Source organism: Belliella aquatica (genome assembly GCF_014637795.1).
In the GTDB taxonomy this organism is placed as follows: Bacteria; Bacteroidota; Bacteroidia; order Cytophagales; family Cyclobacteriaceae; genus Belliella; species Belliella aquatica.
This window is the reverse complement of the sequence record NZ_BMFD01000022.1, coordinates 1-46,798: the sequence shown is the minus strand read 5'-3', so window position 1 is coordinate 46,798 and position 46,798 is coordinate 1. Positions and strand designations below refer to the sequence as shown.

The following is a 46,798-nucleotide window of genomic DNA, read 5'->3' as shown; positions in this document are numbered from 1 at the left end:
GATGACACCAGGTATTCGTAGTAATCGTCTCTGTCTGCTTCTTCAAAGTTTACTACTTTAGCCCACCAATCGTTGGCTTTTTGGTAGTCTCTGATCTTATCGTAAGATTGTGCTATCTGTCTAGCTGTTTGGTATTTTTCCTTCTTGGCATAGGCCTGCTCGTACACTTCGGCGGCATGCTGGAAGTTATCCAAACTATACTGCTTGTCTGCGTAGCGTAATAGTGCGTTCTGCGCCTGTAGCTCCATTGTCCCTGTTCCAAAAAACAGCAATGATCCTATCAGTAGTGTTGTAAAAAGATTTTTCATAGTTAAAACCATCTAGGATTTTTCATGGTGACACTTCTCGGTGCAATGTAATACCCTACAGATATCTCGTGGGAGTTGTTCCTGTAATCACTCAGCACGTTCATGCTGTGGTCATAGGCGTATCCCAGTCGCAGGTTGTTGGTCGCAAACACTTCCAACAGGAAGGCTACTGCGTTCCGCTGATTCAGGTTGTCCTGTAGGTTTTCCATACCAATCTGCATATTCGATCTGTACGAAGCTCCCAGCCACAATCTTTCTTTGAACAGCACCATCCCGTTGATGTCGTAACTCGTCGGGGCGCCTTTTACTTCTTTGATCAAAAAGCTTGGCTTGAACTGTACACTGCTTGAGATCGGAATCATTACTCCTGCTGTAATATAGTAATGGAAGTCGTGGTAGGCAAGTGCAATGTCTTCTCTTTCCAAGGCTCCTCTGCCAATCATGTTGTAGGCACTCACTCCAGCATAGAACCTGCTGTTGTGGAAAAACATCCCTAGGTTCATGTTCGGTGTGAACATGTTCACTCTGCCTTCTGGCAGGTTCGGATCATTCGGATCGTTGGCTCTAAGCATGTCGCCGTTGATTGCGTATTCACTCGCTCCCACACTTGCTCCCAAGCCCAAAAATGATTCTCTGCCTATCTGTATCCTGTATGCATATGACAACATCGCTCCGTTCGTATTGGTCGGTCCCATCTTGTCTGAAAGTACCGACAAACCGAAGCCCATCAGCCCTTCGTTTGCACTCAGATCCGCTGTCACTGTAAAGGTGGTCGGAGCGCCCTCAAAGCCAACCCACTGACTTCGGTAGGTGCTCTGTATATACGGCTCTCCCTTGTATCCCGCATACGCCGGGTTGATGTGAAGGCCGTTGAATATGTACTGGCTGAACTGCGGCAGCTGCTGACCTTCGACCATGCCGATGGCTATCACTGCCATCAGCATTGTCATTCCTAGTGTTTTAAAAATCCTTTTCATGACGCTTGGATTATATTTTGGTTGCTTGCAAGCATACTGACATAAGCAGATGATTGCATAGAACGCACTTGATTAAAAATATGAGTTTTCACGAGTGAACGATTCGGCAAAAAATTCTTTAACTCAATTTTGTAAGCACTTTCTGAAATTTGCGAAAAAAATAATTTCTTGTTGAGCATGGAGCACACGTCGGCGTCCTTTTGCTTTCTGTAATAGCTTTGTTTGATAAAATAACTTCCCATACCTGTATTGTTAAGACCCCTATAATGCATCACGTAATGAATAAATTCAAATACATAATCACATCAAATAATTTAATATGCTGTAAAAATACATTTTTTTGTATTTCACACCCTAATTTTTTTGCAATTATTTTTAATGAAATACATTTTTTTTATTTCAAAATAATTTTTAAATACTACAAAAGATAATAAAAATACGTTTTTACAGAGGGGAAAAGGGCTTTAAAACAAAAAGAGGAGCATTTTAGCTCCTCTTTTTGTTGGTTATATTCTCTTTTTTCAACCGCTTAGTATATTCTTTGATAATTCTTTTGATTTGACTATCTCCCAAAAAATTATGGGGAATAATCCTTTCCAAACTCCATTGCATCTTGTTGATTTTTAAATTTAGTTACTACAATCTAAACGCTAAAAATGATATGATGTTCATTTGAAAATAGATAACCCACATCAATAAAGTTTATAATCTTTCTGTTTGAAGTAGTTAAAACCTTTGATAAGTCACCCTTTCGAATGGCCCAAAATGAAATTGTATTGAATTTTTTATGCACTTTGTTTGTAAAAAACTTTTTTTCTCAAATTGAGCCTGCGACTGTTTTTATACCAACGCATTGCAAAGCTGCAAAAAATCAAAAATCCAAAAAGAAAAATAAACAGTAGTGAATCCGATACTCCTTTGGAAAATATGACAGCAAAAAAAGACAACACATTGAAACTAAGTAAAACAATAACAATTTTTCTAACACCAAAATTTAAACTGAATAGATAATGATGGACATGCCTTTTATCAGCTTTGAATGGTGATTGTTTATTTAAAATCCTCAGAATAAATACTCTGAAAGTGTCAAAAATTGGGAAAATCAATAATGATATCGCTAAAGATATAGGTGCATTTATTTTGTAAACACTGTCTATTGGCAAGTTTCCATTGGTGTTTAAGAAAGCTATTGATAAAAAAGCTATGATAAATCCAATAGTTAAAGAACCCGTATCACCCATAAAAATCTTAGCTGGAAACCAATTGTAAACCAAAAAACCAGCAATACTACCGAGCAAGGCAAGTGATATCAATGCATAAGAAAATTCTCCGATCAATAAAAACCATACACCGAAGACCATAAGTGTAAATGATGCAATAACACTCAATAGACCATCGACGCCATCAATCAAATTAAATGCATTTGTCAAGAAAACTATAACAAGAATTGTCAAAAGATAACTTAGAAAACCACCTAGCTCTCCGATTCCAAACAACCCATAAAGACTGCTTATCTTAACATCAGTAAGAGTCATGACCGCAATTGAGGCAAAAATCATCGCTAAAAATTTAATAACAACAGTCAGATTAAATAAATCATCCAAAAGCCCTGCGAGGAAAACAATAGAAATTAAAATGGCAATTGGGAGCAGATCTTTCTCTCCGAAAAAAAACGAAAACAAAAAGAGTGTAATCAGAAATGCAACATAAACCCCCAAACCTCCAGCTGTAGGAATAAAAGCAGTATGCATCCTTCTTTCATCTATACGATCACCAATTTTTTTGTTTATTAGAAATGAAATTAAAGTGGGTAAAATGGTTATTGTCACTCCGAACGCAAATAAAGTTGATAAAATAATGTTCATCATTACCATGCGAATTCAATATTAAAAGATACTTGTTTATTAATTTTAACACCTTAGTCAGAGGAATCAGCCCGTAATGCTTTACTTAAACCCACAAGACTAAATATCCTCAACTTTTTAGAAAAACAGATTAATATGGAATTCTATTTGACTTAGAAATGACATCTGTATTTTCTTCATTCACTCCCATCAGATTTCTCATATATTCCACAAAAACGTAGTGCAGAAATAACGGGCTGGTAGTCAAACTTCTTTTGAGTAATCTGGTGCTAGTCATCGATCGATGAAGCCACTCCAAACCATTATTCACCAGGTAACTTGGTGCTCTTTTGGCCGTCCCTGCATAAAAATCGAATACAGCGCCGATATTGCAAATTACATTTACATTCAAATCTTTGAGATTTTCACTTGTCCACTTTTCTTGTTTAGGTGCCGTCATTCCGACAAAAAGAAAATCCGGATCAAATGAATTGATATAGCTCACCATCTCTTCATTATCATTTTTGGAAAACTCATCTTTGAATGGAGGAGAAAAACATGCAAATTGAACATTTGGGTATTCTTTATTCAACCTTTTTCCAATAGCTCTTAAAGTGGTGGAAGTAGATCCCAAAAAGAAACATTTGATCGGTTTACTTTTATTCCTCTCCAAAATATGCATGAATAAATCAAAGCCAGCGATTTTCTGGATTTTGGATTTATTCAGAATTCGATTTGCCAATACAATCCCAATTCCATCTGGCAACAAAATGTCAGAGTCCGCTAAAGCATCATAAAAAGTATCATCATTTAATGCAACATGATATGAATGTGGATTGATCGTATTGATCACTGTTCTGGTTTTGAAATCAATTTTATCTAGAGAATCACAAAAGACAGAAAATCCAAATAAATTAACCGTCTCATATTTTTGAATTATTTTAGTTTCCATAGCTCGGAAGTTTAATAAAAGCATTTATTTTTTTCGCTTATATATAAATGTACCATTTTTATTTGAAAAACAATTTTAATTATTCAAAAAACATTTTTATGTATTTTTTCAACATCACTAAAAATTTAAAACTTAATTCACACTAGGTAAAATTGACCAAAAAAACACAGAAATATTGCAAATGATCTAATTGACAAATGCCTTCATATTTGATAAAAAAAGGGTGCCTCAGGCATTAATTATTTTAAAAATCTCAAAATAAAAGAAGAAAAATTGTAGTCACATAAAGAAGAGTTTTTTAAGCAATTTTTTTAATAAAAATTCTCCTGATAATTATGTAAATACTGGTAAATTTTACTTTAAAATAAAATTCATAATATTTTGATAATTAATTGTTTATCGCTTTAATTATGGAGATGATTCACAAAGGGTGAGAACATGAAAAGATTATGCTAAATGCAATTAAAAACGTTCGAAAAGTCAATTGCCATTTATTACGATCTAAAACACAAATTTAGTGGCATCAAAGACCGGTTACAGTAAAGGCAAATGATCCGATTAATCAGTATTAAATTAAAACGCAGATCTTTCAGATTGGGGGGGAAAATGAAAATTATGAAAAGTACGTGCCTATTAGTTTTGATTGCTTTTTTTATAAGCATAATAGATAGCAAGGCTGCTACCTATTACTTCTCTAGTACAGCAGGAAATGACTCAAGGACAGCAGCGCAAGCACAATCCGAAAATACACCATGGCAATCTATTGAAAAATTGAACAACATCATGGGAAGCCTTTCTCCAGGAGATCGGATTTTGTTTAAAAGAGGAGAGGTTTTCTATGGCTCAATCCGAATAAGTAAATCTGGTAATTCAGGAGCACCAATTGTGTTCTCCACTTATGGAAATGGAGCTAAACCAATATTGACCTCCATGTCTACCGTCAGCAATTGGACCTCATTAGGAAACGGGATTTTTGTTTCAGATCTGCAGATTCAGCCAGAAGGCAGATTGAATATCCTCACTGTTGATGATGAAATCCAAGAGCTCGGGAGATTCCCCAACTTCAATGATGGAAATAAGGGATTTAAAACGATTACTTCAACAAATGGAGGCAACCAAATTACATCCAATGATTTTTCTAATTCTGAAAATTGGCTCGGAGGAGAAATTGTGATCAGAAAAAACCCTTGGGTTCATGATAGACATATCATCACTGCAAACAGCTCCAACAGTGTTTCTTTCAATGAAAATCCAAGTAAATATTCTGTCGCCGCAGGCTATGGCTTTTTTATCCAAAACCACATTAAAACCTTGGATCAGTTTGGTGAATGGTTCCATGACAAATCTGCTAAGAAACTTTATGTCTATTTAGGAAACCCTACCAATCTTCCTAAAATCGAGATCAGCACAAAAAACAACCTAATACAACTTAACTGGGGAATTAGTCATATTCAGATAACAGACTTAGAGCTTAAGGGAGCAAATAGTACCGGAATAATTGTGAATGAAGGCAATCATGTCTACATCAATAATTCGGATATCAAGTTCATGGGTGAAAATGCCATCAAAGGAACAATTTCCAATTACCTGAGAGTTGAAAACTGCACTATTGATCAATCCCTAAATAATGCCCTTTATGTAGAAAACACAAGTCAAAATGTGACTATCAAAAATAACCTCATTACCAATACCTATTTATTCGTCGGGATGGGGCTCAATGGGGATCTCAACGGAAAAGCTATCTACACAAGTAATCGCACGCATAATGGAACCATCGAAAATAATAGAATATTCAATACCGGATATATCGGGATAAACTTTGGCGGTGATAATTCTGTAGTCAGAAATAATTACGTGAAGGACTTTTGCATTCATAAAACTGATGGAGGCGGCATCTATTTGTGGGAAGGGGGAGAGAATAAAAATTCCACTGGACGTGTAATAGAAAATAATGTCATCATAAATGGAATAGGATATAGCAACGGAACAAATAAACATGGATTAATTGATCCTATTCCTGTAGAAGGAATATATGTAGATGACAACGCATCAGGCGTGCTAATTCAAAAAAATACAATCGCAAATATTTCTAAACATGGAATTTATCTTCATAATGCAAGAAATATAAACGTTTTCGAAAACATCATTTACAATGCTTTTGAAGGAATCTATCTCAATCATGACCAATATGGCGACCCTGTAAGAAATATCTCAATTGTTAAAAACGAAATTTTCGCAATACAAAATGAGGCGAATTTCATAAATACCTCTTCAATAAAGGAAGATGAAGCGCAAATGGGTTCATTTAACAATAACTATTTCATCCGGCCATTTGGTAACGATTTTGGATTTTTGACTAAATATCTCAATCAACAAACATGGGAGATGAAATCGCATCTTTCCAATATTAAATGGTGGAATAAAGATCAAAATGCAAAAAATAGTCCTCTCAGTCATCCTGAATTTAAATCTTATGAAAGCCTAGGAGCTAATTTGTTTGGAAATGGAAAGTTTGATTCGAATAGCAATCATACTTTTTGCAATAATTGTTCAGTACAATGGAAAAACTCTGGTGCTTTCAACAATGGTCATCTCTTTGTAGCTGCTAATAAGGGGGGCGAATTGAATTTTACACTTGAAAAATCAAAAATTGAAACGAGCTATCTTCTCAAATTCAAGATAAAGGGGAACAAATCTGGGTTTCTTGAAATCTTCTTGAGAGAAGGACAATCTCCTTGGCGTACAATATCCAATTCAAAAGGTATTGAAATTGGTGAGGAAGTTCAAGAATTTCAGATTCCAATTAATAGCAAAATTGAAACAAGTAAATTCAATCTAATTTTCAAATCAGGACTTGATAATCTTGAGTATTCTGTAGATGATATTGAAATAACAGAGGCTAATATTGAATTCATCAATCCTGATGAGTACTTATTTTTCGAATACAATGCTACATCCTCTTCACAAAAATTTCCCTTGTCGGGAGAATATGTTGATGCAAACAACACTTCTTTTTCCGGTTCAGTAGATATTCCAGCATTTTCTGCTAAGGTGCTGATAAAAGTAAGCCTTGACGAGATCCAAGAACCAATACCTCCAACTATTTCAATCTTGAATCCCAGTGCTGATACGACAATCAATAAGGGGGGAAAAATTAAAATAGCATCAGAAGCTAAAAGTGAACAATCAGAAATTCAAAAAGTCGAATATTATCTAAATGACATATTAATCAAAACAGTAAATAGTAAACCCTATGAGTATGAACACCTTTTTGAGGAGCTAGGAGAATATAGCCTTTATGCAAAAGCAGTTGATCAAAATGGTTTAATCACCAATTCTCAAACCATACCGATCAAAGTGGTAGCAGGCATGAACCCACCGATTATCAGCTGGTTAACCCCTTCTCACGAGGACTTTTTTTTTGCTTCAGACCCTATTAAGATGGTTGTTTTAAGCGAAAACGAGCAACAAAATATCGTTAAAATTGATTTTTCAATAGATAATAATGTTGTTGGCACTGTAAATAATGCACCTTATGAAATTACACTCCCAAATCTGCCTCTAGGCACCCATCATCTTGTTGCAAAAGCCACGAATTCTGATGGCTTGACTGGGGATACGGAGGTAATAACAATCACAATAATCGAGGATGCAAAGACTCCACTTTTCAAAATCATCTCCCCAGATGAACATACCCAATATATCAAGGATGAAAATTTGATTATGAACATTGAAGTTTTGGAAGGTTCGTCTGAAATAAATAAAGTCGAATACTATAGAAATGATATTTTCATAGGTAGCCGTACTGGTACAGATTTCGAGCTAAGTTGGATTATTTCTGAAACTGGAAACGTCACCATCGAAGCTTTGGCTACTGATGTAAATGGTAAGTCCACGGCAGAAACCCAAGTCATCTCTGTCAGTGAAAAGCCAACTGAAGTCCCAATTTTTAAAATCGTATCACCTGTTGCTCTTTCAGAGCATCAACCAGGAACAGATTTGAAAGTTCAAGTTGAAATCCCGAATTCAAACAAGGCTATTGAGAGTGTGGAGTTCTACGACGGGAATTCTCTTCTTGGGAAATCCAACACCCTGCCTTATGATTTTATATTAAAAGAACTCTTGATTGGTGAAATCTCCCTTATAGCTCGACTTGTATATCAAGATGGCACTTCCTTGCTTTCACTTCCTGTGAAAATTTTCATAAAAACAGGCCCAAGTGTTGAATTGATCACAGAACAGAGTAGAGTAAACTTTTCCCTTTCTGAGAAAATTTCATTCAATCCAAAGCTTCTAAATTTCAGCAAAGAAATAATAAGCGTTAATTATTTTGCCAATGGAACATTGATAGGGACATCCACAATAAGTCCATTTAGTTTTGAGTGGGAAACATCAACGCTTGGTACACAAGAAATATGGGTAGAGGTCATTGATATAGATGGAAAAGTCTTCCTTTCGCCAAAAGTAGTAATTCAAATTATAGAAAATGAAAATCAAGACCCTTTGAATCTTACTGAATTCAAATTCGGGCCAAATCCAACAACAAGATATCTTAATTTATATTTCGCTGATATAAAAGAAATCCATTATATGAAAGCTACAGTTTCTTCAATGGATGGGAAAAATAGCAAGACTTTTGATTTTGTGTTGGACCAAAATGAAGTAACATTAGACCTTCAGGGATTAAAAAGAGGGAATTATTTACTTCGTGTCATATTTGAAGGTCAAATAATCATAACTAAAAAATTTATGAAAAGAGATTAATAGATATCCCCCAAGATGAAGTTTCAAATTGGGGGATACTTCTACTCTTCCTGCAAAAGAACTGAGAAACCAGAATTCAATAGCTCAATATCTCTTTTGAAAAGTGTTATGTCTGAATGAACCATTTCTTTGATCAGACTTTCTAGGTTATATTTTGGATACCAGCCCAATTCATTATTGGATTTGCTAGGATCTCCAATCAATAAATCGACTTCCGTAGGTCTAAAATATGCTTCATCAATTTTCACCAAAACATCTCCTACTTCAACTTTAAATTGGAGTGCACCCAAAACTGCTTCAGCAATTTCGTAATCTATAGAATCCAAAACACCAACTTCTTCAACTCCTTCTCCTTCAAATCTCAAATGGAATCCTGTTTCAGCAAAAGCCAAGGTAATAAAATCTCTTACTTTAGTAGTGATACCCGTGGCAATTACAAAATCTGAGGGTTTGTCTTGTTGCAAAATCAAATACATGGCCTCCACATAGTCTTTGGCATGTCCCCAATCTCTTCTTGCGTTAAGATTTCCCATATAAAGAACGGATTGCAAACCCAATACAATTTTAGATACTGCTCTAGTAATTTTTCTGGTCACAAAAGTCTCTCCTCTTAGTGGGGATTCATGATTGAATAGAATTCCATTGCAGGCAAACATTCCATAAGCTTCTCGATAGTTTACCGTAATCCAATATGCATACATTTTGGCAACAGCATAAGGAGATCTTGGATAAAACGCGGTAGTTTCTGACTGTGGAACTGCTTGAACTAAGCCATAAAGTTCTGAGGTAGATGCTTGATAGATTTTTGTTTTTTTCTCCATCCCAAGCAATCTTACGGCTTCTAGCAATCTCAATGTGCCAATTCCATCCGCATTTGCCGTGTATTCTGGAATATCAAAACTCACTTTCACATGACTCATGGCTGCCAGATTATATATTTCATCAGGTTGTGTTTCCATGATGATTTTTGTCAAATTCATTGAATCAGTCATGTCTCCGAAATGCAATTTGAAATTACAATTTTCAGAATGTGGATCTTGATATAAGTGATCAATCCTACTTGTATTGAACAATGATGTTCTCCTCTTGATACCGTGAACCATATACCCTTTCGAAAGCAGAAGTTCTGATAAGTAAGCTCCATCTTGTCCAGTAATCCCAGTGATCAAAGCTATTTTTTGTTTGTTGGTTGTTTTCATGTCTTTTTAGTTTGCACTGATGACTATATGATTTTCACTTTTTTGAGAGAATATGCGTTTTCCAAATACCAGTCGTAAGTTGATTTTATTCCATCTTTTAATTTGATTTGAGCTTGCCAGCCCACTTCAGCCATCTTGGATACATCCAATAATTTCCTTGGAGTTCCATCAGGTTTAGAGGAATCCCACTCGATTTCTCCCACGTGACCTACTACTTCCTGAATCATATTTGCTAATTCTACTATAGAGATATCTTCGCCTGTTCCTATGTTATATAGATTTTCAGGTAGTTTATTTTCCAAAGCAAACATCACGGCTTTAGCGAGATCTTCTACATGAAGAAATTCTCTTTTGGGTCTGCCACTTCCCCAGAGCACGACTTTTGAATGATTATCCATCTTGGCTTCATGAAATTTTGTAATCATGGCTGGTAAAACATGAGAAGTATCTAAATCAAAATTATCTCTTGGACCGTACAGGTTTGTGGGCATAAGACTACTAAAATCTCTTCCAAACTGATTTCTGATATACTCACAAGCTTTGACGCCTGAGATTTTTGCCAATGCATAGCCTTCATTTGTGGGCTCTAATTCTGAACTTAGCAAATAGGATTCTTTGATGGGCTGAGGGGATAGTTTTGGGTAAATACAAGAGCTTCCCAAGAAAATGAACTTCTCGCAAGCATAATCCAAAGAATACTCAATCAGGTTATTTTGAATTCTCATATTGTCCATCAGAAATTGATAGGCAAATGTTTTGTTAGCCATTATTCCTCCTACTTTTGCAGCCGCATTGATGACCACATTGGGTCTTTCGCTGGCAAAAAAATACTCTACCTCCAACTGATTTCTTAAATCAATGTCCTGACTCTTTCTTCCTATAAGATTTGAGTAACCATTTTCAGAAAGTAAATTCCATATAGCTGAACCAACCATACCTCTATGTCCGGCAATAAAGATTTTCGAATCTTTGGAAATCATAGTTTTATCTTAAGTATGTGGGGTTTTCGATTTCAAGTCTTTCATAAACTTTCTTTACATCTTGAGCATTATTTTTATTAAGTACTAAAATCGCATCTTTGGTTTCTACCAAAATGAGATTTTCTACCCCCACAAATTCTACTAATTTGTCGGTATTCAGCGAAAGATTGGTAGAGGATTTTCTAGCATCAGTAGAAGGAATAAAATCATAAATAGCTAAGAAACTTCCCATATCAGACCATTCAAAAAATGAAGGGACGACTTTAATTCTTTCAGTTTTTTCCATAACAGCATAGTCGACACTGATCGACGGGATTTCCATTGAGAGGATCTCGTTTAGAAATATGCCGTTACTCTTGAAAAAGGCTCTTTTGCTTGACGTATAAACCTCTGGTTCATTCTTCTTAAGTTCATCTAAGTAGACGCCAGCTTTGAAACAAAAACAGCCGCTATTCCAAAGAAAATTACCTGATTCTAAAAAGGACTCTGCTAATTCTTGCGTGGGTTTTTCGCGAAATGAAATCACATCGTTATCCAAGTATTCTATGTAACCAAATCCAGTTTCAGCGCTCATAGGCTTAAAGCCAAAAGTGACAATATGGTCTTGATTTGCTAAGTCAATCGCTGATTCTAATGATTTGTAATAACGTTTGTCATTTTTGATCAAGTGATCTGAAGGAGTTACGAGCAGAATATCCTCAGGATTCGCTTCAAGAGCCGCAAAAGCTATCGCAGCCGCTGTATTTCTAGGACAAGCCTCAACTATTTCAGAATATGGCTTGACTTTCAGCTTTTTCAAAATATTCCTCGAAAGCAAATAATTATCAATGCCTCCGACCACACAGATCTTATCACATACAGACATATTTCTTTCTACAGCAAGCTCAAAAAGAGATTTTCCATCAAAGAGAGGTAGATATTGTTTTGGCTTTGACTTTCTTGACAATGGCCACAACCTACTTCCAACCCCTCCTGAAAGGATTACATTAATTATTTTCATGGCTGATTATTAAATTCTCCGACTGATAGATTAATCTTCATATTTTCCCTCTGTTCTTTTAGCGTATCAAACCATGCTGAAAGCGCTATTGATGGCGGGATATCAATGTCTGAAAAGCAGATAATTTGCCCTTCTTCTACATTCTCTTTCAGAATCACATTTTTTAAAAGCCCTATCGGTACATGATCCAGTTCGTCAGCTATTCTTACAGCCTCACCCCTTGTGTCAAAACTCCCAATTCCATTCAAAATGAAATCTCCTTTTTCCAAACTTCTTTTGGCTACAGCGGCAACACTGATCGTTGGATTTTTACCATTGTCAATGAGTACTTCTTGCCGTTGCATTAGTTTCTTAACCGTACCTGCAATTTCAAAAAAACAGAGGTGCGTGGGTTTGTAATGGTGATAATACGGACCATCTCCCATTTTGTAAGTCCTCAATTCATTTCTCATTTCTTCTCGGTGTGTCGAAACAATAAAAATACCTGGAGGAGCTGTTTTTGATAAAATATAATCACTGATAGGTATTCCAGTTTCTTCGGCTATTTCTGCCAATTGAAACCCTGAATGTTCAAAATCCTCTGTCTGAATTCCTACTAATCCTTGTTGGGCTATTCCTGCACCAAATGCATTCGCTACCAAAGCCTGCTCGATCTGAACTTTTGTACCATCCGTAAAGGAAGTCACAGAACTTAGAGAAAAACCTTGTTTCAATGCCCAATAACTCATGTCATCAAACATTGGCTTTTTATTTAAAAATCCTTTAATGTTTCCATAGACTAAAGGTGTAAAGCCCATCTCTAGGATTTCGTTTCGCAGCGTAGCTAAGCAACCTGGTTGATCACCATTGGCCTCCGTAATTAATCCATGTTTGGCTAGAAAAGTACCTGTCGTTACCATTGTATCCGCGTCCATGGTGACCACAGGTAAATTGTATTTGAATGCTTCCATAATAACAGCTGTACTATAGATAGGATCACCCGTACTCACTACAATAACATCAGAGCGCAAAAAGAGCTTTTCGGGAGTTTGAAACACGAAATCCTTGGCAATCTCTAACCCTTCAATAACTCCCTCTCTTCGGGTTAAAATACCTGAAACAGTCATGTCGGTATTCTTCTGAAGAAGTTTAACTAAACCTCTTATGATCCAGCCAGTTCCGACTAAACCAACTTTAATTTTGGCATTATGTGACATATCTTTTAAGTTTAAATAATCTTTAATGAAGATAGGGATAAAAATTTATTAAAAAGCAATTTTTTGTATTTAAAATGCATTTTATTTGTTTTGAAATGATTTTTATGCGTCAAAATAGAATTTTAAAAAGCCTGAAATACGTAAAAAAAAATTATTCAATAAATTTAGGAAAAAGCCATCTGCCCATACGCCTTTTCAGGGTGAATTAACTAATTCGCAGAAGTAAATTATGCCAATAACATGTAAGAGAATAAAATATGAAAAAAGGCAAAATTCAATCAAAAAAATAATGACTAAGATCTGTTGAAAACATAATTTTCCATACATTCTCTATTCAATTTTAGAAATAATTCACTCTGTGAATTTACCCGTAAGAGAGAAAGATCCTAAAAAATTAAAATCTGATTAAAAATCTAATAGGTTAATATCACTAACCAAAATTTAAACTTCCCTTCAAAAAAAATTACATCAACCATTAAAGTGAATTAAATAATATGGCTAGCTCATCGCCAAACAATTTTGAGTTATATTTTTCAACAAATAAAACTTTTGCCTTCCTACTCATTTCATTTAGTTGGTTGTGATCATGGATTAGACCCAATATTTCTGACCTCCAAACTTCTACCTGATGACTTTGAATTGTAATTCCGAACCCTTCCTCAGTTGGATTTATATCTACGTACATATTCTCTGTCATAACAACAGGCTTCCCAATTGCCATGGCATCAAGGAGAACAGTTAAACCCAATGTTCTTCCGGAATTTGCTGTTTCTTTTTTGATGGGAATTAAAATCAATCTAGCTTGTCTGTATCTTTCTAAAAGATCCACGTACGGAATAAAATCGGAGTTAATCGTAATATGAGCTGGTAGACTCTTCACTTTGGGCCTAGTTTGAGGTGTACAATATATTTCTAATGGAAAATCAATTTCTCTAAAAGCCTCGATTACCAAATCAAAATCTCTATCTGTAGCTCCCGCACATATGGCAAAGTTGGAATCTTCAGATCGAACAAATTCATCTCGTCCTGTATAAAAATTACTTTCTGCGCCCCAATTTAAGTGTGTGAATTGACTATTTACAATGTCATCTTCCACACCCAAGTCAATGCTGGTCTTTTTGAGTAATTCATTACTCAGAAAACCAATTTTGTCGTATTGAAGAAGAAGACTTTTTTTAAACCCATGCTTGTGCCCATTTACTGGCGGCGTGTATAGGTTTTGATGCCCTAAGGCAACAATTGGCTTTTTCAACAAACCCAAAAATTTGAGCACACTCAAAAGTCTTGTATTACTCAAAGGAAAAGGTGCGTAAATGATATCGTACTTTTTCCTTAGAAAAAACACTCTCAATTGTTGATCTAGAAAGTTAATCCCTATAAATTTTCCAATTCTATTTAAAATTGGATATTTCTCAAATGGAAGAATGTCCACTTGAAAGCCCTCCAACTTCTCAAGATCTATTTTTCCAAATAAAAAATGTCCTGGACTTTTTCCATCTACCCAATCTTGATAAATTTTATCAAAAGAGTAAGAGTTAATTAATAATATCTTTTTCATGTTACTGGGGTTTTAAGATCAAGCTTCGAGACAATTAATTATCCCATTTCCAAAATTGCTCACCATCGTTTCAGTATTGAGCGTTTTCAAGTCTTCAAGACCAAGAGCTATGAATGAATCACACAATATTTGATCATTCATCAATTCAATCACTTTAGCATTGAAGTCATTCATGTCATTTTTTGCAATGATTCCATTTTCATTATTCCTTACATATTCTATTTCGGGACCATGAAATGGATATTCTATGGTAACTATGGGTGTTTCGTAGGCAAATGCATCCAAAACAGCTAATCCCATCGCCCCAGGCAAAACAAAAATGTCTGCTAACCTAAAATACTTTGCTTTCTCAAGACCATATTTTGGTCCGATATAAATGATATGATTGGAGTTTTGAGCAAAATTCTCCACTGCTTTTCGCTCGGGTCCATTGCCCAAAATGATCAACTTAAATCCAATGCATGTTAACTTTTTCAGTCTTGTCGCTGATTCTAGTAAAAATGTAAGATTCTTCTCCTTGGACAAGGCTCCACAATAAATCAGAACTTTTTCATCTGCTTTGATTCCAAGTTCAATTTTACACTGCTCTATTTCCTCATTAGAAAATGAGAGATATTGAGTTCTCAATGTTTTTGTATCTATCGCATTTTGCACAACCGTGATTTTATCTGAACTCACTCCTTTTTCAATCAAAAAATGCTTTACCCCTTCTGTATATGGAAACCACCAAGAAGATTGGTTGATATAAGTCATTTTGAATTGGTTGAATAAATTGTCCTTAGGCGCTTGTAGATTCAATCCATGTCCCCAAAAGGCAAATTTCTTCTTAAAGAACTTTCTTCTTAAAATCAAAAGGTAGTTGATCAGCAACATATTAGCTTGCTCTACAATCACCAAGTCAGAATCTTTAATCAGATTGAGACAGGGTTGCCAAATCAGCACAAAACTCCCAAGATTAAAAGTTCTGTTTTTTACAAAAATTGCCCAGTCGAGTTCAACAGAATCATTTCTACCACTAAACCCATTATTTCCATAAATCAATTGAAGTTGAATTCCATGATCGAGTAGAAACACCCGAAGTTGATTATAGAACTCAACTCTATATTGCGGAATTGTTCTGTATATAATTGTTACCTTTTTCATGTTTACCTGATTTATAGATTTTGAATTCCATAGGCGCTTGCCCAGATTTCTAGATTAATAATCCTCCAGTAGGGGAATTCCTTGTTTTTCCCTACATCCTCGAAGCGCTGTCTTATTTCAGCGGCATGCCATATTTTCCTCCTCGTAAAACTCTCTCTATCCAAAATCTCAAAAATCATTTTTCTAAACCCTTCATCACTTTTTAAGTAATCTAAAAAAGGAGTTTTAAATCCAATCTTTTTGCGATTCTCAGTGATCGATTTTGGCAAATCCTTGCCGATCGTATTTCTCTGGATTACCTTGGTGACACCTTCCGAAAACTTATATGCTGAGGGAATTGAGAAAGCGAATTCCATCAACCGATAATCCATAAATGGGGACCTAATTTCAATGGATTTATTCATTGAAGAAATATCTTCATAATGCAGAATGGTGTTGATTCCTTGATGATTGATCTGATGAAGTAAGTATTTATTGAAGCTGTCTTCTTTCAAAGAGAAGCTATATGAATTCTTAAAATGCTTTTTATTGATTTTTACAAAACCTCTATCTAATACTTCTATGGATTTCTCCTGATATTTTGCTCTTAAAAATGAAGCCCTGGACTGATTGATAAGCGCTTTAAACATCTGCGAAAAGAGAAATCCTCTCGAATAGCCATTGACATCTCTCAAGGCGCGATATTCTTTCAGAAAAGCTTTGGGACTGTTCATCAAAACGGATATTAAGAATATACCAGAGATATATTGAATGTACCCTGCATAAGCTTCATCGCTCCCTTGACCGTTTAAGACAACTTTGACCCCCTCCTTTTTACACATATTCATGATATTATTATGTGCCAAAGAGGCAAATGAACCCAGCGGATGATCAAGTTCAGCCAGCTTTTTTTCAAAATCTACTACCAATTCTTTTTTCTCAATCATCATCTCTTTCAATTGAATATGGTCACAGGTTTTGATAAATTCTTTGGCAATCGTCGTTTCGTCATCTTCAAAATTTGGAAATGAGGCGATATAGGCTTGAGTTACTTTTTGATCTAAAGCGCCTGAACCAATCAAGCGATCTGTCACCTTTGTGATCGCTGTTGAATCAAGTCCTCCACTAAGAAGAATACCCACCGGAACATCACTCCTAAAACGGATTTTTACAGCATCTTCAAACAGTGCTGAATATTCTTGCTCTAAGGTGATATTTGGGTTATGCTGATATTGATTCTCTCTTAGTTCCCAGTATCTCTGAATGTCTATTTTTCCATTAAGCACAATCAGGTTATTCCCGGGAAGCAATTCAAAACAATTTTCAAAAAAGGTTTCTCCATCATTTACTCGATATCCATAAGCCAAGTATTCATACACTTTTGCATGATTTGCATTTTTCAGATTGCAGACAGCATGAAGAGCCTTGAGTTCACTTGAAAAAAATAAAACATCATCTTGGATACAGTAATAGAAAGGCTTTACACCAAATCGGTCCCTTGAACAAAATATCTTTTTGGAATGAAAATCATAAATGACGAAAGCCCACATTCCATTAAAGTGTTTGACGCATTCAGCACCATAAGCCTTGTAGGCATTGAGAATTACTTCTGTATCTGATTCTGTTTTGAAACTATACCCTTTTTGTAAGAGTGCTTCCTTTATCTCTAAATAATTATAAATTTCTCCATTAAAAATAATAGCCAAACCTAAGTCATTATTGACCATAGGCTGATCTGCTTCAATAGAAAGATCGATAATACTTAATCTCCTAAACCCAAGCCCAACATGGTCTTTGATAAAAAAGCCGTCTGAGTCAGGCCCTCTATGAGCTATCAGGGCATTCATTTCCCTAAGATCTACCCTGAGATCCAATTTCTTTTCATCAGGTAAATCATCCTCTAAAACAATAAATCCATTTATACCGCACATAGCACTAAATTTTTAAATTAAAAATCAATTATTTCTCAATCCCCTGTAGATTACATTCAAGTTTGTAGCAAAATTTTTCCAAGAATTCTCTCTAAAAAACACTCTTAATTGTGCTATTTCACTCTTTCTCAAATCCTGATAAGCTGTTATTATCTGTTGGATATCTTCAAATTCACTATAATTTTCTATCACACCCATATAAGAAAGGTCTTTGAACGATCCTATATTTGGCCCGAGTATCCTTGCGTCCATTCGCATAGAATCCATCAATGTGCCTGAACTCAAAAGTGAGGGGGAGTTGTACGGAAAAAATACATATTTCGACTTCTGAGCAAAGGAAGAAATTTCTTCTAGCGTTCGAAATTCATTGATGTGTGTGATTTTTTCATTCAGACTCTTATTCAGTCTGATTAAGTAGTCTTGGTCAAAGCATTTACCGATAATCAGGACAGTTATTTTATCCTCCTGAACCAAGTTTTTATTGATAAATTCAAGAAAGTCCGCGACACCTTTATAAGGATGCAAAGCACCCCAAATGAGCAGATCATATTCTTTGATTGAACTCTTGACAGACGCAATTCTCGGACGTGCAGGATGAGGAAGATAATGGACTTTTCCCTCCATTCCTTTAGAGACATTTGCAACAAAGTCGATTCCTTCACTTGAATGCGTGATGATCAAATCAGATGATTTAATCAATACTTTATACATCCAATCTGTCCAGAAATTTTTGTCCGTCGAATGGGAGTATTTATTATGAAGAACCCAAATCATCTTCTTATTCATCAGCTTTGCAAGCCAGGTAAACAAGATGAAAAACATAACTTGAAGTTTTCCAAAACGATAAATTGGGAGATTCTCAACCCAATTGAAGAAATAGATATCAGTCCTGAAGAGATTTTCAAAAAACTCCAAAACTCCACCTCTATTTTCCTTCTTGTTCACAATTTTGAAATGGGCGGATAATGCCCCTTCCATGTTGACGATGTATGGATTCGGAGATTCTACCTGGGTGAAATCTACTTTCGGATAAAAGAACAGCCTATCCATGGTCTTTCTTGGTTGAGCAATCATTCAAAATTTTGAAGAACCTTTTCTGAACCATAGTTTTTGTGTGATAATTTGTAGCCACATTTCTTCCCGATTCAGAAACTCGTAACCTTGAGGTAGGATCAAAAAGAAGTGAACTCAATGATTCTGTGAGTTTTTCAAGACTATTTTCAGTTAAAACTGACGCCCAGCCCAACTTCAAAGCGTTTTTGACAATGGCAGTATCATTTGGTGCTAAGATTAATATTGGCGTACCGCAAATCATATATTCAGATGCCTTCGTAGGCATAGAGAACTTGATGAATTCTATTGATTCTTCCGAAAAATCGTAGGGAAGAAACAGCAAATCTGCATTGGCAAAAATATAGGGTAAATCACCATAAGGAGCCAATTCACGATAAGAGACATTTTCATATTTTTGAATCCAATCTGGCTGATTTTCTGTCTGAACCACAAAATTTACTTTGATAGTAAGTTTTTGATTCAACTTAGCAACAGCTTTAGCCATCAATATCAAGGAAGAATCAATCCCTAGCCCTACTCTCCCAGCATAAAGGATGGTAGGGTGAGTGCTAAGAGTTAAATCAGCTTTTTGATGTCTTGTCCAGAACTCTTCATCAACAGGATTATGAAAGACCTCCGAATTTATTCCATATCTAGACTGATATTCTTCAGCCATATAATCACTAATCGTTAAGACTTTGTCACTACTTAGAAGTAGTTTTTCAAATTCATCCTCTGTTGTTTTTTTCCAAATCAATTTGGAAAATTTCGACTGACTAGCCAATGAAACCCAATCATCCATCATGTGAAAGATGAATGGAATGTCTATCGCATCTAAAATCTGCTGACAAAATCTAACTTGCTGTATATTGTGCGCCTGAGCATAAATGACCGTCGGATTAAAATTTTCGATCCATGCCAAAAGTTGTTCAGAAGGTTCCAAGGAATAGGAAGCTTGATAGACACCAAGATACTTGACCATTGGAAAAACCATCTCATTGACGATTTTACCCTTCAAAGATTTTTTTTTCAAAGTTGATCCTAGGGTTTTGGACTCTTCTTGATTTTTGCCAATGCTTCCAGAGAAGTTTTTTGAACTCATTTGGCTAAATGGAAATCTCCAATGCTGCTCCAAAGAGCCAAGCTGATAATAATGATTGCTCTTTTCGAAATTAGTATGGGTATTGACAAGCTGAGCAGCACAAACAATGGCAATCTGATCAGGATTAATTCCTTCAAATAAATTTGAAAGTGTAATTCCACCACCAGTTTGATTATCAAACGGCTGATTCAAAATCAGTATTTTTACAGATTTGTCCATTTAAAGCTTTTTTAGATATTGCATGATTGTAGCGTCATTGAGGTTTCTGATTTCTTTTGAATAGCAAATTCCTACACCAATCCACATCATCAGATAATTCAAGGTAAACGTGTCCACTGAGGATGGATACATATTTACCAAGCCTATGAAAATCCAAAGGCCAAAAGCTTTCGTTATTAAATTTTTTGAGAAGAAAATGCCCAAAATCGAAGCAGGAATCATGATCAGTAAGAGCAAACCCAAACTCACAACCCCTCCTTTAAGAATGATTTGGAGAAACCCTGTTTCAATCACTTTTCGGTAAAGTGCATTCTCATCCCAATCTACACCTGGACAGAAATATTGTCCCAAAAGACCCTTTCCGATCAACCAATCTCTGGTACTCATGTCTTCGTAAAAGCAATCTGAGACCTTAGATCTCGTGTCTTCCATTCCACGATCCATCACAGTAGAAAAGAGACTGGACTTATTTAGTACTTCAGCCCCTACAAGAAGCGCTGTGGAGAGTAGCATTAAAAAAATCACAATCATAAGCATGCGATTTTCACCTCTCGCCAAGTAGACAAATCCAGCAATAAGCAAAATCAAAGCACAATAGAGCATCAATCCTCTTCTTCCTTGATAAGTTGCCATCAACAAAATGCCAAGTATAACTGTCAAGGAAAGGATGTTTGATTTCCAAGAATGGTAAGGAAAAGTAATCAGAACAAACCCCGATACAAGCCCCAAAGTCCTCGAGAAAACTTCAGTCATCACAATGGCTTCATTTCCTCCTCTGACAATAAGAAATGGAGAGAATATCACAAAAAAGATCACCAACAATATCGAGAATATCTTGACAGAGTCGATCATCTTTTTGAATAGACCTAGCTTCATCGGAAAAAGACAAACTATTGGCGACAAATAAATGAATAGGCCAAACCATCCATCAATCAAAAGATCACGAAGTGTGTAGTATTGAAAAGTCATGCCCCTCGAAATCACGTAAACCAAAAAGAGAATATATAGATAATAAATACTCCTTAAATAGATATTCTCAATGCGAAGGTCTGCCAATAAGATAGCTGATGGTAGAAAAAGAAGTACTCCTACGATTTGAATCGAACTACAAAGAATATAATTCATTACACCTGATGAAGCCAATGAAAAGCCTAGACAGTAGAGGATAAAACCTAGAAAAAACAGATTGACCAATCTTGTCTCAGACAACGTCAGTTGTTGCAAAAACCTAGTTTTTCTTTTTTCAGAAAGGATTGAAGGCATCATACCAATTCAATTATTTGGTTCAAAAAAGATTTATGTGCTTCGAAAATGCTTGAAGAATCAAATTTTTCGGTTAAATAACCCTTCACATCATTCTCAAGACAATAAACAATACCATCAGCTAATTCTTGGGAGTTGAATTTTTCTGCCAAAAACCCATTTTCGAGGTGATTGATCATCTCTGGAATTCCACCAGTTTGAAAACCCACAACTGGCACACCGCACTTTAAACTTTCTAGTACTGTGGTTGGTAAATTGTCTGCTAGAGATGGAATCACAAATACATCCATCGAATTATATGCTTCACAGATATCTTCCTCTGAGGTCAGAAAACTTGTATAACTTACTTTAAATGCTATTTCCTGAATAATTTCTTCAGAAAGGTTCCCTCCAAAAACTAATATTTCATAGTCATTGATATGACCTGTTTTCGCTATAATTTTTATCGCCTCCAACATATATTTAAACCCCTTGTAAGGACTGTTTATATAATTGGCTCCAAATCCTATGATTTTCTTGTCATTACTTTTTGAGATGTATTTCCCCAGAATCTCAGCTTTGGGATAGAAACTTTCTGAAACAGGATTGTAAATTTGTTGAATCAGCTTACCCTTAAGCAATGTCGCTTCCAGTGCATTATTCTTCATCCAAATGCTCGGGGAAATAAAATAAATGTTCTTAAAATCATTAAATAAATTTCTCTTTTCTTGAAACAAGTAGAACGATCTATCTTTCTCTAGATCTTTATTCAAAATCGGGCAGTTCCCACAGTTTTTAGTATATTTTCTACAGTCAAAACTATAATGGCAGCCGCTTGTAAAAGTCCACATATCGTGCAACACAAAAACCATAGGTTTTCCTAGTTTTGCCAGTTTCATCAAACTTTCGATGTTCAAAAAACCATTTAAAACCCAATGCACATAAATCACATCAGCCTTATTAACCGATTCGTGTGACGAGATATCTGTCCCCAAAATCGGGTAGCTAAAGTCTCCCAATTCACTCCGATTATCTCGATTCAAAAATTTTTGAACTTTATGATCTATCCCAGCTTTGTAATTAGGAAATTTCCCTAGCCATCTGATCTCTTTATCCTTAGGAGTGAAGTTACTGAACAATGAAAGTACGGAGGAATTTATACCATTTGCTGTCATGAGATCATGCAGCGTGATGGTATAATTACCTGATGCCGAGGACCCATATTGTAGATGTATTACATTCATTTTCAAGTCGTTTATTTTAACCAAAATCCTTTTTTCTTTTTTTCCACTACCATATAATATTGCAGTGGTGCCAAGATGACTCCGTTCACATTTGCAATAATCGCTGCTATAAACAAGGCGCTAACCCCCATTTCAAATTGACCTATAAGTGTAATCGCAATAAAAATGTAGAGGATGGGACTAAATACACTTGACCAAAATTGAATTCTCAAGGCACTGATTCCATTCAAAAAGGATACATATTTGCTCCCAAAGATGAATAAGGTAAAGAAGACAAAACCCCATAAAGAAAGCTGAAAATCAATCTGAATCGTCCCCTTTCCCAACCACAAGTCATAGATATCCTGAGCGAAATACAACATCACAAGACCCACGAAAAACAACAAGACATTGAGCTTATTATACTTATTGATGCTGCTCTTTATCCACTGAAAATCTTTTCTCAAAAACGCCTCCGTAGAAGCAGACCAAAAGGGTGTCAAGAAGATGGCAAAAGCCATGTTGATCACACCAAAATACCGATGCACAATATTAAAAGCTGTCACATCAGTAGTAGAGAAATTCCGTGCTATGATAATGTTAGCAGATTCATATTGGATGATCGCTGCAATCTGAATAATGAAGAATTTTCCGCCTAGTTGGAATAAGCTTTTTGCATGCTTAAAATCAACCGCTGCAATGCTTGGCTTGAATTCTTTATATTTTCCACTGAAGAGCACATAGTTGGCCACCAACAAAACCATGATCGGACTGATGCAAAGAGCCAAACCCAAATTAATCAAGGATCCTTCTGTAAAAACGACCAAGAAAATGATCGATAGCAAAGAAATAAATTGACCAATAAGCTCAATGAAACTTGCTTTGGCAGGTTGTTGATCTGCAGTCAGGATAGAGGTGACTGTCTTAAGAATAAATTGAAGACAGAAGTAAGTAAATACGATTACAACCAAGATGGACAGTTCAGTTACCATTGCTGAATCCACCTTCAATATCGAACTCCAGTCTAGAAAACTATTAGTAAATAGAAAGACAAGCCATACCAAAAAGAAAATCAGAGCCAAGGAGGCATATGTGGTAGAGACATATATCTTAGCTTGTTCTTTGTTCCCCTCAGCTAGCGCTTCTGCAAATTTGTTTCTCAATCCTTGCGTCAATCCGATATCAAAAAAAGCAAACCAACCCACAATGGAGCTTAAGGTAAGCCAAATCCCATATCTTGAAGGATTCACATAGTCAATAGTCAAAGGAACCATGGCCAAACTAATCAAAATACTCGTCCCTCTGATGAATAAAGCCCCCAGGATATTCTTTTTTGCTTTTACGCTTCTTTCCTGTCCATCATTTAGATAGGTTGATACTTTTTGGAAACCTGATCTAATTTTCTGGATCATTCTATTTTTTTCAGTTTAAAGCTGGGGCATAATCGTATCCATAGCCATAGCCATGGGCCACACTGATACCATTTAAGACAAGCATTGGGTTATTCAATCTTTCTTTTATTCCGTAATTTGAGAGTATACTTAGATGGTCTGTTGTTGTATAATTTGACCTGACCACATACAATGTGATATCTGCATAGCTCGTGATAGCCAGTGCATCTGGAACCATCCCCACCGGAGATGAATCGATGATAACATAATCAAATCGACTCTTCAATTCTTGAATCATCTCCCCAAGCTTAGGTAAGCTCATGATTTCGGAAGGGTTTGAAGCTAATTTGCCCGCTCCCATGTAATAGAAATTCTCTTGGTTAGGATGTTTTTTGATCAAGCTGTCTAGATCAGGGTTTTTGTTGGTGAGGTATTCTATAATCCCTTCTTTTTCCTTGGGCATCTTCAAGCTTTTGAGTAAAGAGGGTTTTCTCAAATCAAACTCCAGTACTATTACTTTTTTATCAATGAGATTCAAGCTCGCTCCTAGGTTCAAACTACAGAAGGTTTTCCCCTCTCCTGACACACTCGAAGTTACCAAGATGACACCATTACCTTTACCCTTATTCAATGAGAATACGCTGGACCTGAGTAGTCTGAATTGTTCGGCAACTGGTGATTTGATTTTATCTGAAAAGACAAGATTTTCACCATTTTCATCTCTAGAAATTTCTGCAATTACAGAAAGCCCAGTAAGGTTTTGAACCTCTGATTTATTTTCAATCTTATTGTTGAAAAAGTTCTTGATAAATACAATTAGGAAAGGAATTCCAAATCCCATAATGATCGCAAATGCGATAACGAGTATAATATTTGGTTTGACAGGCGTATAGGACGCTCTAGCAGTATCTACGATCCTCAAAAAAGAATTGGAAGTAGCGGCCAAGGACATCTGTGCTTCTTCATTTTTTCTATTCAAATCTTGATATTGCTCGAGTTTATTCAATCTCAATCGGGTGATTTCTTCAAGCTCTCGCTCTATCTGAGGGATCCTAGAAGACCTCCCTTCAAATCTTGAGGAGTTTGCCTCAAGATTTCTGGTAGCGATTTGCAAACTAGACTTAAGGTTATTCAAATTCTCCATGATAAAGGATCTTTGACTCGCAATCCTATCATTTAGTGTCAATACCAGTGTACTGTTAGGTTGCACATCCCTTAAAAGTCTGTCTCTTTCTCTTTGAAGCTCATTGTAGCTTTCAATCGCATTGACTAAAGCTGCATCTGTGAGCGTCAGCGAGCTTGGAATTGTTTTGCTATCTTCGGATGTGGTACTTCTCAATAGGTTTTGAATCGACTCTACTACTTGTATTTGAGTTCTGTAGGCAGAAATTTGAGTTCTATTTTGATTGGATCCTTCCAGATAGAGTCTTGCTTCTGTTCCCAAATCGCTAATTTGATTCTGGTTTTTCAGCCTTTCGATATCACTTTCAATGACATCAATCTCTGTAGCTAGTGTATTGAGCTGCCCAGACAAAAAAGAGACAACAGTGGTTGCAGATTGATTTTTTTCATTTTCTGTTTGAGAATTGTACTTCAATATCAGATTATCTATGATTGCAACTCCCCTTTCTGGAATATTATCTAAACTGGAAATTTGCAAGACACTAGACTGCTTGTTGGTAGGCTCCACATTGAGTGCAGAACTGTAATTTCTTGCCAAACCTTCTGCACTTCTGAAGTAGATACTGAAATTTTTGCTATCAAGGGAGTCAAGCACTACATCTCCTCTTAAGTCAATGGTAAATTCTCCAAAATGACCAGATATCACTTCCCCAAATCGGTGAATTTTTTTGGTCCCTTCGACAGCAAGTTCAAAACTATTGTCATTGATAATAGAGACTTTGTATTCATCGTCATCCAATTCATATTGCCATTCTCGATTCGACCAATCGATTAGAATTGGACTGTTAGTTTTATAAAATTCTTTTTTTCTCCCAAGCCTATCCTTAGAATAAACCAAAGTCATAATATCTAAGTCTTCCAACACACTTTCCATCAACTGAACAGATTTAAACACTTCCATTTCATTGTCGATGATTTTGGAAGATCTGTAACTATCCAATTCTTGCATCAAGGGATTATCAGAAAAATCCACTCCTTTTTCTCGATCTCTAATCACAATTTTACTCGAAATTTGATAGAGAGGAGTAGCATAAAACAGGTAAATCCCTGCGAATACTAAAGCACAAAGAACCCCAATTATAAAGAGCCATTTATATTTCAAATATCCTCTTATTGTTTTCCGCGGATTGAGTTCATTTCCATCCGTTCCAAAGCCGTCTAGCAATACATCTGAAGCTTTCATCTTAGTTGAATAAATTTTGGTAATTGAATATTATTGCAACTATTACCGAAGAGGCTACAGAAAGGACTGTGATTAAAGTTGAGTTATTTTTTGCATCCTTTTCCTTTTGACTGTCAGTTTCTACGTACACGATATCATTTTGCTCCAAATAATAATAAGGGGAGCTCAGTACATTTGTAGAATTAAGATCTACTCTAAAAGCATTCCTAACGCCATCCACATCACGCATGACCAATACATTTTCCCTCTTTCCGTAAAGCGTGAGATCACCTGCAAGGCCTAATGCGTCGAAAATATTTATTCTGTCAGTTCCAATGATGAAGCTCGATGGCTTGTTGACCTCACCGATGACTGTTACTTTAAAGTTGGTGATCATCAAGTTGACGCTTGGCTCCTTGACTTGAGATTTGAGTAAAAATTTCAATTCTTCTCTTGCTCCTTGGAGACTCAGTCCACCCAGCTTGATTTCTCCCAAAATCGGGAAATCAATCATTCCTTCTTCATTTACTAAATACACATTTTGATCTGTGCTTTCTTGTCGATTATCGAGGGTATTTACAGCCTCAATATTCTCTACGACTCTTCCCCGATTAAAAAGTAAATTCGACTCACTACTGGAGCTATTGACTGTTATTTTCAGTCTATCGAAGGGTTTGATTTTTACTTGAGAAACTTCTTTGATTGGAGTGGAGAAGTTTGAGTTTGGTTCTATATCACTAAAATAGGTAAGATTCCTCTTAGCACAGCTACTGATAAGTAATGCGAGCATTAAAAATGGTACAATTGAGATTTTCATGGTAGTGGGATATGTTGACCTTTACGATAGAGCACGGTCATTGCGAATTGTAAACGTGATACATTTTTATGTATATAAAAAGCATTTCATTATATTTATTTTGAAACTTACTTCTGTTTTGACCAATTTTTTACGAAAAAAAATTCCTACTTTTGAAGCAAAAAAAGGAAGGAAATTAAAGCAAAAATTTGATTCGAATGAAATAAAAAAACAAGCGAAATTCAGCTTTAAATTTTTAAAAATCTCAAAAATGACTACCTTTTATATCTTATAAATTCAAAATTACATGACTGAAAAATTCAATTCACTCTCGATAGACAACACCTTCAATTCCCAAAAATCTAAATCAATTTCGTTGAGATCCTCCACTGCTGCCGAAAGAATCAGGCAACTAGAAAAACTGCAAGATTGGATCAAATCTCACTTGGAAGATATTCGAAAAGGGATCTTTGCTGACTTCAAAAAACCTTATCCGGAAATTGATGCCTCAGAGATTTTTGTGGTGACTTCTGAGATCAAGCATGCCATCAAAAACATTGAGTCATGGATGAAACCAACGAAGGTTTCTACACCTTTACCTATGTTAGGAAGCAATTCCCATATCCAATATGAACCTAAAGGGACCACACTCATTATTGCCCCATGGAATTATCCTTTCAATTTGGCAATTGGTCCACTTGTGTCCGCGTTGGCCGCAGGATGTACGGCGATCATCAAACCCTCAGAAATGACTCCACATACCTCCGCTTTGATAAAAAGGATGATAGAAGAGGTTTTTGAGCCAGAATTAGTGGCTGTATTTGAAGGAGAGGTGGAAGTTGCTCAACATTTACTTTCTAAGCCTTTTGATCATATTTTCTTCACTGGAAGTCCTGCCGTGGGCAAAATTGTGATGAAAGCTGCCGCTGAAAACCTCACCTCTGTGACTTTAGAGCTGGGTGGAAAGTCACCTGCTATCATTGATTCTCATGTAGATATACAAGATGCAGCTTCTAAAATCGTCTGGGGTAAATATGTGAATTGTGGACAAACATGCATTGCGCCCGATTATCTCTTGGTGCAAGAGAACATCAAAAATGAGCTGATCGAAGCAATACAAGTTAAAATCAAGGAAATGTATGACCCCAAAAACAAAGGGATATCCCAATCAAAAGATTATGCACGGATTGTCAACGATCGCCATTTGAAGAGAATGAAAAATCTTCTTCAAGATGCTACTCTCAAAGGTGCCAAAGCTGTAATTGGCGGGGAAATACTAGAAGCTGAGAACTATTTCGAGCCTACTGTGCTCACTGAAGTGAGTGATAAAATGGATGTAATGGAGGAGGAAATATTTGGCCCAATCCTTCCGATTATGACTTATACAAATACCACGGAGGCTATTCAATATATCAATAACAAACCCAAGCCGCTTGCCTTGTATATCTTCTCAAACTCTGAAGAAGTAGCAAACACGATTTTGATACAAACCTCATCAGGAGGTGCCGTAGTCAATGATTGTGTTGTACACTTTCTGCAAAATGAACTTCCTTTTGGAGGTGTCAATAACTCCGGGATAGGTAAAGCGCATGGGCATTTTGGGTTTCTTGCTTTCAGCAATGAAAAAGCGGTGCTCGAGCAGCGTGTTGGTTTTATTCCGTCAAAGTCACTTTATCCACCTTATAATTTTATTGGTAAAAAAATCTCCCAAGCTCTTTTGAAATGGTTCTAACGCAAAGATTACTTCAGTATCTTTCTGTATTCAGCATTCTATTTATCCAATTTGAATCCACACTAGCTCAAAATCGAACACGGGATTTGGGAATAGAAATCGGTGTGATGTCTCCAGGACAAAAAAACTCCATCCTTGACGTAAAAGGTGTGAGTGTTGGACATTTGACAAAAATCGAAGGGACTGATATCAGAACAGGCGTCACTGCAATTCTTCCGCACCAAGGGAATTTGTTTCAGCAAAAAGTACCTGCCGCAGTTTTCGTTGGAAATGGATTTGGGAAATTAGCAGGAACAACCCAAATCGAGGAATTGGGAAATATTGAATCTCCTATAATTCTCACCAATACGATGAGTGTTGCCGCAGGTATCGTAGGTGTGATTCAATACACCATTGATCAATCAGGCAATGAAAATGTCCAATCTGTCAATGCCATAGTCGGCGAAACGAATGATGGTTTTTTGAATGACATCAGAGGCATGCATATTACCAAGGAAGATGTTCTTCAAGCTATAAACAACGCCAATTCCATTCTTGTAGAAGAAGGAAATGTAGGCGCTGGCACAGGAACCGTTTGTTTTGGATTCAAGGGTGGGATTGGAACCTCCTCCCGACTGCTTCCAAAACCTCTCGGAGGATACACCGTAGGTGTATTGGTTCAAACCAACTTTGGTGGTGTCTTGCAGATCAATGGCGCTCCAATAGGCAAAGAACTCGAGCAATATACTTTTCGAAATCAACTTGAATCAGCAGATGGATCGTGTATGATTATCGTCGCGACTGATGCGCCCGTAGGAGAGCGGAATCTCAAAAGAATGGCGCAAAGAGCGATGATGGGCTTAGCAAAAACAGGCGGAATTGCCTCCAATGGCTCCGGAGATTATGTGATAGCCTTTTCAAATTATATTGGAAATCTAATTCCACATCAAGAAAAGTCCATGAGCTTATCTGAGAAAAAAGAGCTCCGAAATGATGACATGACAGCTCTTTTTTTGGCAACCATAGAAGCCACAGAAGAGGCAATTATAAATTCACTTTTTGCTGCTGAAGATATGGAAGGGAAAAACGGACGCAAAATTCAAGCGCTTCCAAAAGAAAAAGTGCTTGAAATAATAAAACGCAATGATTAGCCGCAATGACACAAGTATGTGATTTTATCACAAATAATCTTTCGGATGATCGTTATCAACGCCACGGCGCACAAGGGTTATTAGTCGATTAGTTATCCGTGCACCAATTGCTTTAAAACATACCATTTCGTTTAGCGACTGGCGAAAAAACAGATATATCTAGAAAACATTGAGGATTATAAATCCTCAATGTTTTCTAGATAATAATCTCCTTGCTTCAAGATCGCTTCCTGATCTTTCATTTTGGCAAGCGTCCTGTACGCCATCCCAATTCTAGGGTTTTTGGCAAGTTTGGATTCATTTCTTGCATAAAAATGCCAATAAAGACTATTGAAAGGACAAGCTTTTTCTCCCACTTTCAGGGCTTTTTTATAAAAACATCCGCTACAATAATTACTCATTTTGTCGATATAATTAGCGGAAGAAACGTAAGGTTTGGTGCCTACTATTCCACCATCAGCAAATTGACTCATGCCTCTTGTGTTGGTAATTTCTACCCACTCGATAGCATCTATGTAAATCCCTAGATACCATTCATCGAGTTCATCTGGAGAAATCCCCGCCAAAAGCGCAAAATTTCCCGTGACCATCAATCTTTGAATGTGATGCGCATAAGCTGATTCCAATGATTGATCGACAGCATGCTTGACACAACTCATCTTGGTCTCTCCAGTCCAAAAATAATCGGGAAGCTTTCTGTCATGGTTGAAAAAATTCATCGTCTTGAATTCCGGCATTTTTGCCCAATAAACCCCACGCATATACTCTCTCCAGCCAATTATCTGCCTAATAAAGCCTTCTACCTGCGCTATGGAAACTGTTTCTTGATGTGCGAGCCAGTATTTTTCTACCTCCTGCACCACTTCTAGAGGAGAGAGCATTTTGGTATTCATCGCAAAACTCAATCGGCTGTGAAAGAGAAATTTATCTCCTGAGTACATCGCATCTTGATATTCACCAAAGCTTGACAATAACTTTTGGCAGAAATAAGTGATCAGCTCCAAACTTTCTTCCCTGCTCACAGGCCATTCAAAGTGCTTGGGATCACAACTTCCGATCGTCTTGATTTCCATTTTTTGGAGTAAGTCAAGAATCTCTGATACATCTTTTTTGAAGACTTTTGGCGGAACCAATAGAATAGGGTCTTTCAATTTATTCCTATTGTCATGATCATAATTCCATTTCCCGGTGATTGGCTCTTTTCCATCCATCAGGATGTCATATTTTCTACGCATCTCTCGGTAGAAACTCTCCATCAAATATGTCTTTTTCCCTTTAAAAAAATCTTTGAGGAAGTTTCTTTCTGTTAAAAAATGCTCGCTGTCAAAAGCCTCTGTAGGGATAGCTATTTGCTCACACAATTCTTTTAGCTGCATATCCAGACGATATTCATCGGGCAATTGATACTCGAACTTTTCAAAACCTTGATCTTGGATCAATTTCTTGATATTTGTCTCGAGGTTTTGCTGATTTTCTTCATCATCTAAATTCAAATAAATCACCTGATGGCCAGTCTCTGTCAGTGATTTTGAAAAATTTCGCATAGCAAGAAAAAAACCAACCACCTTCTGAATATGGTGCTTCACATAATCAGTCTCCTGCTTCATTTCCATCAAAAGATAAGTAACCTCTGGAGATTGGTTCTGAAACCATGAATGTTTGCTATTTAATTGATCACCGAGAATTAACCTGAGTGTTTTTTTCATCATATAAAAGGATTGAATTGTATCTTATAAAGCTAAAAAAGCAGCTTTTGTTTAGGTAAAAAAAAGCCCCTATCTATAAAGACAGGGGCAAACCAATAAATCTAAAAATCCCTAACCAAATGTTTTTGTTAATACTTGAAGCAAGGCATGCTGCTTACTTTTCTACCTTTTTGATTGGAGTCACCTGCTAGGAAGGAGAATCTCATAGAAATCTCGTGGGCTCCACCTGTATTGGCATGACCAAGTTTTGATAATGTGTAATCATAGCTATATCCGATATCAAGTCCAGACGCGAGGGAGATCCCAAAGACTCCGATCAACGACTCGTTGTTAGGAAGTGCGTTGTTGAAAGTTGGCATCCCTCTGTACCAAAGTCCGAATACAATCGGCTGAAGATTAACTTGCGCACCTAGGTCTAATTGATTGAAAGGATCTTGGTGTTTGTAGTTGAAAGCCAAAACCAACTCCCTTGCACCCATTGTATTGTTATAAAAATTTCGAGTCATGCCATTTGACAAATCAAATTTGACCCCACCATGCGCTGAAAGCTTCATGGGTAATTGGCTTGTACCATCTTCTATGAAAGAGATATTTGGTTGTGTTATATGATGGGCTGAAATGCCCAACCAAAGATTTTCATTATTGAATAGCATCCCGAAGTTGTAATCTAGGAATCTATGTTTGGCATCCGCACCTAGATTTTCACCACTGAAGTCACCTATATTTCCATTTGCATCAATCTGACTTCCGAAGACCATATTGCTAAAATTCGCATCTCTAGAAACAAAACTTGCTTGGCCTCCAAATCTTAGAAAGCTCCTAAACCCTAATTGCAGTCTGTAAGAATAAACTGCTCCCACTTCCATGGTACTAAGATTTGCCATGGACTCTTGCGTCCCATTCACAATCAGTCCTACGCCACTATTCAGATTGAAAAGATAATGATCGATGTATGCTGAGTAAGAATTTAAAGTTTGGCCTAAACCTGGCCATTGATTTCTATAGTTTACCCCTATTCTTGTCATTTCTGATGCTCCAGCAAAGGCTGGGTTCAAGTACATGGGAGCAGCATAAAATTGAGAATACTGCATATCCTGAGCTTTCGATGAAAGCGAGATGAATAAAAGGGCGATAATTGTCCATATCTTTTTCATGACATTATCTGATTAGTGTGACACCCCCTGTTTTGTTGATCACATTACCCTCAGGGTTGGTGTAAGTGACTTTGTATACATAATTTCCTTGAGGCAATAAGCTGCCTTTATAATATCCATCCCAGCCATTCAGCTCAAGTCCAGCTTCAGAATAAAGATGCTCTCCCCAATGATTGAAAATGTTCATTTCGAATGAAGTGACTCCCTTCATGACTGGCAAGAACTTGTCATTTAAGCCATCTCCGTTAGGTGTGAAAGCATTTGGCATGACTACAACTTCACCATTGGCTAATACTTGGACAGTTTTTACTTCTATTGTTGAGCAACCGAAGATGTCGAATGCTGTAAGCTTGACTTCAAATTCGCCAGCTTTGCTAAAAATGTGAATCGGGTCTTTCTCGTTAGAAATGATTCCATCATTAAAATCCCATTCCCAAGTGATGAAATCAGCAGCAATAAAGCTTTCAAACTGAATCGGATCATTGATGAATACTTCTGGCTCAGCGCTGATCTCTAGTTTTCTATACTCGAATTCTAACCTTGCATTTCCAGTCACCTCAGGAAAACTTACTTTCATCTTATCAGAAGTTACACAGCCATTTGCATCTGTGATTTCTACTGTAAGTTCAGTGCTTGTTGAAAAATTTATCTCTCTGCTATTTGCTCCTGAATTCCATTTGATATTGTAAGGTGATTTTCCACCTGTGATTTGTACCCAAGCCACGCCTTTGATCTCTCCTGTTGCACAATTGACATCAAGTGTATTATCTAGTCTGGCAGTAAGTTTTAGAGGCTCTTGAATTAGAACTTCTTGAGAAACACTACAGCCTTTAGCATCAGCAATAGTCACTGTATAGCTACCTGCTTTTAGGTTTTCTCTTTTTAAAGCATCTTTTACCCCATCAGACCAAGTAATAACAAATGGACCGATGCCACCTGAAATACCTGCTTCGATACTTCCATCTTCAGCACCGTTGCAAGTAGCATTTTGAGAAGAAATAAGGTTAATGTTAAGCGCATCAGAACCTTCCTTTACTTGAAAAGAAGCATTTACAAAACATCCTGCTGCATCTGTTACTTTCACATCATACTGACCAGCTTTTAGATTAGTAATATTCTGAGTACTTGATCCATTACTCCAAGCATAAGTAAAAGGAGCTTTTCCCCCAACTACACTTATTTTTATATCACCACTTTGCTGACCGCTGCAAGAGATATCTGTAATGTTTTCTAAAGAAATTTCTAATGGCGAAGAAGCCTTCACTTCAAAAGTCTTTGCTAAACTGCATCCTCCAGCATCTTGAATCAAAACATCATATTTACCTGCGGAAAGTCCTTCAATGTCTTTGGTAGTTTTTCCATTTGACCATTGATAAGTAAAAGGTGCTTTTCCACCTGACACTTGAAGCTTTATAGCGCCATTTTGATCTGAAGAACAAGTGATATCAGTGATGTTTTCTTGCACTTCTATTGCTGGACCATTAGAAGCAATTGAGAAAGCGATTGTAGCACTACAGTTATAAATATCAAATACTGTAGCAGTGTAGTCTCCAGCTGGAAGATTGGTTGCTTCCATTTTATTCACTAAACCGTGACTCCACTCTACTCTATATGGTTCACCTCTTCCTACTTTTACGTTGATTTTAGCGGAACCTGTGTTGCTGCTTCCACAGCTTGCATTTTTTGTTTCTACCATTTCCAAGATTAATGGGAAAGGCGGTTGAACCACTATTTTTTCTGTATGTTCCGTACCGTAGCTATCTTTGATATAAACTGTATATGTACCAGCGAAAAGATTATATCTGTTTTGAACAGTTTCATTGTTGTTCCATCTAAAAGTATATGGCTCTACTCCCCCTTTCACGTCTAGAATGATATGACCTTTTTCACTGTGAGAACATAAAGCCAACTTTCCAGACACATTGACTTCAATTTTGCCAATTGTGGAAGTTTGACTTGTCGTATTGACTCTAGTATTATTTGAATTGGCTTCATTTACCTTTCCCTCTACTTTTGTTGTCTGAGCTGTCAAGAACTCAACGGGCGCACTGAACCCGAACCAAATCATGATTCCAATCACTAGTATTTTACCGTATTTTAATTTGAGCGCTCCCATCGTCTTACCGATATATATTGAACTTATATGTTGTGATTTCAATCTGATATTTTGCTCTTTAAATGCATAATTCTGTTTTTTAAATTTTAAAACATTATTTTATGCTTTTTATATTTATCAAAATGAAATTCTTTTTTTCAAGTCATTTCAATTAATAAATGGAATAAAAATCTTATTTCCAAAATTAGCTACGATAAAAAACAAGAACTAAGACCACTATAAAAAGTGCAATTTTTATCACTTTAATACCATATTCAAATAAGTGAGGAGGAGTTGCTTTTTTACTATTTCTAAAAGCAAAAAAGTACCAGATTGAAGTGAAAAAAAATTTTGAATTTTTTAAAAATAATTTTTCGAAAAACAGAAAAAACGAAATATCAAGAGATTAGAATCATTTGTAACTGTTAAATGAATAGCAAACCAAAAAATAGCGTCGCCGAATTAAATTTGCTTGTCCTAGGCTTTTCAACTTTAAAGGTAAAAAAAGATTAAACCTCACTTCAGTTTTTCATATTAAGGTAGCTCACAAAAAAGACCCGATAAATCTATCGGGTCTTTATTAAAATAATTACTACTACTAGGGACTATCCAATTAGGATAAATAACCAGTATAAATTTACAATTTATTCTACTCTTTCAAATATTTTTGAGCTTATATTTTATTGAAAAATAACCACTTGCATCAAAATGAAACGTCTATTTGATGCTTCAAGATATCGTCGAAGGTCTCTCTTTCTCTGATTAAATAATCTTTACCTCCCAAAATCAACACTTCGGGCGGCCTGAGTCTCGAGTTATAATTCGAAGCCATGCTAAAGCCATATGCTCCCGCATTTTTTATAGCGATGATATCTCCTTCTTCTACAGTATTTATTTTCCTATCGGCGGCAATCGTATCTGTTTCGCAAATGTATCCGACTACAGAATAAACATGCTGCTCCCCTTGTGTTTTGGATACATTAAAAACACCGTGATATGCATCATACATCATAGGTCTTATCAAATGATTCAAACCCGTGTCCACTCCTACAAAAGTGGAGGCAGGTGTAGACTTAATCACATTGGCTTTAGCAAGCAAATATCCACTTTCACTCACTATAAATTTTCCAGGTTCAAACCAAAGCTCTAACTCCCGACCATATTCTTTACAGAATTTTTGAAAAGCTGCTGAGACTTTTTTGCCTACATCCAAAATATCCGTTGAAATATCCCCTTCTTTATAGGCGACTTTAAAACCACCGCCAAAATCCAGAAACTTTAAATCTTTAAATTCCCTGGCGGCATCAAATAAAATCTCAGCTCCTTTTAAAAATACCTCTGCTTCCAATATATCCGAACCAGTGTGTACATGAAGCCCTATGACATTCAGATCATACTCCTCCACTACTTTCAACACATGCTTCAACTGTAAAATCGAAATCCCAAATTTACTATCAATGTGTCCTACAGAAATTTTAGCATTGCCTCCAGCCATGATGTGCGGATTGAGTCTGATACAGACGGGCACACTATTTCCATAATATTTCCCAAAGTGTTCTAACATCGGGATATTGTCCAGATTGATCATCACTTTCATCTCCACAGCCTCTTTGATTTCATCAAAAGAAACACAGTTAGGAGTATACATAATCTCACTTGGGGCAAATCCTACGTGCAAACCTAGCTTTACTTCTTCTATAGATACTGCATCTACTCCTGTTCCTGCTTTTTTGAGCAGTTTGAGTATATTTATATTTGAAAGGGCTTTTGTAGCATATTTGATTTTCATGTTTACACTCGAAAAAGTATCCTGCAAAAGCTTCACCTGATTGACGATTTTTTTGCCGTCATAAACATATACAGGTGTTCCATATTTCTTAGCCAAATCAGCAACTCCAATCCCTTGGATCTGATAAGTTTGATTGATTAATTCCATAGTAATAATTTGAGTGGCAAAGATAAGAATTGAAAAATAAAAAAAAGGAAGACCATGATCTTCCTTTTTCGGTATTATGCAAGCTTTCGCTTTATTTAAGAAACAATTAAACAACGATCAAAAATAGGAAAGGTTTTTTTGAATTGTAAATCTCTATTCAATATTGTGCTGTTAAAAGATGTTAACCTACTCTCAGACTTCACGATAAACTTTAAATTTGCATTATGTCTAAATCCAAAATGAAGTTAATTATCATCCTGATGACGCTTTCAAGCTTTGGCTTGATTGGGTTCCAATTTTATTGGGTGAGCAATGCGCTTCGGATTAGTGAGGAAAGATTCGAACAGAATATTTATCAATCTCTAAATTCGACTATTTCATACCTTGAAAAAGGGGAGACTAGCGATATTTATTTAAGCTATCTTGCAAAGGACACGCTGATGCAGCAGACTTTGTTTGAAAAGATTGATCCAATTGAAATTCAAGTGGTACAGCGTCCTATCAGCAGGAGAAGACCATCCTTGGCTGATTCTGTGATGCAGCAACCCATCCCCCAATTTAGTCAGCAATTCAAAAGAATAATAGAATCGACAGGGTTCAGCATCGAAATACTATCAGACCTTGACAACTTTCTAAATGCCCTCACCCCTGAGACCGCCGCTTCCATATTGACCCCTGACGAAATGCAAGTACTCCTTCAGGAGCGTCAAAGACAATATGCTTATCTTAATCAAGCGGAGATCACTTATAAAGGATTGAGATCTAGTAGGATTGAAATAGCTATAGAACGAGACTATGACATCCCAAAAGACCTTTTTGAAAAAATAAGAAAAATTAACGAAAGAATCGAGGCGACCAATCGAGCGATGGAAGAACTCTTGCAAGGTCAAAAAGACGTGATGAGTAGAATAGACACAAGCAAGGTGGCGATCTACATTTCGAATCTTTTAAAAGAAAGAGGTATCAATCAGTCTTTTGATTTGGCGATCAAAGATGACAAAGGCACTATCATTCCAGTCACACCGATCAATGACGTATTTAAATTAGTTAGAGATGGACAGCAGGCACTCTTGTTTCCAAGTGATATCATAGGCAGAGAAAATTACTTAATAATTAATTTCCCAACCAAAAAACTCTACGTACTTCAGCAAATTTGGCTGCCCGTATTGAGCTCCTTGGTTTTTATAGGAATCATAATTTTCTGTTTTGTGTACGCGATCAGGGTAATTATAAGGCAGAAAAATCTGTCAGAAATCAAAAACGATTTCATCAACAACATGACCCACGAGTTCAAAACTCCAATAGCCACGGTTAGCTTAGCGGTGGAAGCATTGCAAGATCCGGATTTAGCCAATCAAGATGCTTTCAGAAATCGCTACTTGAGTATCATTAAAGAAGAAAACAAAAGACTTGGAACGCAGGTAGAGAAAGTACTTCAATCAGCGACATTAGACAAAAAAGACTTCAAGTTAAAAATCGAAAAAATCAAATTGTCCGACATGCTCCATGCAGCGGTAAGGCAATTTGAACTTCAAATTGAAAATAAGAGTGGCGAAATCAAATTTGAGAATAATCTTAAAAATGATATGATCGAAGGAGACCCATTTCACCTTTCCCACATGGTCAATAATCTCCTTGACAATGCCAATAAATACGCTAAGGAAAATCCGATTATAAAAATTAAAGCTTGGGACACCAAAGAAGATGCATTTATTGCCATAGAAGACAACGGCATAGGAATGTCCAAAGATGCATTGAAGAAAATTTTTGATAAATTTTATCGCGTCCCAATGGGAAATCTACATGATGTCAAAGGTTTTGGATTAGGCCTTTCTTATGTCAAGACCATGCTAGAAGCACACCACGGCGAAATCCAAGTAAGCAGCGAACCAGGAAAAGGAAGTATATTTACACTAAAACTACCCAGAAAACAATGAGCAAGCCAAACCTTTTGATCGTAGAAGATGACCCGAATCTTGGAGATATTCTGAATGAATATCTAACCATGAAAGGATACGAAACGACTCTCTGTAGAGATGGAGACGAGGGTTGGTCAAAATTCAAAAAAGATAAGTACGACCTCTGCATCTTGGATATCATGATGCCAAAAAAAGATGGATTTACTTTGGGTAAAGAAATAAAAAAGGTGCAGGATGACCTGCCCATCATCTACCTTTCTGCAAAAAACCTCAAAGAGGATGTGATAGAAGGCCTGAAAATCGGTGCTGATGATTACATCACCAAGCCTTTTAGCATGGAAGAGTTGCTTCTTCGAATTGCGGCAATTCTCAAAAGGACACAGAAAAATGTAGACAATAGCAATCTAAAAACCATTGTTTTTGGAAACTTTACCCTTCACTACGACGAGCAGCAAATCGAAGGGCCAAATGGAAAAACAAAACTGACTTCTAAAGAAAATGAACTGATCAGGTTGCTTGCCTCTGAGATGAATAAATTAGTGAATCGAAGTCATGCCTTGAAACAAATTTGGGGAGATGACAGCTACTTCAATGCAAGAAGCATGGATGTTTATCTGAGCAAAATCAGGAAGATTCTAAAAGATGATCCAAGAGTTCAGATTATTACCATTCATGGTGAAGGCTTCAAGATGGTCGTGACAGAATAATCTTACAGCATATTATAATATTAAAAAGCCCTATTTGAAATCAATCAAATAGGGCTTTTTAATATTAGATAGATTGATTTTTTTGAAAGATCAAAATTTTCAATCCTCTTTACCTGCTCCTTTGAAATGATCAGCCTTATCAGCAAACAGCACATTGAAAGTGGTCAGCGAACCATAGGCTCTAGTGATATATTGCTGCAGATGAACCCGATCTTCATCATCAAGCTTTGAATGATTATTGATGTTTTGCTCCAATACACGCAAGCGTTCTCTTACCATCACGATTTTATGAAAGAAAGTTTCGATGGGTATTTCTTTATTGCTTAGATCAGGATTGAATGGATTCATGATCAAATTTCCTTTGAGCCATTTTTGAGCCATTTCTACTTTCGAAGCTTCCGGTTTAGGCTGATTCCTTTTCATTACATTTTCCACTGCCTTTTCTATATCAAAAATTGAAATCGGTTGATATTCACCTTCCTTTTTTTCAATCATTTCAAAATTTGGAAAGTCCCTAGCGATGGTTTTTACCTCAGCAATAAAGTTAAAATAGATTTTATAATAGGTAGCATCTACCTCCACGACTACTCCCTTTCCAAACTTTGGATGTCTGATTTGACTTCCAATTCCTAAATCAATTGTTGACATAAATAGCAAATTATATAACCTGACAAGAATAAAATTAATGCTGCCAATTTAACAATCAAATTTCTAATCTCCCCCAAAACTATACTTATTCTAAGGGTTTTTTTAACACATCTAAGGGATTTGATGTATTAGTGATTTTTAAAATAAAATATGGTCTAGATGGAATGGTATTTGATCAAAAGATGGAAATATGTTTTTAAATGATTTAAAGAAATAAAATTCTGAAATTTTAAAAATCATTTAGAAAAAGGAAATCTTTTCATCTAAATTAAATCAATAATGCAACCTTCTACGCTTCTCATCAAATATGGTGGGAATGCCATGATCAACCAAGAATTAAAGTTACAAATAGCTCTTGCACTAAATACGCTCAAGTTAGCTGGCCACAAAATAGTTCTCGTTCATGGCGGAGGACCTTTTATAAACAAGGCTTTAGAAAAAGCTCAAATCTCATCGGAATTTATAGAAGGACAAAGAAAAACAAGTCCTGAGGCTCTTTTTGAAATTCAGAAGACCTTGATTGGGGAAGTCAACGCTGATTTAGTCCAACTGTTTTCAAAAAACCACCTTTCAGCTGTCGGGCTTTCTGGTTTGGATTCACAAATGGTTCAGGTAGAGCAAAAACGCTTGATCAAAACCGATTCAACAGGAATCACCGATGAAATTGATCTTGGTAGAGTTGGACAAGTTAAAAAAGTTGACGCCAGCTTGATTCATTCACTCTTATTAAACCACTTTACCCCCATCATTGCTTGTATTGGCGCTGACGAAGAAGGGTTGACTTACAACATCAATGCGGATGACTTTGCAGGAGAAATCGCATCAGCTATTCAAGCGGATTATTACATCTCGTTGACCGATGTAGATGGCTTGTATGAAAATTATCCAGATCCTGATTCTTTAATTTCGACTATCTCATTAAAAAAACTTCAGGGTTTGTATGGGTCAATTATTCAAGGAGGAATGATTCCTAAAATCCAATCCTGCGAATTGGCTTTGAAAAAAGGAGTTAAAAATGCATTGATTATCAATGGAACCAAACCAGAGCAGCTTTTAGATTTTTTTGAGAGTAACATAAAATTAGGCACCACAATCACACAATAATCCATGGAAAATATAGATTTACACACCATAGACAAAAAATATTATTTACCTACCTTCAATAGAATCCCAATCACATTTGTGAAAGGCTCAGGGAGCAAGTTGTGGGACATAGAAAATAAAGAATATATAGACATGCTTGCCGGGATTGCGGTGACCAATGTTGGTCATTGCCATCCTAAAGTTGTCAAAGCTATTCAAGACCAAGCTGCTGAACTGATGCATATCAGTAATTTTTTTGTAAGCCCGATGCAAGTCGCTCTATCGGAACTCCTTGTCAAAATCTCAAAATTAGACAGGGTGTTTTTCACAAATAGTGGTGCAGAATCTGTAGAAGGGGCAATCAAAATCGCTCGGAGATATGCGCACAGCATAGGCCGAGGCGGAAAAATAATTTCCATGCAAAATTCATTTCACGGAAGAACACTCGCTACAATTGCAACTGGTCAAGCTAAATATCAAGAAGGATTTGGGCCAATTCCGCAAGGATTTGTTCAAGTTCCATTCAATGATTTAGATGCGATAAAAGGAATTATTTCAGAAGAAATTGCGGGGATTATTGTGGAGCCTATTCAAGGTGAAGGTGGAATCAGACCAGCCACTAAGGAATATCTTGAAGGTTTGAGATCATTATGTGATGAAAATAACATCGCATTGATATTTGATGAAATTCAATCTGGTATCGGCAGAACAGGGAATTGGTTTGCTAAAGACCATTATGAAGTTCAACCCGATATTTTGACTTCTGCCAAAGGACTTGGGGGTGGTATGCCTATCGGAGCATTTTTATGTAATGAAAAAATCGCAAATGCTATTCAATTTGGCGATCATGGAACCACTTTCGGAGGAAATCCGCTCGCCGCAGCTGCGTCTATGGCAACACTTTCTGTCATAGTAGAAGAACACCTAACTCAGGCAGCAAAAGAAAACGGAGAATGGCTCATGCAGCGACTTAATAAATTGAAAGAGAAATTCTCTGTAATCAAAGAAGTTCGTGGTTTGGGTTTGATGATCGGAGTAGAATTCACAGAACCTGCTCTACCTTATATGCAGCAGCTTCTCAAAGAAGGAGTCGTAGCTAACGCAACTGCTGTGAATGTGCTTAGGTTGGTGCCCGCATTGAATATCAGTAAATCTGAATTGAAAGCATTTTTGGAAGCTTTGGAACGCGTCTTGGAAATAAAGGAAGGAGAGAAAAATGGAAAATGATAAATACACGATAGGAATTGTTGGAGCAACAGGTTTTACTGGATCTGAACTTGCTCGACTTCTGTGTCAGCATGAAAATGTAACGATCAAACACATCACCTCAGAAACACACAAGGGGAAATTATTCTCCGACTTACACCCACAATTTTTGGGAATACTAGATCAAAAGTTGGAAAGCGCTGATGTGATCGGTGATTCTGAACTGGATGTGATCTTCTTGGCTCTTCCACATGGTGTATCTATGGATTTTGTCAAAAAATGGAAGCATAAAAAAAGTAAAATCATTGATCTATCAGGAGATTTTAGACTTTCAAGCCCAGAAGTTTATAAAGATTGGTATCAAAAAGACCACGTTTTTGTAGAAGGTTTTGAAAATGCAGTTTATGGTCAGCCAGAATTATTTGCTGAACAAATCAAGAAAAGTAGCTTAGTAGCCAATCCAGGCTGCTATCCTACTGCATCAATTTTAAGTCTTGCACCACTGTTTGCTGCTGGTCTGATTGAAGAAGGATCTGTCATTATTGACGCAAAGTCCGGATTGACAGGCGCAGGAGTAAAAGCGAACGACACCACGCATTTTTCAAATGTAAATGAAAACTTTAAAGCTTACGGTGTCGGAGTTCATCGACATACCGTGGAAATTGAAGAGCAATTTTCCATTTTGGGAAAATCAAATGTCCAAGTTCAATTTACACCTCATCTTTTGCCCATCGATAGAGGGATCTTGGCTACATCCTACGCTAAGACAACTAGGAAACTTGACCAAGAAAGCTTAAATTCAATTTATAATGATTTTTATGAAGGAAAACCTTTTGTTAGAATTCGAAAAATCGCTCCAGCAATTAAGGATGTCCGAGGAAGTCACTATTGTGATATTTTCCCATTTTGGGATGAAAGAACTGGAAGAGTTATCGCTATTTCCACTATAGACAATTTGCTCAAAGGAGCAGCAAGTCAAGCCGTTCACAACATGAATTTAATACTTGGATTGGAAGAAAAAACAGGTTTAGAACAAATACCACTCAGACCTTAAGAAAAAGTTATGATCAAGAATATTACAAATGTAAGAGGAATCAAATGCTGGGGAGCGCACACAGGTGTGAAATCTATGCGTAGGGACTTAGCTATTATTTATTCTGAAGTCCCCGCAGCGGCAGCAGCTGTATTTACCCAAAATAAAGTCCGTGCTGAACCTGTAGAAATTAGTGAAAGAAATATAGCGAATAATCAAGCACAGGTAATTGTTTGCAACGCTGGAAATGCCAATGCTTGTACGGGAGAACAAGGTAGACTTGGTGCAGAGGCAATGATGAAAGTTACAGCCGAATTGCTAAATATCCCGGAGGATGATGTAATTATTGCCTCCACGGGATTGATTGGAGAACCATTCCCTACAGAGGATGTAGTAGAAGGTATCAGAAATAACATCCACAAACTCAGCGATGATGCGAAAGCAGGCTCTTTTGTAGCAAATGCTATTTTGACTACTGATACTTTTGCTAAAGAAGGTTTTGTTGAATTTGTTCATGATGGCAAAGAGATCAATATGGGCGGAATAGCTAAAGGGTCAGGAATGATTCATCCCAACATGGCGACCATGCTCAATTTTATTGTAACTGATCTGAACATTGACAAAAAGCTTCTTGACAAAGCGCTGCGCTATTGTGTAGATCGCTCTTTCAATATGATTACGGTAGATGGCGACACCTCAACCAATGATATGGTTGCAATCATGGCGAATGGAATGGCTGAGAATACAATCATCTCAAAAGAAGAAGATCCTGGATATATTATCTTCAGGGAAAAACTACTTGAATTGATGACCCACTTAGCCAAACTAATTGTATCAGATGGTGAAGGCGCTTCGAAGTTTATAGAGTATAAAGTTACTAAAGCTAGAACAGAGGAAACTGCCAGAAAACTTGTCAGAGCGATTTCTGATTCCACTTTGGTCAAGACGGCGATGTTTGGTCGAGATCCTAATTGGGGACGAATTATCGCAGCTTGTGGCAATGCAGGGATCAATTTCAATTACAAAAAAGTAAATCTGTTTATTGGCGATTCGGAGCATTTGATACAAGTGCTAGAAAAGGGACAGCCTCTTCCAATCGATAAAAATTATATTAAAAAACTTCTTAGAGAGTCTCAAATCAGGATTCATTTGGAAGTCAACAATGGTAAAGAACAAGGTATAGGATGGGGTTCAGACCTTACAACAGACTATGTGCTATTCAATTCTGTATATACCACTTAAGCTCAAAAATAAAATAGGCTCCTCAATCGGGAGCCTATTTTACTTTATCCAATCTAGATAATTGTCCTGATGGATAACTTCAAACTTCGCTTCAGGATAGGCCTTTCTCCAAGCTGCTGGCGGCTTGATGCTTTTATTAAGTTGATACTTGAATTCAAACCCTCTCAGCTGATCACCTTCTTCTTCAACCCAGTCCAATTCTTGCTGATCATAAGTTCTCCAGAAGTAATTATTACAATTTATTTGATTATAACTCTGATATTTGAGTCTTTCCATAGCTAGATAATTCTCCCACAAATCGCCAACATCCATTCGCATATTCAACCTGTTGAAATTTTGGATTATGGCATTTCGAATCCCGTTGTCATAAAAATACCATCGACTGACGGTATTAACATTAATTTCGTCATCTAATTGACGGTATTAACATTAATTCCGTCAATTGACTGACGATATTAACATTTTTGAATCGTTTAAAACTTCCTCTTTTTTTTGAATAATCTCTGATAACCAATCTTTCAATAATATTAAAGAAGGGCAAAACCTTTTGAGAAAACAAAAAGTTAATATTTCATGATCGAACACTTTTTTTATTGCCCTTACTGCTCTGAGGAAATTTCTATGCTCCTAGATCCCTCCATAGCAAGACAGCAATACATAGAGGATTGTGAAGTTTGTTGTAACCCAATAGAATTGCGTTTTGAGGTTGAAGAAAGTGAATTGATCTATTTTGAAGCCGATTCAATTGAACAATAATGCTATTTCACGAACAAGAATCTTTATCAGAAATCTTCCATTCTGTTAGACATGAATTACACCGAGGTGCGCTTGATCATAAGCACCCATTTCGCTATATCTCCCTTGCAACGCAAACAGCCGAAGAGCTAGATCTACGCTATGTAGTCTTGAGAGAAGTAGATTCGGATATGAATTTTTACATTTTCAGTGATGCAAGAACTAGAAAAGTCCTTCACGCCAACACCAATCCTAAAGTGGCCATCCTCTTTTACCACCCAAAAAAGAGAGTTCAGATAAGAATAAAAGGAGAAGCAACCGTGCATCGACAAGATGATATCAGCTCCGCGATGTGGTCCAAAGTACAAGGAGAAAGTAAGAGGGCTTACAGTCCAATGGTAGCGCCAGGAAGCAAAATTGCATACCCCGAAGAGGCACATCAATGGCCAGAAACAATGGATGATGAAAACTTTACAGTAATTAAAATCTCACCCAACCATATAGATGCACTCCAACTTAATGCACAAGAACATATAAGAGTAGAATTTTGCAAGAACAATGACGATTGGGAAATGAATTGGATTGCGCCTTAAAGCAAATAATTTGAGCTTGAAAAAAAATTGCAGGACTGTCTCGAGTTTCAGAGGATTTGAGAACTTATTACGGACTTTATTTCAATAAATAAAGTTGATGCATGTTCATTTTTAACCACCGAAACCTGATTGGTTTTGAACCAGCCATTGAATATACTTTCTTGACTTTTTCCTCTTTATTTCAATTTCTCGTTTAAGTGATAAACTCTTGTCTTCAAATTGTTCTGCATATACAATTTCCCAAAATGGCGAACCTGATTTAGTAGATGGAGTTGACCCTGCATTATGATGCCTTAGCCTTGATTCTAAATTATCAGTAGAACCAACATAGTACTTGTTCGTCTTAGTCGAGAATAGAATGTAGGTAAAATACATAAAGGAAAATAAAAAAAGGCTCGCAAAATTGCAAGCCTTGGTGGAGAATATTGGGTATCAACACGAACCGGTGAACTTCCCGACACGTGTCGGGACGCTCTAGCCAACTTTGTTCCAAGAAAAAAGGCTCGCAAAATTGCAAGCCTTGGTGGAGAATACCGGATTCGAACCGGTGGCCTCTACACTGCCAGTGTAGCGCTCTAGCCAACTGAGCTAATCCCCCTTATTTTATTTACTTCAGGTTACCCGGTGGTCTTCCCGACACCTGTCGGGACGATCTAGCCAACTGAGCTAATCCCCCTT

35 protein-coding genes, 1 tRNA gene and 1 pseudogene are annotated in these 46,798 nt (G+C 36.6%); 11 read left to right on the top strand and 26 right to left on the bottom strand.

The window, feature by feature from the left end; all coding sequences use genetic code 11:
* The 4 genes and pseudogenes from IEV57_RS19315 to IEV57_RS17955 all read right to left on the bottom strand — a co-directional run.
* A pseudogene (locus IEV57_RS19315) lies at positions 1 to 308 on the bottom strand (OmpA family protein); the annotation flags it as partial.
* Between the two features lie 2 nt (positions 309 to 310).
* Positions 311 to 1,285 (bottom strand): PorP/SprF family type IX secretion system membrane protein, encoded by a 975-nt coding sequence (locus IEV57_RS17965; RefSeq protein ID WP_188444422.1) that lies wholly within the window; start codon positions 1,283 to 1,285, stop codon positions 311 to 313.
* A gap of 785 nt (positions 1,286 to 2,070) precedes the next feature.
* The gene (locus IEV57_RS17960) at positions 2,071 to 3,153 is read right to left on the bottom strand and encodes an MraY family glycosyltransferase (RefSeq protein ID WP_188444421.1); all 1,083 of its coding nucleotides are present in this window, start codon (positions 3,151 to 3,153) and stop codon (positions 2,071 to 2,073) included.
* Between the two features lie 127 nt (positions 3,154 to 3,280).
* On the bottom strand, positions 3,281 to 4,081 hold the full coding sequence (locus tag IEV57_RS17955; protein WP_188444420.1) for a WecB/TagA/CpsF family glycosyltransferase: 801 nt from the start codon (positions 4,079 to 4,081) through the stop codon (positions 3,281 to 3,283).
* Positions 4,082 to 4,696: 615 nt separating this feature from the next.
* Here IEV57_RS17955 and IEV57_RS17950 point away from each other — a divergent pair.
* Positions 4,697 to 8,845, top strand: coding sequence for an Ig-like domain-containing protein (locus IEV57_RS17950; RefSeq protein ID WP_188444419.1), 4,149 nt, complete (start codon positions 4,697 to 4,699; stop codon positions 8,843 to 8,845).
* Positions 8,846 to 8,886: 41 nt separating this feature from the next.
* Here IEV57_RS17950 and gmd read toward each other — a convergent pair whose 3' ends face one another.
* The 14 genes from gmd to IEV57_RS17880 all read right to left on the bottom strand — a co-directional run bounded on the left by gmd (position 8,887) and on the right by IEV57_RS17880 (position 27,222).
* On the bottom strand, positions 8,887 to 10,044 hold the full coding sequence (gene gmd, locus IEV57_RS17945; protein WP_188444418.1) for a GDP-mannose 4,6-dehydratase: 1,158 nt from the start codon (positions 10,042 to 10,044) through the stop codon (positions 8,887 to 8,889).
* Between the two features lie 23 nt (positions 10,045 to 10,067).
* Positions 10,068 to 11,024 carry a GDP-L-fucose synthase family protein gene (locus IEV57_RS17940; protein WP_262916500.1) on the bottom strand — a complete coding sequence of 319 codons (957 nt, stop codon included), beginning with the start codon at positions 11,022 to 11,024 and terminating at the stop codon, positions 10,068 to 10,070.
* 4 nt (positions 11,025 to 11,028) lie between these two features.
* Positions 11,029 to 12,024 (bottom strand): mannose-1-phosphate guanylyltransferase, encoded by a 996-nt coding sequence (locus IEV57_RS17935; RefSeq protein ID WP_188444417.1) that lies wholly within the window; start codon positions 12,022 to 12,024, stop codon positions 11,029 to 11,031.
* Entirely contained in the window at positions 12,021 to 13,220 is a 1,200-nt protein-coding gene (locus IEV57_RS17930) for an NAD(P)-dependent oxidoreductase (protein ID WP_188444416.1), read from the bottom strand. Before IEV57_RS17930 ends, IEV57_RS17935 begins: the two co-directional genes overlap by 4 nt.
* 475 nt (positions 13,221 to 13,695) lie before the next feature.
* Positions 13,696 to 14,778, bottom strand: a complete 1,083-nt coding sequence (locus tag IEV57_RS17925; protein ID WP_188444415.1) for a glycosyltransferase — start codon at positions 14,776 to 14,778, stop codon at positions 13,696 to 13,698.
* An 18-nt stretch (positions 14,779 to 14,796) separates the two neighbouring features.
* Positions 14,797 to 15,921 (bottom strand): glycosyltransferase, encoded by a 1,125-nt coding sequence (locus tag IEV57_RS17920; RefSeq protein WP_188444414.1) that lies wholly within the window; start codon positions 15,919 to 15,921, stop codon positions 14,797 to 14,799.
* 11 nt (positions 15,922 to 15,932) lie between these two features.
* A complete protein-coding gene (asnB, locus tag IEV57_RS17915) occupies positions 15,933 to 17,831 on the bottom strand; it encodes an asparagine synthase (glutamine-hydrolyzing) (protein ID WP_188444413.1) in 1,899 nt (632 codons plus the stop codon).
* A 24-nt stretch (positions 17,832 to 17,855) separates the two neighbouring features.
* Complete coding sequence (locus IEV57_RS17910; RefSeq protein ID WP_188444412.1) at positions 17,856 to 18,905, bottom strand: glycosyltransferase family protein; 1,050 nt, start codon at positions 18,903 to 18,905, stop codon at positions 17,856 to 17,858.
* Complete coding sequence (locus tag IEV57_RS17905; protein ID WP_188444411.1) at positions 18,874 to 20,205, bottom strand: glycosyltransferase; 1,332 nt, start codon at positions 20,203 to 20,205, stop codon at positions 18,874 to 18,876. Before IEV57_RS17905 ends, IEV57_RS17910 begins: the two co-directional genes overlap by 32 nt.
* Positions 20,206 to 21,471 carry a hypothetical protein gene (locus IEV57_RS17900; RefSeq protein ID WP_188444410.1) on the bottom strand — a complete coding sequence of 422 codons (1,266 nt, stop codon included), beginning with the start codon at positions 21,469 to 21,471 and terminating at the stop codon, positions 20,206 to 20,208.
* Positions 21,468 to 22,691 carry a glycosyltransferase gene (locus IEV57_RS17895; protein ID WP_188444409.1) on the bottom strand — a complete coding sequence of 408 codons (1,224 nt, stop codon included), beginning with the start codon at positions 22,689 to 22,691 and terminating at the stop codon, positions 21,468 to 21,470. The genes IEV57_RS17900 and IEV57_RS17895 overlap by 4 nt, the downstream gene beginning before the upstream one ends.
* An 11-nt stretch (positions 22,692 to 22,702) precedes the next feature.
* Positions 22,703 to 24,082 carry an MATE family efflux transporter gene (locus IEV57_RS17890; protein ID WP_188444408.1) on the bottom strand — a complete coding sequence of 460 codons (1,380 nt, stop codon included), beginning with the start codon at positions 24,080 to 24,082 and terminating at the stop codon, positions 22,703 to 22,705.
* A gap of 10 nt (positions 24,083 to 24,092) precedes the next feature.
* Entirely contained in the window at positions 24,093 to 26,426 is a 2,334-nt protein-coding gene (locus IEV57_RS17885; RefSeq protein WP_188444407.1) for a GumC family protein, read from the bottom strand.
* A gap of 1 nt (position 26,427) precedes the next feature.
* On the bottom strand, positions 26,428 to 27,222 hold the full coding sequence (locus tag IEV57_RS17880) for a polysaccharide biosynthesis/export family protein (protein WP_188444406.1): 795 nt from the start codon (positions 27,220 to 27,222) through the stop codon (positions 26,428 to 26,430).
* A 286-nt stretch (positions 27,223 to 27,508) separates the two neighbouring features.
* Here IEV57_RS17880 and IEV57_RS17875 point away from each other — a divergent pair, with 286 nt between their 5' ends.
* Together IEV57_RS17875 and IEV57_RS17870 are read left to right on the top strand one after the other, a co-directional pair.
* Positions 27,509 to 28,933, top strand: a complete 1,425-nt coding sequence (locus tag IEV57_RS17875) for an aldehyde dehydrogenase family protein (protein WP_188444405.1) — start codon at positions 27,509 to 27,511, stop codon at positions 28,931 to 28,933.
* Positions 28,924 to 30,063 carry a P1 family peptidase gene (locus IEV57_RS17870; protein WP_188444404.1) on the top strand — a complete coding sequence of 380 codons (1,140 nt, stop codon included), beginning with the start codon at positions 28,924 to 28,926 and terminating at the stop codon, positions 30,061 to 30,063. Before IEV57_RS17875 ends, IEV57_RS17870 begins: the two co-directional genes overlap by 10 nt.
* 176 nt (positions 30,064 to 30,239) lie before the next feature.
* Here the strand turns inward: IEV57_RS17870 and IEV57_RS17865 are convergent, their stop codons facing one another.
* The 4 genes from IEV57_RS17865 to lysA form a co-directional block, all read right to left on the bottom strand.
* Complete coding sequence (locus IEV57_RS17865) at positions 30,240 to 31,769, bottom strand: cryptochrome/photolyase family protein (protein WP_188444426.1); 1,530 nt, start codon at positions 31,767 to 31,769, stop codon at positions 30,240 to 30,242.
* A 128-nt stretch (positions 31,770 to 31,897) separates the two neighbouring features.
* Entirely contained in the window at positions 31,898 to 32,923 is a 1,026-nt protein-coding gene (locus IEV57_RS17860) for a PorP/SprF family type IX secretion system membrane protein (RefSeq protein ID WP_188444403.1), read from the bottom strand.
* Between the two features lie 4 nt (positions 32,924 to 32,927).
* Complete coding sequence (locus tag IEV57_RS17855; RefSeq protein WP_229744561.1) at positions 32,928 to 35,081, bottom strand: T9SS type B sorting domain-containing protein; 2,154 nt, start codon at positions 35,079 to 35,081, stop codon at positions 32,928 to 32,930.
* Between the two features lie 640 nt (positions 35,082 to 35,721).
* Positions 35,722 to 36,954, bottom strand: coding sequence for a diaminopimelate decarboxylase (gene lysA, locus IEV57_RS17850; RefSeq protein ID WP_188444402.1), 1,233 nt, complete (start codon positions 36,952 to 36,954; stop codon positions 35,722 to 35,724).
* 224 nt (positions 36,955 to 37,178) lie between these two features.
* On the opposite strand from lysA, the gene IEV57_RS17845 reads away from it, so the two are divergent.
* Both IEV57_RS17845 and IEV57_RS17840 read left to right on the top strand, forming a co-directional pair.
* Entirely contained in the window at positions 37,179 to 38,891 is a 1,713-nt protein-coding gene (locus IEV57_RS17845; protein WP_188444401.1) for a sensor histidine kinase, read from the top strand.
* Positions 38,888 to 39,580 carry a response regulator transcription factor gene (locus IEV57_RS17840; RefSeq protein WP_188444400.1) on the top strand — a complete coding sequence of 231 codons (693 nt, stop codon included), beginning with the start codon at positions 38,888 to 38,890 and terminating at the stop codon, positions 39,578 to 39,580. Before IEV57_RS17845 ends, IEV57_RS17840 begins: the two co-directional genes overlap by 4 nt.
* Positions 39,581 to 39,679: 99 nt before the next feature.
* Here IEV57_RS17840 and IEV57_RS17835 read toward each other — a convergent pair whose 3' ends face one another.
* Positions 39,680 to 40,228: a DUF8685 domain-containing protein gene (locus IEV57_RS17835; protein ID WP_188444399.1), complete on the bottom strand. Its 549-nt coding sequence runs from the start codon at positions 40,226 to 40,228 to the stop codon at positions 39,680 to 39,682.
* A 279-nt stretch (positions 40,229 to 40,507) separates the two neighbouring features.
* On the opposite strand from IEV57_RS17835, the gene argB reads away from it, so the two are divergent.
* From argB to argJ, 4 genes are read left to right on the top strand one after another with little or no spacing between them, the layout of a single operon-like run.
* On the top strand, positions 40,508 to 41,332 hold the full coding sequence (gene argB, locus IEV57_RS17830) for an acetylglutamate kinase (RefSeq protein WP_188444398.1): 825 nt from the start codon (positions 40,508 to 40,510) through the stop codon (positions 41,330 to 41,332).
* A gap of 3 nt (positions 41,333 to 41,335) precedes the next feature.
* Positions 41,336 to 42,538, top strand: coding sequence for an aspartate aminotransferase family protein (locus tag IEV57_RS17825; RefSeq protein ID WP_188444397.1), 1,203 nt, complete (start codon positions 41,336 to 41,338; stop codon positions 42,536 to 42,538).
* Positions 42,528 to 43,571 (top strand): N-acetyl-gamma-glutamyl-phosphate reductase, encoded by a 1,044-nt coding sequence (argC, locus tag IEV57_RS17820; RefSeq protein WP_188444396.1) that lies wholly within the window; start codon positions 42,528 to 42,530, stop codon positions 43,569 to 43,571. Before IEV57_RS17825 ends, argC begins: the two co-directional genes overlap by 11 nt.
* Before the next feature lie 9 nt (positions 43,572 to 43,580).
* Entirely contained in the window at positions 43,581 to 44,792 is a 1,212-nt protein-coding gene (gene argJ / locus IEV57_RS17815) for a bifunctional glutamate N-acetyltransferase/amino-acid acetyltransferase ArgJ (RefSeq protein WP_188444395.1), read from the top strand.
* 39 nt (positions 44,793 to 44,831) lie between these two features.
* On the opposite strand, the gene IEV57_RS17810 is transcribed toward argJ, so the two are convergent.
* Positions 44,832 to 45,110 carry a DUF4143 domain-containing protein gene (locus IEV57_RS17810; RefSeq protein WP_505625208.1) on the bottom strand — a complete coding sequence of 93 codons (279 nt, stop codon included), beginning with the start codon at positions 45,108 to 45,110 and terminating at the stop codon, positions 44,832 to 44,834.
* Between the two features lie 255 nt (positions 45,111 to 45,365).
* Between IEV57_RS17810 and IEV57_RS17805 the strand changes: the two genes are divergently transcribed.
* Complete coding sequence (locus IEV57_RS17805; protein WP_188444394.1) at positions 45,366 to 45,548, top strand: CPXCG motif-containing cysteine-rich protein; 183 nt, start codon at positions 45,366 to 45,368, stop codon at positions 45,546 to 45,548.
* A complete protein-coding gene (locus IEV57_RS17800; RefSeq protein ID WP_188444393.1) occupies positions 45,548 to 46,120 on the top strand; it encodes a pyridoxamine 5'-phosphate oxidase family protein in 573 nt (190 codons plus the stop codon). Before IEV57_RS17805 ends, IEV57_RS17800 begins: the two co-directional genes overlap by 1 nt.
* 111 nt (positions 46,121 to 46,231) lie before the next feature.
* On the opposite strand, the gene IEV57_RS17795 is transcribed toward IEV57_RS17800, so the two are convergent.
* Positions 46,232 to 46,495, bottom strand: coding sequence for a GIY-YIG nuclease family protein (locus IEV57_RS17795; RefSeq protein ID WP_188444392.1), 264 nt, complete (start codon positions 46,493 to 46,495; stop codon positions 46,232 to 46,234).
* A gap of 146 nt (positions 46,496 to 46,641) precedes the next feature.
* Positions 46,642 to 46,718 (bottom strand) — tRNA-Ala (locus tag IEV57_RS17790).
* Positions 46,719 to 46,798: the final 80 nt, after the last annotated feature.

What these genes read in the sequence shown, in the direction of transcription:
- IEV57_RS17965 (WP_188444422.1), bottom strand. Translation starts at nt 1,285, where the DNA reads ATGAAAAGGATTTTTAAAACACTAGGAATGACAATGCTGATGGCAGTG.
- IEV57_RS17960 (WP_188444421.1), bottom strand. Translation starts at nt 3,153, where the DNA reads ATGATGAACATTATTTTATCAACTTTATTTGCGTTCGGAGTGACAATA.
- IEV57_RS17955 (WP_188444420.1), bottom strand. Translation starts at nt 4,081, where the DNA reads ATGGAAACTAAAATAATTCAAAAATATGAGACGGTTAATTTATTTGGA.
- IEV57_RS17950 (WP_188444419.1), top strand. Translation starts at nt 4,697, where the DNA reads ATGAAAAGTACGTGCCTATTAGTTTTGATTGCTTTTTTTATAAGCATA.
- gmd (WP_188444418.1), bottom strand. Translation starts at nt 10,044, where the DNA reads ATGAAAACAACCAACAAACAAAAAATAGCTTTGATCACTGGGATTACT.
- IEV57_RS17940 (WP_262916500.1), bottom strand. Translation starts at nt 11,024, where the DNA reads ATGATTTCCAAAGATTCGAAAATCTTTATTGCCGGACATAGAGGTATG.
- IEV57_RS17935 (WP_188444417.1), bottom strand. Translation starts at nt 12,024, where the DNA reads ATGAAAATAATTAATGTAATCCTTTCAGGAGGGGTTGGAAGTAGGTTG.
- IEV57_RS17930 (WP_188444416.1), bottom strand. Translation starts at nt 13,220, where the DNA reads ATGTCACATAATGCCAAAATTAAAGTTGGTTTAGTCGGAACTGGCTGG.
- IEV57_RS17925 (WP_188444415.1), bottom strand. Translation starts at nt 14,778, where the DNA reads ATGAAAAAGATATTATTAATTAACTCTTACTCTTTTGATAAAATTTAT.
- IEV57_RS17920 (WP_188444414.1), bottom strand. Translation starts at nt 15,921, where the DNA reads ATGAAAAAGGTAACAATTATATACAGAACAATTCCGCAATATAGAGTT.
- asnB (WP_188444413.1), bottom strand. Translation starts at nt 17,831, where the DNA reads ATGTGCGGTATAAATGGATTTATTGTTTTAGAGGATGATTTACCTGAT.
- IEV57_RS17910 (WP_188444412.1), bottom strand. Translation starts at nt 18,905, where the DNA reads ATGATTGCTCAACCAAGAAAGACCATGGATAGGCTGTTCTTTTATCCG.
- IEV57_RS17905 (WP_188444411.1), bottom strand. Translation starts at nt 20,205, where the DNA reads ATGGACAAATCTGTAAAAATACTGATTTTGAATCAGCCGTTTGATAAT.
- IEV57_RS17900 (WP_188444410.1), bottom strand. Translation starts at nt 21,471, where the DNA reads ATGATGCCTTCAATCCTTTCTGAAAAAAGAAAAACTAGGTTTTTGCAA.
- IEV57_RS17895 (WP_188444409.1), bottom strand. Translation starts at nt 22,691, where the DNA reads ATGAATGTAATACATCTACAATATGGGTCCTCGGCATCAGGTAATTAT.
- IEV57_RS17890 (WP_188444408.1), bottom strand. Translation starts at nt 24,082, where the DNA reads ATGATCCAGAAAATTAGATCAGGTTTCCAAAAAGTATCAACCTATCTA.
- IEV57_RS17885 (WP_188444407.1), bottom strand. Translation starts at nt 26,426, where the DNA reads ATGAAAGCTTCAGATGTATTGCTAGACGGCTTTGGAACGGATGGAAAT.
- IEV57_RS17880 (WP_188444406.1), bottom strand. Translation starts at nt 27,222, where the DNA reads ATGAAAATCTCAATTGTACCATTTTTAATGCTCGCATTACTTATCAGT.
- IEV57_RS17875 (WP_188444405.1), top strand. Translation starts at nt 27,509, where the DNA reads ATGACTGAAAAATTCAATTCACTCTCGATAGACAACACCTTCAATTCC.
- IEV57_RS17870 (WP_188444404.1), top strand. Translation starts at nt 28,924, where the DNA reads ATGGTTCTAACGCAAAGATTACTTCAGTATCTTTCTGTATTCAGCATT.
- IEV57_RS17865 (WP_188444426.1), bottom strand. Translation starts at nt 31,769, where the DNA reads ATGAAAAAAACACTCAGGTTAATTCTCGGTGATCAATTAAATAGCAAA.
- IEV57_RS17860 (WP_188444403.1), bottom strand. Translation starts at nt 32,923, where the DNA reads ATGAAAAAGATATGGACAATTATCGCCCTTTTATTCATCTCGCTTTCA.
- lysA (WP_188444402.1), bottom strand. Translation starts at nt 36,954, where the DNA reads ATGGAATTAATCAATCAAACTTATCAGATCCAAGGGATTGGAGTTGCT.
- IEV57_RS17845 (WP_188444401.1), top strand. Translation starts at nt 37,179, where the DNA reads ATGTCTAAATCCAAAATGAAGTTAATTATCATCCTGATGACGCTTTCA.
- IEV57_RS17840 (WP_188444400.1), top strand. Translation starts at nt 38,888, where the DNA reads ATGAGCAAGCCAAACCTTTTGATCGTAGAAGATGACCCGAATCTTGGA.
- IEV57_RS17835 (WP_188444399.1), bottom strand. Translation starts at nt 40,228, where the DNA reads ATGTCAACAATTGATTTAGGAATTGGAAGTCAAATCAGACATCCAAAG.
- argB (WP_188444398.1), top strand. Translation starts at nt 40,508, where the DNA reads ATGCAACCTTCTACGCTTCTCATCAAATATGGTGGGAATGCCATGATC.
- IEV57_RS17825 (WP_188444397.1), top strand. Translation starts at nt 41,336, where the DNA reads ATGGAAAATATAGATTTACACACCATAGACAAAAAATATTATTTACCT.
- argC (WP_188444396.1), top strand. Translation starts at nt 42,528, where the DNA reads ATGGAAAATGATAAATACACGATAGGAATTGTTGGAGCAACAGGTTTT.
- argJ (WP_188444395.1), top strand. Translation starts at nt 43,581, where the DNA reads ATGATCAAGAATATTACAAATGTAAGAGGAATCAAATGCTGGGGAGCG.
- IEV57_RS17810 (WP_505625208.1), bottom strand. Translation starts at nt 45,110, where the DNA reads ATGCGAATGGATGTTGGCGATTTGTGGGAGAATTATCTAGCTATGGAA.
- IEV57_RS17805 (WP_188444394.1), top strand. Translation starts at nt 45,366, where the DNA reads ATGATCGAACACTTTTTTTATTGCCCTTACTGCTCTGAGGAAATTTCT.
- IEV57_RS17800 (WP_188444393.1), top strand. Translation starts at nt 45,548, where the DNA reads ATGCTATTTCACGAACAAGAATCTTTATCAGAAATCTTCCATTCTGTT.
- IEV57_RS17795 (WP_188444392.1), bottom strand. Translation starts at nt 46,495, where the DNA reads ATGTATTTTACCTACATTCTATTCTCGACTAAGACGAACAAGTACTAT.